At 70.8% G+C, this 49572-nt stretch carries 48 protein-coding genes, 1 tRNA gene, 1 pseudogene and 1 riboswitch (1 of these 51 only partly in view); of the genes and pseudogenes, 18 read left to right on the top strand and 32 right to left on the bottom strand.

Going from position 1 to position 49572, the window contains the following annotated elements:
* Positions 1 to 137, bottom strand: partial view of a DEAD/DEAH box helicase gene (locus G328_RS0110465; protein WP_026339812.1) — the 5' portion only. Its footprint begins 2422 nt before the window's first position; 137 of the gene's 2559 nt are visible here — the first part of the coding sequence; it begins with the start codon at positions 135 to 137; the stop codon falls past the left edge of the window.
* 64 nt (positions 138 to 201) lie between these two features.
* On the opposite strand from G328_RS0110465, the gene G328_RS0110470 reads away from it, so the two are divergent.
* The 9 genes from G328_RS0110470 to G328_RS0110510 all read left to right on the top strand — a co-directional run bounded on the left by G328_RS0110470 (position 202) and on the right by G328_RS0110510 (position 6955).
* Positions 202 to 900 (top strand): hypothetical protein, encoded by a 699-nt coding sequence (locus G328_RS0110470; RefSeq protein WP_019619307.1) that lies wholly within the window; start codon positions 202 to 204, stop codon positions 898 to 900.
* Positions 901 to 1040: 140 nt separating this feature from the next.
* A complete protein-coding gene (locus G328_RS15130) occupies positions 1041 to 1661 on the top strand; it encodes a copper chaperone PCu(A)C (RefSeq protein ID WP_019619308.1) in 621 nt (206 codons plus the stop codon).
* Positions 1661 to 2941 (top strand): Dyp-type peroxidase, encoded by a 1281-nt coding sequence (locus G328_RS0110480; protein ID WP_019619309.1) that lies wholly within the window; start codon positions 1661 to 1663, stop codon positions 2939 to 2941. Before G328_RS15130 ends, G328_RS0110480 begins: the two co-directional genes overlap by 1 nt.
* Before the next feature lie 67 nt (positions 2942 to 3008).
* A riboswitch (FMN riboswitch) is annotated at positions 3009 to 3154 on the top strand.
* Positions 3155 to 3248: 94 nt separating this feature from the next.
* Entirely contained in the window at positions 3249 to 4337 is a 1089-nt protein-coding gene (gene ribD / locus G328_RS0110485) for a bifunctional diaminohydroxyphosphoribosylaminopyrimidine deaminase/5-amino-6-(5-phosphoribosylamino)uracil reductase RibD (protein WP_019619310.1), read from the top strand.
* A 1-nt stretch (position 4338) separates the two neighbouring features.
* Positions 4339 to 4950 carry a riboflavin synthase gene (locus G328_RS0110490; RefSeq protein WP_019619311.1) on the top strand — a complete coding sequence of 204 codons (612 nt, stop codon included), beginning with the start codon at positions 4339 to 4341 and terminating at the stop codon, positions 4948 to 4950.
* Positions 4947 to 5603 carry a 3,4-dihydroxy-2-butanone-4-phosphate synthase gene (ribB, locus tag G328_RS15135; RefSeq protein WP_019619312.1) on the top strand — a complete coding sequence of 219 codons (657 nt, stop codon included), beginning with the start codon at positions 4947 to 4949 and terminating at the stop codon, positions 5601 to 5603. Before G328_RS0110490 ends, ribB begins: the two co-directional genes overlap by 4 nt.
* Positions 5600 to 6079 (top strand): 6,7-dimethyl-8-ribityllumazine synthase, encoded by a 480-nt coding sequence (ribH, locus tag G328_RS0110500; protein WP_019619313.1) that lies wholly within the window; start codon positions 5600 to 5602, stop codon positions 6077 to 6079. Before ribB ends, ribH begins: the two co-directional genes overlap by 4 nt.
* 49 nt (positions 6080 to 6128) lie before the next feature.
* Positions 6129 to 6647, top strand: a complete 519-nt coding sequence (locus tag G328_RS0110505; protein WP_019619314.1) for a hypothetical protein — start codon at positions 6129 to 6131, stop codon at positions 6645 to 6647.
* An 89-nt stretch (positions 6648 to 6736) separates the two neighbouring features.
* Positions 6737 to 6955 (top strand): hypothetical protein, encoded by a 219-nt coding sequence (locus G328_RS0110510; RefSeq protein ID WP_019619315.1) that lies wholly within the window; start codon positions 6737 to 6739, stop codon positions 6953 to 6955.
* Between the two features lie 52 nt (positions 6956 to 7007).
* Here the strand turns inward: G328_RS0110510 and G328_RS0110515 are convergent, their stop codons facing one another.
* Positions 7008 to 7715, bottom strand: a complete 708-nt coding sequence (locus tag G328_RS0110515) for a FadR/GntR family transcriptional regulator (RefSeq protein ID WP_019619316.1) — start codon at positions 7713 to 7715, stop codon at positions 7008 to 7010.
* Between the two features lie 115 nt (positions 7716 to 7830).
* Between G328_RS0110515 and G328_RS0110520 the strand changes: the two genes are divergently transcribed.
* The gene (locus G328_RS0110520) at positions 7831 to 8766 is read left to right on the top strand and encodes a carbon-nitrogen hydrolase family protein (protein ID WP_019619317.1); all 936 of its coding nucleotides are present in this window, start codon (positions 7831 to 7833) and stop codon (positions 8764 to 8766) included.
* A gap of 39 nt (positions 8767 to 8805) precedes the next feature.
* The gene (locus G328_RS0110525; protein WP_019619318.1) at positions 8806 to 10164 is read left to right on the top strand and encodes an APC family permease; all 1359 of its coding nucleotides are present in this window, start codon (positions 8806 to 8808) and stop codon (positions 10162 to 10164) included.
* A gap of 141 nt (positions 10165 to 10305) precedes the next feature.
* On the opposite strand, the gene G328_RS0110530 is transcribed toward G328_RS0110525, so the two are convergent.
* From G328_RS0110530 to smc, 3 genes are all read right to left on the bottom strand, one after another.
* A complete protein-coding gene (locus G328_RS0110530; RefSeq protein WP_019619319.1) occupies positions 10306 to 10611 on the bottom strand; it encodes a hypothetical protein in 306 nt (101 codons plus the stop codon).
* A gap of 9 nt (positions 10612 to 10620) precedes the next feature.
* Positions 10621 to 11112, bottom strand: a complete 492-nt coding sequence (locus tag G328_RS15975) for a GyrI-like domain-containing protein (RefSeq protein WP_019619320.1) — start codon at positions 11110 to 11112, stop codon at positions 10621 to 10623.
* Positions 11113 to 11216: 104 nt separating this feature from the next.
* Positions 11217 to 14876 (bottom strand): chromosome segregation protein SMC, encoded by a 3660-nt coding sequence (gene smc / locus G328_RS0110540; protein ID WP_019619321.1) that lies wholly within the window; start codon positions 14874 to 14876, stop codon positions 11217 to 11219.
* 78 nt (positions 14877 to 14954) lie between these two features.
* Here smc and G328_RS0110545 point away from each other — a divergent pair, with 78 nt between their 5' ends.
* The 3 genes from G328_RS0110545 (at position 14955) to G328_RS0110555 (ending at position 16776) form a co-directional block, all read left to right on the top strand.
* Positions 14955 to 15188 carry a hypothetical protein gene (locus tag G328_RS0110545; protein WP_019619322.1) on the top strand — a complete coding sequence of 78 codons (234 nt, stop codon included), beginning with the start codon at positions 14955 to 14957 and terminating at the stop codon, positions 15186 to 15188.
* A gap of 525 nt (positions 15189 to 15713) precedes the next feature.
* Positions 15714 to 16223, top strand: coding sequence for a hypothetical protein (locus G328_RS0110550; protein ID WP_154651569.1), 510 nt, complete (start codon positions 15714 to 15716; stop codon positions 16221 to 16223).
* 100 nt (positions 16224 to 16323) lie between these two features.
* Positions 16324 to 16776: a GNAT family acetyltransferase gene (locus G328_RS0110555; protein WP_019619324.1), complete on the top strand. Its 453-nt coding sequence runs from the start codon at positions 16324 to 16326 to the stop codon at positions 16774 to 16776.
* Positions 16777 to 16963: 187 nt separating this feature from the next.
* Here G328_RS0110555 and G328_RS0110560 read toward each other — a convergent pair whose 3' ends face one another.
* From G328_RS0110560 to G328_RS0110610, 11 genes are all read right to left on the bottom strand, one after another.
* The gene (locus G328_RS0110560; RefSeq protein WP_019619325.1) at positions 16964 to 17326 is read right to left on the bottom strand and encodes a nuclear transport factor 2 family protein; all 363 of its coding nucleotides are present in this window, start codon (positions 17324 to 17326) and stop codon (positions 16964 to 16966) included.
* A gap of 147 nt (positions 17327 to 17473) precedes the next feature.
* Entirely contained in the window at positions 17474 to 18334 is an 861-nt protein-coding gene (mutM, locus tag G328_RS0110565) for a bifunctional DNA-formamidopyrimidine glycosylase/DNA-(apurinic or apyrimidinic site) lyase (RefSeq protein ID WP_019619326.1), read from the bottom strand.
* 7 nt (positions 18335 to 18341) lie between these two features.
* Complete coding sequence (rnc, locus tag G328_RS0110570) at positions 18342 to 19082, bottom strand: ribonuclease III (RefSeq protein ID WP_019619327.1); 741 nt, start codon at positions 19080 to 19082, stop codon at positions 18342 to 18344.
* Between the two features lie 22 nt (positions 19083 to 19104).
* Positions 19105 to 19308, bottom strand: a complete 204-nt coding sequence (rpmF, locus tag G328_RS0110575; RefSeq protein ID WP_019619328.1) for a 50S ribosomal protein L32 — start codon at positions 19306 to 19308, stop codon at positions 19105 to 19107.
* A gap of 198 nt (positions 19309 to 19506) precedes the next feature.
* Positions 19507 to 20043 (bottom strand): YceD family protein, encoded by a 537-nt coding sequence (locus G328_RS15145; RefSeq protein WP_019619329.1) that lies wholly within the window; start codon positions 20041 to 20043, stop codon positions 19507 to 19509.
* A gap of 22 nt (positions 20044 to 20065) precedes the next feature.
* The gene (gene coaD / locus G328_RS0110585) at positions 20066 to 20569 is read right to left on the bottom strand and encodes a pantetheine-phosphate adenylyltransferase (RefSeq protein ID WP_019619330.1); all 504 of its coding nucleotides are present in this window, start codon (positions 20567 to 20569) and stop codon (positions 20066 to 20068) included.
* 78 nt (positions 20570 to 20647) lie between these two features.
* The gene (locus G328_RS15980; protein ID WP_019619331.1) at positions 20648 to 21352 is read right to left on the bottom strand and encodes a copper resistance CopC family protein; all 705 of its coding nucleotides are present in this window, start codon (positions 21350 to 21352) and stop codon (positions 20648 to 20650) included.
* Between the two features lie 41 nt (positions 21353 to 21393).
* Positions 21394 to 23559 (bottom strand): DEAD/DEAH box helicase, encoded by a 2166-nt coding sequence (locus G328_RS0110595; protein ID WP_019619332.1) that lies wholly within the window; start codon positions 23557 to 23559, stop codon positions 21394 to 21396.
* Positions 23556 to 25988, bottom strand: a complete 2433-nt coding sequence (locus G328_RS0110600; RefSeq protein ID WP_019619333.1) for a transglutaminase TgpA family protein — start codon at positions 25986 to 25988, stop codon at positions 23556 to 23558. The genes G328_RS0110595 and G328_RS0110600 overlap by 4 nt, the downstream gene beginning before the upstream one ends.
* Entirely contained in the window at positions 25985 to 27247 is a 1263-nt protein-coding gene (locus G328_RS0110605; RefSeq protein WP_019619334.1) for a DUF58 domain-containing protein, read from the bottom strand. The genes G328_RS0110600 and G328_RS0110605 overlap by 4 nt, the downstream gene beginning before the upstream one ends.
* Before the next feature lie 6 nt (positions 27248 to 27253).
* Entirely contained in the window at positions 27254 to 28222 is a 969-nt protein-coding gene (locus G328_RS0110610; RefSeq protein ID WP_019619335.1) for an AAA family ATPase, read from the bottom strand.
* Positions 28223 to 28309: 87 nt separating this feature from the next.
* On the opposite strand from G328_RS0110610, the gene rsmD reads away from it, so the two are divergent.
* Positions 28310 to 28879: a 16S rRNA (guanine(966)-N(2))-methyltransferase RsmD gene (gene rsmD / locus G328_RS0110615; protein WP_019619336.1), complete on the top strand. Its 570-nt coding sequence runs from the start codon at positions 28310 to 28312 to the stop codon at positions 28877 to 28879.
* Here the strand turns inward: rsmD and thiL are convergent.
* The 10 genes from thiL to G328_RS0110665 form a co-directional block, all read right to left on the bottom strand.
* Positions 28849 to 29877 (bottom strand): thiamine-phosphate kinase, encoded by a 1029-nt coding sequence (thiL, locus tag G328_RS0110620; protein WP_019619337.1) that lies wholly within the window; start codon positions 29875 to 29877, stop codon positions 28849 to 28851. The genes rsmD and thiL overlap by 31 nt on opposite strands.
* Positions 29874 to 30362 (bottom strand): DUF3515 domain-containing protein, encoded by a 489-nt coding sequence (locus G328_RS0110625; protein WP_019619338.1) that lies wholly within the window; start codon positions 30360 to 30362, stop codon positions 29874 to 29876. The genes thiL and G328_RS0110625 overlap by 4 nt, the downstream gene beginning before the upstream one ends.
* A 95-nt stretch (positions 30363 to 30457) precedes the next feature.
* A complete protein-coding gene (locus tag G328_RS0110630) occupies positions 30458 to 31570 on the bottom strand; it encodes a D-alanine--D-alanine ligase family protein (protein WP_019619339.1) in 1113 nt (370 codons plus the stop codon).
* The gene (locus tag G328_RS0110635) at positions 31567 to 32682 is read right to left on the bottom strand and encodes an NAD(P)H-dependent glycerol-3-phosphate dehydrogenase (protein WP_019619340.1); all 1116 of its coding nucleotides are present in this window, start codon (positions 32680 to 32682) and stop codon (positions 31567 to 31569) included. The genes G328_RS0110630 and G328_RS0110635 overlap by 4 nt, the downstream gene beginning before the upstream one ends.
* Entirely contained in the window at positions 32679 to 33506 is an 828-nt protein-coding gene (locus tag G328_RS0110640; RefSeq protein WP_019619341.1) for a lysophospholipid acyltransferase family protein, read from the bottom strand. Before G328_RS0110640 ends, G328_RS0110635 begins: the two co-directional genes overlap by 4 nt.
* A gap of 3 nt (positions 33507 to 33509) precedes the next feature.
* Positions 33510 to 34886 carry a UDP-N-acetylglucosamine 1-carboxyvinyltransferase gene (gene murA, locus G328_RS0110645; RefSeq protein WP_019619342.1) on the bottom strand — a complete coding sequence of 459 codons (1377 nt, stop codon included), beginning with the start codon at positions 34884 to 34886 and terminating at the stop codon, positions 33510 to 33512.
* Positions 34883 to 35539 carry a 3-isopropylmalate dehydratase small subunit gene (leuD, locus tag G328_RS0110650; protein WP_019619343.1) on the bottom strand — a complete coding sequence of 219 codons (657 nt, stop codon included), beginning with the start codon at positions 35537 to 35539 and terminating at the stop codon, positions 34883 to 34885. The genes murA and leuD overlap by 4 nt, the downstream gene beginning before the upstream one ends.
* Positions 35539 to 37008: a 3-isopropylmalate dehydratase large subunit gene (leuC, locus tag G328_RS0110655; protein ID WP_019619344.1), complete on the bottom strand. Its 1470-nt coding sequence runs from the start codon at positions 37006 to 37008 to the stop codon at positions 35539 to 35541. Before leuC ends, leuD begins: the two co-directional genes overlap by 1 nt.
* A gap of 175 nt (positions 37009 to 37183) precedes the next feature.
* A complete protein-coding gene (locus G328_RS0110660) occupies positions 37184 to 38035 on the bottom strand; it encodes a PP2C family protein-serine/threonine phosphatase (protein WP_019619345.1) in 852 nt (283 codons plus the stop codon).
* A 136-nt stretch (positions 38036 to 38171) separates the two neighbouring features.
* Positions 38172 to 38247: transfer RNA gene (locus G328_RS0110665), tRNA-Glu, on the bottom strand.
* A gap of 118 nt (positions 38248 to 38365) precedes the next feature.
* Between G328_RS0110665 and G328_RS15155 the strand changes: the two genes are divergently transcribed.
* Positions 38366 to 39019, top strand: a complete 654-nt coding sequence (locus G328_RS15155) for an MBL fold metallo-hydrolase (RefSeq protein WP_040905505.1) — start codon at positions 38366 to 38368, stop codon at positions 39017 to 39019.
* Between the two features lie 51 nt (positions 39020 to 39070).
* Here the strand turns inward: G328_RS15155 and G328_RS0110675 are convergent, their stop codons facing one another.
* Together G328_RS0110675 and G328_RS0110680 are read right to left on the bottom strand one after the other, a co-directional pair.
* On the bottom strand, positions 39071 to 39871 hold the full coding sequence (locus tag G328_RS0110675) for an aldo/keto reductase (protein WP_026339817.1): 801 nt from the start codon (positions 39869 to 39871) through the stop codon (positions 39071 to 39073).
* A gap of 66 nt (positions 39872 to 39937) precedes the next feature.
* Entirely contained in the window at positions 39938 to 40774 is an 837-nt protein-coding gene (locus tag G328_RS0110680; RefSeq protein WP_019619348.1) for a siderophore-interacting protein, read from the bottom strand.
* Positions 40775 to 40916: 142 nt separating this feature from the next.
* Between G328_RS0110680 and G328_RS0110685 the strand changes: the two genes are divergently transcribed.
* Positions 40917 to 41969 (top strand): NAD(P)-dependent alcohol dehydrogenase, encoded by a 1053-nt coding sequence (locus tag G328_RS0110685; protein WP_019619349.1) that lies wholly within the window; start codon positions 40917 to 40919, stop codon positions 41967 to 41969.
* A gap of 169 nt (positions 41970 to 42138) precedes the next feature.
* On the opposite strand, the gene treS is transcribed toward G328_RS0110685, so the two are convergent.
* The 4 genes from treS to G328_RS0110705 form a co-directional block, all read right to left on the bottom strand.
* Positions 42139 to 44361: a maltose alpha-D-glucosyltransferase gene (gene treS, locus G328_RS0110690; protein ID WP_019619350.1), complete on the bottom strand. Its 2223-nt coding sequence runs from the start codon at positions 44359 to 44361 to the stop codon at positions 42139 to 42141.
* 99 nt (positions 44362 to 44460) lie between these two features.
* The gene (locus tag G328_RS0110695) at positions 44461 to 45405 is read right to left on the bottom strand and encodes a ribokinase (RefSeq protein WP_019619351.1); all 945 of its coding nucleotides are present in this window, start codon (positions 45403 to 45405) and stop codon (positions 44461 to 44463) included.
* Positions 45406 to 46065: 660 nt separating this feature from the next.
* On the bottom strand, positions 46066 to 46779 hold the full coding sequence (locus G328_RS0110700) for a DUF1731 domain-containing protein (RefSeq protein WP_019619352.1): 714 nt from the start codon (positions 46777 to 46779) through the stop codon (positions 46066 to 46068).
* A gap of 82 nt (positions 46780 to 46861) precedes the next feature.
* Positions 46862 to 49066 (bottom strand): MMPL family transporter, encoded by a 2205-nt coding sequence (locus G328_RS0110705; protein WP_019619353.1) that lies wholly within the window; start codon positions 49064 to 49066, stop codon positions 46862 to 46864.
* 134 nt (positions 49067 to 49200) lie between these two features.
* On the opposite strand from G328_RS0110705, the pseudogene G328_RS0110710 reads away from it, so the two are divergent.
* Positions 49201 to 49572: pseudogene (locus G328_RS0110710) on the top strand (MFS transporter); the annotation flags it as partial.

Consider the following 49572-nt stretch of genomic DNA (forward strand, 5'->3'; position numbering starts at 1 on the left):
ACCGCCTCGTCTTGGGCTTCGTAGAGTTCGATGCCGCGGCCCGTCGTCCACTCGATGATCGCGTCGTACACGTGATCGGGGTCGTAGGGCGCCCCCGGGTCGGCGAGGGTGGGGATGAGCTCTGGCAACGTAGGCATTACTTCGATCATCCCACGCCGCGGTTGCCCCGCGGGCGCGCCGATCTCGACGTATCGTAGAGGTATGGAGACGACGGGCGCTGTGACGGCGCGGACGCCGCACGCGCGGTCGGCCGCGCGCCGTCGTCGCGTGTGCCTCGCGTTCGCCGCGGCCGCGTTTTCGACGCTCGTCGCGCTCGCGATGCACGTCGCCGCGGGCGGCGCGATGCCGGAGCTCCAGGGCATCCTCGTGCCGCTCGGCATCGCGACGGTGGTCGCGACCTGGCTGTCGCCGATTCGCGCGAGCTGGCTCCGCCTCGGCGGCTCGGTCGCGGTGAGCCAGCTCGGGTTCCACTCGCTCTTTACCCTCGGCGCGCCCGAGGGCGGCTTCGCGTCGGGCCACGGGCATCACGCGACGAACGCCGAGATGGCGAGCGCAATCGCCGCGCACTCGTCGCACGCGGGCGTCGACCACTCGGCACACCTCGGGATTCACGACCCGGGCATGCTCGCGGCGCACGGCCTCGCCGCCGTCGCGACGACGCTCGTGCTCCACTTCGGCGAGGCGATCCTGCGACGCCTCGCGTTCGTGCGCGACCTCATCGCCGAGTTCTTCGCGTTCGACTTCGTTTTCGTCGTCACGACGCTCGCGCCTCGGGCGCCGCGGTCGGCGGCGCTCCCCCGGCTCCCCTGGGTGCCGCACCTGTCGATCCGCGCCGCCGCGGCCGCGCTGCGACGCGGGCCGCCGGCCGCACGCGCATTCCCCACCGCCGCAGTCAACTAGTGCGCCTGGTTTCAGGCAGCCCGAATCTCGGGTAGCACTGCGGCGATCAATCGCGCCGCGCACGCTCGCGCCGGCGCACCGCAGTCGCGTGCCGCGGGGCTCTCCCGCGCGCCGCAACCGAGATTTCAGGAGACACGTTCATGACCGCTACGACCAAGACCACCAACACCGGCATCACCACGCGCCGCCTCGTCGGCGCGCTCGCCGCATCCCTCACCCTCACCGTCGGCCTCGTCGGCTGCGCGGCCGCCGAGCCCGCCTCGGCGCCGAGCGGCAGCACGCAGGCGGCCGAGGGCCACGGCGGTTCCGACCACTCGCACACCCTCACGGTGATCGACCCGTGGGTGAAGGCGACCGACGGCGACATGACCGCAGTGTTCGCGACCTTCGAGAACCCGAACTCGCACGCCGTCACGGTCGTGTCGGCGACCGTCGAGGGCGCCGAGATGACCGAGCTCCACGAGACGATCGTGCAGTCCGACGGTTCGAGCGTCATGCAGCCGATCGACGGGGGCTTCACGATCGAGACGGGTGAGCAGCTCGTGCTCGAGCCGGGCGGCAACCACATCATGCCGATGGGCCTCGAGTCGGCCATCGAGCCGGGCGACGAGGTCGCCGTGACGCTCACGCTCGACGACGGCAGCGAGGTCGAGTTCGCCGCCATCGCGAAGGAGTACACGGGCGCCGAGGAGACCTACGCGCCCGACACCGAGCACGGAGCGCACGACGAGGGCGACGAATCGGAGCACGAGGGGCACTAATGGCCGAGCAGCTTCGCGGGCCGCGGCGTCGCGACGTACTCGTCGGCGCCGCGGCCCTCGGGGTCGGCGCCGCGGCGGGCGTTGCGGGCGCCCGGTTCGCCGACCGCGCCGCCGAATCCCAGACATCCGAGTCCCAGGCCATCGCGCTCGGCGACCAGCGACGCCCGGTGCCCACGGATCAGCAGGCGGAGGGCCAGCAGCCGCTGCAGGCGGGGGTCGGCATCGAGTCGGCCCACGCCGTGTTCATCGCGCTCGACCTCGCCGAGGGCACGAGCCGCGACCGCGTCGCGAGCCTGCTGCGCATCCTCACCGACGACGCGACCCGGCTGCAGCGCGGCCAGGCGCCAATCGGTGACCAGGAGCCCGAGCTCGCCGAGCGCCCCGCGAACCTCGCGGTGACGTTCGGCTTCGGGCCGCGGCTCGTCGAGCTCGTCAACCCCGCCGCCCGGCCCGACTGGCTCGCCCAGCTGCCGGCGTTCTCGATCGACGCGCTCGAACCGCACTGGAGCGAGGGCGACCTGCTCCTGCTCGTGACGGGCGACGATCCGCTCGCCGTCGCGCACGCGCAGCGCATGCTGCTCAAGGATGCGCGGGCGTCGACGACGATCCGGTGGCAGCAGCAGGGCTTCCGCAACGCGTACGGGGTCGTCGACCCCACGACGACGCAGCGCAACCTGTTCGGGCAGCTCGACGGCTCGTCGAACCCGCGCCCCGGCACCGAGGAGTTCGATCGCATCGTGCGCACGAGCGACGCGGGGTGGATGCACGGCGGCACGACCCTCGTGCTGCGCCGCATCGAGATGAACCTCGAGACGTGGGACGAGGTCGATCGCCCCGGCCGCGAGGCCTCGGTCGGGCGGCGCCTCGACACGGGCGCGCCGCTCACCGGCACGCAGGAACACGACGAGCCCGACTTCGAGGCGACCACCCCGCAGGGGTTCACCGTCATCAACGCGTCGAGCCACATGCGGCGGGCCCGCCCCGACGACCCGACCCAGCGCATCTTCCGCCAGACCTACAACTACGACATCCCCGTCTCGCCGGCGGCGGGCGAGGATGCCGTGGGCGGCACTGGCGCAAAGGTGTCGGACTCGGGGCTCCTGTTCGCGTCGTTCCAGGCGAACCCCACGCTGCAGTTCGTGCCGATTCAGGAGCGCCTCGCCGAGGCCGACCTGCTCAACACATGGACGACGCCGATCGGGTCGGCCGTGTTCGCGATTCCCCCGGCCGCGGCCGAGGGCGAGTTCGTCGGGCAGGCGCTGTGGGGCTCGTCGCAGTAGGTGCGACGCAATGTGACGACGCGATGGTTGCGTGCTCCCACGGGTCATGCGTAGTGTTTCGGCCAGCAACATGCTCCGGGGTCGGTGAAAGTCCGAGCCGGCGGTGATAGCCCGCGACCGCAGCCTGTGCCCGACCCCGAGTCGAGTACGAGCCGCGCTGATCTGGTGGAATTCCAGAGCCGACAGTCAAAGTCTGGATGGGAGGCGCATGGCTGCCGTGGCGACGCGGCAGCACAGTGGTATTCGTCGATGACGGCGTGTCCTTTTCCTCCCGGTGCATTCGCGCACCGGAAGGACACCACCGCACATGCACCTCACGCCCACCCAGGCGATGCGCCGCGCGCTCGAGCTCGCCAAGCGCGGCCCAGAGCGCGGGCCGAACCCGCGTGTCGGCTGCGTACTGCTCGCCCCCGGCGGTGACGAGCCGCGCGCGGTGCTCGGCGAGGGCTGGCACCGCGGGGCGGGCACGGCGCACGCCGAGGCCGCGGCGCTCGCGGATGCGCGGGTCCGCGGCGTCGACGCCCGCGGCGGCACCGCCGTCGTCACGCTCGAGCCGTGCGCCCACACGGGCCGCACGGGACCGTGCGTCGACGCGCTGCTCGACGCGGGCATCGGCGAGGTCGTGTACGCCGTCGACGACCCGAACCCCGCAGCGGCGGGCGGCGCCGAGCGCCTGCGCGCCGCCGGCGTCACGGTGCGCGCGGGGCTCGAGGCAGCGGCCGCGGGCGAGCTCATTCGGGTCTGGGCAACGCCCGCCCGGCTCGGCCGCCCCTTCGTCACCCTGAAGCTCGCGCTGACGCTCGACGGCCGCATCGCCGCCGTCGACGGCACGAGCAAGTGGATCACCTCCCCCGCCGCGCGTGCCCACGCGCACGGCGTTCGCGGCCGGGTCGACGCGATCGCCGTCGGCACCGGCACCGCGCTCGCCGACGACCCCGCGCTCACCGCCCGTACGCCCGAGGGCGAGTTGCTGCCCGAACAGCCGCTGCGGGTCGTGCTCGGCACCCGCGACCTGCCCGCGCAGGCTCGGCTGCGCGACGACCGCGCGCCGTTCCTGCACCTACGTACCCACGACGTCACCGCCGCGCTTGCCGAGCTCGCCGACCGGCACATCCACCACTTGCTCGTTGAGGGCGGCGCGACCGTCGCCGCCGCGTTCTTGCGCGCCGACGTCGTCGACGAACTCCACGTCTACCTCGCGCCGCTGCTGCTCGGCGAGGGCACGGCCGCCGTCGCACCCTTCGGCGTCGGCACGCTCGCCGACGCCCGCCGCTGGCGCTTCGACGCCCCCGAGCGGCTCGGCCCCGATCTCTTCCTGCGCGCTCGCCGCGCGACCAAGCCCGCCTCAACGCCCGACCCAGCCCCAGCCCTAGTCCCAGCCCCAGAAGGAGCCTGAAATGTTTACCGGACTCATCGAAGCGCGCGGCGAAGTGCTGCGCCTCGACCACGAGCCGGGGCAACCGGATGCTCGCCTCGAGATCCTCGCCCCTCGCGTCACCGACGACGCCGCGCCCGGCGATTCGATCGCCGTCAACGGCGTCTGCCTCACCGTGGTCACTGTCACCGACGGCGGCTTCACCGCCGACGTCCTGCCCGAAACCCTGCGGCGCACCTCACTCGGCGAGCTCGCGCCCGGCTCGCCGGTCAACCTCGAGCGCGCGCTCGCCGCCTCCGCCCGCCTTGGCGGGCACATCGTGCAGGGCCACGTCGACGGGGTCGCCACCCTCGCCTCCCGCACCGCGGGCGAGCGCTGGGACGACCTCGTGTTCGAGGCGCCCCGCGAGCTGCTGCGGTACGTCGCCGAGAAGGGCTCGGTTGCGGTCGACGGCATCTCGCTCACCGTCACCGGCGTAACCGCGCGCGGCTTCGGCGTCTCGATCATTCCGACGACGTCGCGCGAAACCACGCTCGGGGCGCTCGAGGTCGGCGCCCGCGTGAACCTCGAGGTCGACGTGCTCGCGAAGTACGTCGAGCGGATGCTGCAGTGGCGCGAGGAGGAGGCACGATGAGCACGACCGACTCCGCTGCGCTCGAGGTGGCCCTCAACACGACCATCGCCCGGGCCCTCGACGCGCTGCGCGACGGCCGCCCCGTGCTCGTCGCCGACGCGGCCGACCGCGAGAACGAGGTCGACGCGATCTTCGCGGCCGACCGCGCGAGCGCCAAGTGGGTCGCGTGGATCGTGCGGCACTCCTCGGGGTACCTCTGCGCGCCCCTGCCCGCGGCGCGCGCCGACGAACTCGAGCTCCCCCTCATGGTCGCGCAGACCCAGGACTCGCTGCGCACCGCCTACGCGGTCTCGGTCGATGCGGCCGTCGGCGTCACGACTGGTATCTCGGCCGCCGATCGCGCGACGACGCTCCGCGCCCTCGCGAACCCTAACGCGCATCCGAGCGACCTCATCCGCCCCGGCCACGTGCTGCCGCTGCGCGCCGTGCCGGGCGGTGTGCTCGCCCGCGCCGGCCACACCGAGGCCGCCGTCGATCTCGTGCGGCTCGCCGACACCGGCGAGGTGGGCGCGATCGCCGAGCTCGTGCACGACACGGGCGAGGTCATGCGGTACCCCGAGGCCGCCGCACTCGCCGAGCGCGAGGGCCTCGAACTCCTCACCATCACCGAGCTGCGCGAGTACCGCCTCGCAACAGAAAGGACCCGAGTATGAGCAAAGAAGGCACCCCAGAGATCGCCACGAGTGGCGTCGGCCTGCGCGTCGTCGTCATCGTCGCGAGCTGGCATCGCGAACTCACCGATGCCCTGCTCGCCGGCAGCGAGCGCGCCCTCGCGGCCGCCGAGGTCGCCAGCGTCGAGATCGTGCGCGTGCCCGGCACATTCGAGCTCTCGGTCGCGGCGGCCCGCGTCGCGCGCTCGCGTAGCGCACCCGACGCGATCGTCGCGCTCGGCGTCGTCGTGCGCGGCGGCACCCCGCACTTCGAGTACGTCTGCCAGGCGGCGACGGATGGACTGAATCGCGTCGCACTCGAGACCGGAATTCCCGTCGGCTTCGGGGTGCTCACGTGCGACACCGTCGAGCAGGCGCGCGACCGCGCGGGCCTGCCCGGCTCGTCGGAAGACAAGGGCGCTGAGGCGGCCGAGGCCGCGATCGCGACGGTCGTGGCCCTCGAGAAGTACAGGAAATAGTTACCGCCCGGCCACGTCGGCGTTCACGTTCGACCGTAACGTTCCGCCCATGGGCAACGGGACGCGCGACCAGGCTTGGCAGGACGAACTCATTCGGCTCGGCGGCAGCATCCATCAAGACCACGAGCCGAGGCTGAGCGAGGACGAGGCCGCCGCCCAGCAGGCGGGCATCGAGCGCTACTACGAGCTACTCGACGCGTTCCGCTCCGGGGAACACCTCGATGAGCAGGCGGTCACCGCGATCCTCTGGTCGCTGCACCCGATTCAGGACTACGGCATCTACGAGGCCGCCTACGGCGTGCTCTCGGTGGCCGACGGCCGAACGCTCGGCGTCGCGACCGCCCGCGTGCTGCCCGCGTGGCTCCGCGCCAGGGGTACGCACTCGAGCATCGAGGCGGCCGCGGGCATGGCGGCGAGCGACGACGACGCGAGCGAGGCGTTCCTCGCCGTCGCTCGGGAGTGGACCGGCCCCGATCTCGACCTCGTGCGTGCGACCGTCGACGAGTGGGTACTCGACGACGAAGACTGGGTGCCGATCGCCGAGGCGCTCGGCAAGGTCGGCTCGTAGCGGAGTGGGGCTGCCGCGGCGGCGCGCCGACTGGTAGCGTCGCGGTGAACGCGCGAGCAGGATTCGTGCGCAAACCGAGATGGGCCAGGATGCGTCGAACGAGCGTGTGGATTGCCGGTGTCGCGGTCGTTGCCGCGGGGCTGCTCGCGGGTGTCATCGTCGCCGCGCCCGCGCCGTCGGTCGGTGACCACGAGCTGCTCACCGCGGCCGCCTTCCCGTCGACGCCCCCGGCCGCGGAGCCCGGCCACACGATCACGCTGCGCATCGACCCCGACCGCCTCTTCGAGCCGCGCGGGCTGCTCGCGTAGCGCTCGCGCATCCGCCTCGGGCTCGAGATGCCTCGTGCGAAGCGGGGCGTGACTACAGCGCGAAGAACATCTCGTCGTAGAGCGCCTCGACGTGGGCGCGCGCCTCGTCGGCCGCGGCCGCGCGGTCGCCCGCCGCGATCGCGTCGACGATGCGACGGTGCGAGTCGTTCGAGCCGTGCAGGTGCTCAATCGGATACGGAATGAAGTACGCGTAGAGGGCCTCAAGGCTCGCGAAATAGCTCTCGAGGTGCGCGACGCCCGAGGCCTCGGCCACCGCGCGGTGAAACTCCCGGTCGGCGGCGTGGAACTCGGCCCAGTCGTCGGCCGCCTCGCCCGCGCGCACGGCGGCGCGCATCCGCTCGAGGTCGGCGTCGCTCGCGGCCGCCGCGGCAAACCCCGCGAGCGCTGACTCGAGCAGCACGCGCGTGTCGACGAGCTGGCGCGCGGTCGCCCCCGCTGCGGTGAGCGCGTCGACTGCGTCGTCCTGCGGAATCACCGGCGCATCGGCAACGAACGTGCCGCCGCCGGCGCCGCGCCGGCGCACGAGGGCGCCGTCGCGCACGAGCGACTCGAGGGCGCGGCGCGTCGTGATCTCGCTCGCGTCGAGACCAGCGGCGACGACGTGCACGCTGCGGATGCGGTCGCCGGGGCGCAGCGTGCCGAGGCGCAGGGCCACGATGATGCGGGCGCGCACCGATTCGAGCGCCGTCACGGGCCGCAGGCTCGCGACGGCGTCGGCGGGCTCGTGCGACGCGGTCATGCCCCAAGGGTAACGAGCCGCGATCGTTGCGCGTCGGGGCGAGGAGGGTGCATACTTTTCCTGAACTGATCATTTTGATCAATTACCGACGTCCACCCCGAAGAAGCGAGGGACCGTGCACTCCGACCACGCGCCGAATCCGGCCGCGCCGACTTCCTCCCCGGGGCCCCGCACACTTCGGGTCGCCGCCGTGCAGGCGTCGCCGCTGCCGATCGGCGGCGACCTCGAAGCTTTCCGCCGCGACGTCGCCCGCGTCGTCGCCGAGCACTCGCCCGACCTCATCGTGTATCCCGAGCTCCACCTGTTCGGCGCCGACGACCCCGACCTCGAGGTACAGAACGGCCGCCTGCGCGCGGGCGCCGTCGACCTCGACGAATACGCGCCCCGGCTCGGCGCGATCGCTCGCGAGCACGGTGTGTGGCTGTTGCCCGGCTCGGTCGTCGAGCGCAGCGAGGCCGAGCCGGGCAACCACCATGACCCCTACAACACGGCCCCCCTCTTCTCCCCCGCTGGCGAGCTGCGCGCGCAGTATCGCAAGGTGTTCCCGTGGCGCCCGACCGAGCCGTACGCGCCGGGCGACCACTTCGTCGTCGCCGACCTCGACGGCCTCGCCCGCGTCGGCATCTCGATCTGCTTCGACGCCTGGTGGCCCGAGGTCACTCGCCACCTCGCGTGGCTCGGCGCTGAGGTCGTGCTCAACGTCGTGAAGACGACGACGCCCGACCGGGCGCAGGAGGTCGTGCTCGCCCAGGCGAACGCGATCGTGAACCAGAACTTCACCGTGAGTGTGAATACCGCGGGCCCCATCGGCCGCGGCCGGAGCATCGTCACCGACCCCGAGGGCGTGCCGCTCGCGAGCGCCGATGAGGCGCCCACCACGCTCGTCGTCGACCTCGACCTGGATGCGGTCGCGCGAGTTCGCCGCGACGGCACTGCCGGCTCGGTCGTGCCGTGGCAGCAGTTCCAGCCCGGCGACGCGCGCATCCCGCTGCCGCTCTACGACGGCGACCTCGACCCGGCGCGCTGGCACCCAGGCCAGCCGCTGCAATAGCCACTCCTGCCCCAGGCACCTGCCCAGAACGGAACTTCAATGACGAATCCCACCACCGCCACCGCATCCGCGGGCCTGAGCCGCACGCTCGGGCTGCGCTCGCTCGTACTGTTCGGGCTCGCGTACCTCACGCCGATGATCGTGCTCGGCATCTTCGGCGTCATCGCGAGCGCGAGCGAGGGCGCGAGTGCGAGCGCCTACCTCATCGCGCTCGTCGCGATGCTGTTTACCGCCGCGAGCTACGGCCGCCTCGCGGCGCGATTCCCAGTGGCGGGCTCGGCCTACACGTACGTCGGCCGGTCGATCGACGGCCGCGCGGGGTTCCTCGTCGGCTGGGCCGTGCTGCTCGACTACCTCTTCTTGCCGATGGTGATCTGGCTCATCGGCGCCTCGTACCTCACCGCGGCGGTGCCCGGCGTGCCGAGCTGGGTGTGGATTGTCGGGTTCATGGTCATCACGACCGTGCTGAACATCGTCGGCATTAAGGTCGCCGACCGAGTGAACTTCGTGCTCATGGCATTCCAGTTCCTCGTGATCGCCCTCTTCGTCGGGCTCACGATCGCGAGCGTCGTCGGCGAATCGGGCGGCGCGGCCCTGATCAGCGCCTCGCCGTTCACCGGCGAGGGCGCCGAGTTCTCGCACGTGATCGGGGCCGCCGCGGTCGCCGCCTACTCGTTCCTCGGCTTCGACGCCGTCACGACCCTCACCGAAGAGACGAAGGAGCCGGCGAAGGTCATGCCGCGCGCGATTCTGCTCATCGCCCTCATCGGCGGCGGCATCTTCATCGTCGTGACCTACTTCACGCAGCTCGTGCACCCCGGCGGCAACTTCGCCGACGAGTCGTCGGCCGCGTTCGAGATCGCCCAGACGATCGGCGGCAACGTCTTCAGCGCCGTGTTCGTCGCAGGGCTCATCATCGCGCAGTTCACCTCGGGCCTCGCGGCGCAGGCGTCGGGCTCGCGGCTGCTCTACGCGATGGGGCGCGACGGCGTGCTGCCGCGACGCATCTTCGCGATCGTGCACCGCGGCTTCCACACGCCCTGGGGCGCGATCGTCGTCGTCGGTGTCGTCGGGCTCATCGCCCTGTTCCTCGACGTCGCGACCTCGACCTCGTTCGTGAACTTCGGCGCGTTCATCGCGTTCGCGATGGTGAACATCTCGGTGATCGTGCTCGCGGTGCGCTCGCGCCGCGACGGTGCGCCCGCGAACGTGCTGCTCGACTACGTTTTCCCCGCCGTCGGCGCGCTCGTCATCATCGGGCTGCTCACGCAGCTCGACAGCAACGCGCTCATCATCGGGGGTGTGTGGGTCGCGGTCGGCCTCGTCATTCTCGCGACGCTGACCGGCGGGTTCCGACGCCAGCCGCCGAGCGTCGACCCCGACGCGTTTGCCGGATAGGCGCATCCGGTCGCGCTGTCGGCCGTGCGCTGGCTGCGGGTCGGGTGCGGGTCGACGACTGGCACCGCCAGCGACAACTGGCGCTGCTATAACGGCGCCAGTTGTCGCTACGAGCGCCAGTGGCGCCGCGGGCGACACCGCTCAGATGTCGTCGTTCGCGGCGAGTCCGCCCTCGCCTTCCCAGCCCTCGATGCGCTGGGTGCTGGTGACACCGAAGCGACGCCGCACACCGTATCCGCCCACCGCGTCGTCGAAGATGAAGTCAACGCCGTAGTCTTCGAGCGCGCGGCGCAGCGCCCGGTTCTCGTCGTCGGTGATCGTCGCCTCGAACACCTCGAATCGGCGAATCTGCTCGACCGTGAGGCCCGTCGCCTCGCCGAGGGTGTCGCGCGAGATCTGTGCGAGCGCGCGACCCGCGCGCGCCTGGTCGGGAGGAAGAAGGGTCATTTCGGCTCCTTACGCGACGACTGCGCAGAGGTCGGTGCGCAGCGAATTGGGATCAGAGTGGGGGCTGGGCGTGACGTGATACGTCTCCCAGTATGGCTTGCGCGGCTCGCGGCCGGCAGCCCGCAGCCCGGCGAGGAACTCCTGCCAGACATCGGCGAGCTCCGAGTAGGGGCCGACGTGCGTGATGCGCGCGATCTCGCCGCCGGGCAGCTCGCCCGGCTCGATCGTGAGCCCGCCGATCTCGATCGGTGTCGTGAGTTCGGCGAGCAGCGGTATGCCGCCCTCGAGCCGCACGTCGCCGACGAGTTCGCTGTCGTAACGGCTGAACTGCGGCCCGTCGGGCGCGATCGCGGCGGCGTCGACCGCCGCCCGCAGCACCGTGAACGCGTTGTCGAGAAACGGGATCATCTCGCCCACAGGCACCCCGTCACCGCGCACCACGGCGGTGTGCTGCATCCGCATGTGCACGAACTCCGGCGTGCGAGTTGCCACGTCAGTCATGGGAACGACTCCTTCGTCGAGTACCAATGCCCCGAGTCTAGGCCGCGCGGCTCAACGCCGAATCAGCGCGCGAGCCGGCCCTCGCCCTGCGCTCGAGCATTCGCCTACGCCTCCGAGAGCTCGCGCACGCGCTGCCCCACGACGGTCGAGATGCCGTCGCGGTGCATCGACACCCCGTAGAGCGCGTCGGCGATCTCCATCGTGCGCTTCTGGTGCGTAATCACGATGAGCTGACTCGACTCGCGCAGGCTCTCGAACACCTCGAGCAGGCGGCCGAGGTTCGCGTCGTCGAGGGCGGCCTCGACCTCGTCCATGATGTAGAACGGGCTCGGCCGAGCCTTGAAGATCGCGACGAGCAGCGCGACCGCCGCGAGCGAGCGCTCGCCGCCCGAGAGCAGCGAGAGCTTGTCGATCTTCTTCCCGGCCGGCTTCACCGCGACGTCGATGCCGGTCGTGAGCAGGTCGTCGGGGTTCGTAAGCGAGATATCGCCGCTGCCGCCCGGGAACAGCACCGGGAACACCTCGTGGAACGCCTCGCGGGTGTCGTCGAACGCCGCCGCGAACACCTCGCGCATGCGGGTATCGATGTCGTCGACGATGCCGAGCAGGTCGCTGCGCGTGCGCACGAGGTCGTCGAGCTGCTCCTGCAGGTACGTGTGCCGCTGCTCAAGCGCCGCGAACTCCTCGAGCGCGAGCGGATTGATGCGGCCGAGCTGCTGCATCTCGCGCTCGGCCTGGGCGAGGCGGCGCTGCTGGCGGTCGCGGTCGTAGGGCTCGGTTTCGACGTCGTCGGGCTCGACGTCCTGGTCTGCAGCATCCGGCGCCGCGGCGGTCGCGTCGTCGTCGGCCGCGTCGTCGTCCGATTCGGCGGCGGATGCGCTGGGCTTGCCCGCGCTGCCGGTCACGGCGGTGAGCGGCACGGGCTGGTCGGGACCGTACTCGGCGACGAGCACCGCCTCCGAGAGCGAGAGCTCGCTCGCCGCGCGCTCGAGCAGGTTCGAGAGCTGCATCTTGCGCTCGTAGATCTGCAGCTCGAGCGCGTGGACGTCTTCGGTGATCTGCCCGAGCCGCGCCCGCAGCTTCGCCTCCTGCTCGCGCAGCTCGACGAGCTCGCGGTCCTGTTCCTGCCGCTCGCGCTCGCGTTCGGCGAGCTCGGCGCGCGCCCGCTCGAGCGACGCCTCCACCTGCGTTTCGAGGGCGGGGATGCGCGCGTGCACGGCCGCGACCCGCTCGAGTTCGGCGCGGCGCAGGATCGCCTCGCGGGCCGCCTTCTCGGCGGCCTCCCGCTCCGACTCGCGCTGCTTCACGAGCTCGGCGGCGCGCAGCTGCTCGGCGCGCAGGCGTTCGCGCAGCGTTTCGAGCCCGAGGCGCGCCTCGACCTCGGCCTCGCGGGCGCGCTCGACCGCATCCGAGAATTCCTGTCGCTTGCTCGCGTCGAACACAGGCCGCGGCTGCGACTCGTGGGTCTCGAGCTCGCGCTTCGCGGCGTCGACGCGGGCGACGGCCTCGTCGATGTTCGTGCTCGCGAGCTCGTGCGACTTCGTGGCGCGGGCGAGCTCGGCGGTTGCTGATTCGACGCGAGCGCGGGCCCGGTTGAGGGCCTCGCGGCGGGCGGCGAGCTCGGCGTCGAAGCCGCGCAGTTCGGCGAGCGCAGCGTCGGAGCGCTGCTTCGCCGCGGTGAGCCCGGCCCGCTCATCGGCGAGGGTGAGCGAGAGGGTGTCGATCGTCGCGCGAACCTCGGCGAGCGACGCGGCCGCGCGGTCACGCTCGGCGACGAGCTCGAGGCGGCTCGCGCCCGATTCGTCGTCGGCGTCGGTGCCGGTCGCGACGAGCGAGTTCGCGTCGACCGTGGCGCCGGCGCGGCTCACGAGCCGGGCGCCGGCGGGCAGCGCGGCGAGGATGCGCGCGGTCGCGGCCGCGTCGGGCAGCTCGTCGACGATGAGGGTCGCGCCGAGCAGTTCGGCGACCGCGGGGGCGCCCGACACCGACTCGCTCGCGAGGCGCAGCGCCACTCCCGTCGTCTCGGCGAGCTCGCGCACGAGGTCGGTGAGGTCGTCGCGTCGCGCCTCGGCGACCTGCGCAACGAGGTGCACGCGGCCGTGGTCGGCGGCGAGGCGGCCGAGCTCGAACGCGGCGTCGCGGTCGGTCGCGACGATCGCGTCGGCGAATGCGCCGAGGGCTGCCGTGACCGCGCGCTCGTCGCCCGGGGCGACCTTGACGACCTCGCTCACGCGGCCCTGCACGCCGTCGGGGTCGCTCGCGAGCAGCGCCTGCGCGCCGTCGTTCACCTCGGCCGCGAGCGCGAGGGCGCGGCGGCGGGCGTCGAGGGCGTCGCGCTCGCGCTCGAGTTCGTGGAGCCGGTCGCGCAGCTCGTCGACCTTTACCTGGGCGGCCGTGACGTCGCCCTGCGCCGCCGCGTAGGCGGCGTCGAGCCCCGTCGAGTCCGCCTCGCCGGCCTCGGCCTGCGACTCGACCTCTGCGAGCTCGCGCTCCGCCTGTTCGAGGCGATCGGCAGCCGCGCGGCGCGCGTTCTCGCCGCGCAGCACCTCGCCGCGCACGGCCGCAAGACGGCCCGACGCGGCCTCGGCCTTGCCCTGCAGCTCGGTCGTGCGCAGCTCGTGCTTCGACAGCAGCGCCGACTGGGCCGCGAGCTCTCGGTCGAGCGCATCCAGCTCGGCGCGCGCCTGCGTCGTCGCCCGCTGCGCGGCGTGCCACGACGTCTCGGCCTCGGCCGATCGCTCCTCGAGGGTCTCGGCCTCGGCCCGCGCATCCGCCACCGCCTGCTGCGACACCGTGACCGTGAGGCTCGGCTCGTCGAGGCGGGCGCGGAGCATCGTCTCGCGCTGGCTCACGAGCATGAGGAAGTTCCGCAGGCGCTCCCGCACGCTCTCGAGGTCGAAGGCGACGCGGCGGGCCTGGTCGACGGCGTCGCCGCGCTGCGCCTCCTGCAGGCTCTGGATGCGCAGCACCGCGCGGTCGAGCTGTTCTTTCAGCACCATCCGCTCGGTCGAACGCTCCTGCTCGGTGCTGCCCGCGTCGCGCAGCTGGCCGCGGAGCCGCACCGCGTCGTCGGCCATGAGCCGCGCCTTCGCGTCGCGCACGACGGCGGCAATGCCCTGCGCGCGGCGGGCGACCTCGGCCTGGCGGCCGAGCGGTTTGAGCTGGCGGCGCACCTCGGTGACGAGGTCGCGCAGGCGCTGGAGGTTCGTCTCCATGCCCTCGAGCTTGCGCACCGTTTTCTCTTTGCGGCGCCGGTGCTTCAGCACGCCCGCCGCCTCTTCGATGAAGCCGCGGCGTTCCTCCGGCGTCGCCCGCAGCACCGTGTCGAGCCGGCCCTGGCCGACGATCACGTGCATCTCGCGGCCGAGGCCCGAGTCGCTCAGCAGTTCCTGCACGTCGAGCAGGCGCACGCCCTCGCCGTTGATCGCGTACTCGCTGCCGCCCGTGCGGAACAGCGTGCGGCGAATCGTCACCTCGGTGTAGTCGATCGGGAGCGCCCCGTCGGCGTTGTCGATCGTGAGCGTGACCTCGGCGCGGCCGAGCGGCCCGCGGGTCGCGGTGCCCGCGAAGATCACGTCTTCCATCTTGCCGCCGCGCAGCGACTTCGCGCCCTGCTCACCCATGACCCAGGCGAGCGCATCCACGACGTTCGACTTGCCCGACCCGTTCGGGCCAACGACACACGTCACCCCCGGTTCGAACTCGAGGGTGGTGGGCTTCGCAAACGATTTGAAGCCCTTGAGGGTGAGGCGCTTCAGGTGCATGCGGTGCTTCCGTTCGGGGTGCTCGTGCGCCTTAGTGTAGGTGGCACGGGGCCCGTTCTAGCGCTTAGGCTCGGGGGTATGGCCAGATCCCGTCGACTTCTCGCGGTTGCGACCGTGGCAGTCGCGACGGCGCTGCTGTCGGGATGCGTCTTCGCCCCGTTCTTTTCCGACATGTTTTACGACGGCCCGACCGGCGAACCCGAGTTCATCGACCCCGACGAGTTCGGCGTCGACCCGACCGTCACGCCCACCGAGCGGTTCGGCGGCAGCGACCCGACTGGTTCCCCCTCGCCGACCGAGACCTGGCGGTAGGGCTCGGCTCGGCGGGAGCCTCAGCCGAGCGCCTCAGCCAAGCGCCGAGAACCCCTCCGGCAGCGCTCGCCGTCCGGTGAGCGCGAGCAGAACCGCCCCACCGTTGCCGTTGCTTGCGGCGAGCGACGTCGCGAGCGCGAGCGATCGGCGCGGTGAGCTCGTAGTAACGCGTCGCCGACTCGATCTCGACGTCATCGGCGGGCCACTCGGCGTGTTCAAGCACCGTCACGAACGATCGGCTCGTGTGCCCGACGAGACCGCGAAGATTCCAGGCGCCGAGGCCCGGGCCGTTCCAGGCCGACGCGGGGATCGCATCCACCACCTCGACCGCCCAATCGGCGGCGGCGACGTACTCGTCTCGCGTCTCGCGCAGCTCGCTCATGGGTGGCAGGATACGCGCGGCGGCTCGGCGACAGCACCTGGCCGGCGCGCATTTCCGGGCGCTAGAGTCGCGACAACGCGCACGCGGGCCCGGCGACTCTCTCGCCCGAACGCAAACACTCGAGTGCAAAGGAGCCAGTGACGATGCTTCGGAAACCCCAGCTCAGCCAGGTGTTCTTGTGGCTCAGCGGCCTCGGCGCGGTCACGGCGGTCGCCGGAATCGTGCTGTTGTTTACTCCGCTGCACACCCTCGGTATCTTCGTACTCCCACTCGGAATCGTCATGTGTGTAGGGTTCCTGATCGCGACCGCGGTGGCCGATGAGGGTGAAGAGAAGCGCGCGTTCGCGAAGGGTTTCGTGACGGATGCGCGAATCGTCAACGTCATCGGCACTGGCGGCACGGGCTCTGCCGATAATCGACTCGAACGGCTCAGGTTCGACGTGCACGTCGAGATCGATCAGGGCTCCGGCGCCCCGCTGAAGCGGATCGTTGGCGTGGTCGGCGACGCCGGGTTTGCGCACACGCTCCTCAACCCGGGCCAGTACCTCCGAATTCGGCACAACACGATGGATCCCGACGATCGCTTTGACGCCCGCTACGACGCGCCCGGCCAAATGGTCGCCGACCTCAAGCGAATCGACGAGGGCGGGTAGCCCGGCGGCCGCTCGGGTCGCGCGTCTGGTCTCGGCCCCACTGGCGCCGCTAGCGACACCCGGCGTCGAGGGCCGCAGCGCGTGCGCTACATTGCAACGCATGGCCACGCCCGAATCCGCCGCGCACCTGCGCACGTTCACGCCCGTCGACGCCGACGCGGTCGTCGCGCTCTGGGAGGCGTGCGGCCTCACCCGCCCCTGGAACGACCCCCGCGCCGACATCGCCCGCGCGCACGTGGCACAGCCCGAGCTCTTCCTCGTCGCTGAGCAGCCGGGAGACGTCCCGAACGCCGGCATCGTCGGCAGCGTCATGGCCGGATTCGACGGCCACCGGGGCTGGATGTACTACCTCGCGACCGCGGAATCGCACCGCGGCATCGGGCTCGGCCGGGCGCTCGTCGAGGAGGCCGAGCGGCGCCTCGAGGCCGCCGGCTGCCCGAAGGTGCAGCTGATGGTGCGCAGCGACAACGTCGTGGCGACCGGGTTCTACGAGCGGCTCGGATACGCGCCCGCCGAGGTCGCGGTGCTCGGCAAGCGCCTCATCGAAGACTGACGCGGCCGCGACTGAACGCCCGGCGTGCCCCGCGCATCCACCCCGCGCCTCCACCCTGCGCATCCATCCACCCCGCACGACAACTGGCGCCGTCAGCGACAACTGGCGCCGTTACCACCGCGCCACTTGTCGCTGGGAGCGCCAGTGGCGCTCCCAGCGACACCCCCGCACGGCGTGCGGCGGCGGGCTACCGGATGAGGTAGCTGCGCACTTCGCGGATTTTCGCGGTCTTCGTCGCGCCGGCGAATCGTAGCGTGAGGCTAAACGCGACGGTCCCGTCGGCGGTTTCGAGCACGCCGTCGCACGACGCGAGCCGACCGTGCGTGATAATCGTGTTCACCTCAAGCGACTCGACCGGCTCGGGCGGCAGTCCGCCCGAAACCGCGTCGGCACCGGCAAACGATTCGCCGCCCGCGACCACCCACTCGGCGTCGTCGGCGAGCCACTCGCCCATCGCATCCGCGTCGCCCGCAGCCCACGCGGTGGCGAACTCGCCCACAATCGTGATGCGCGGCGAGTTGCCGCAGTCGCCCGGCAGTTGCGTCTTCATAGCCCGACCTCCAGAGGTGTTGCGACCCAACCCTGCCAGCCGACGTTGACCGCGAGGTGTGCGTCGCCCGACCCGCGTATCCGCGCCACCGCGACGAGCACGGCGACTGGCGCTGCCAGCGACAACGGCCACCGACGCCGCGACCGCCTACCGCAACCGCTGGCAGCGCGGGCACCGGTACGACGACCGGTTCGCGAACGGCTCGCGCCTGATCGGGGTGCCGCAGCGCTCACACGGCTCCCCCGCCCGCCCGTAGGCGCGCAGCGACCGCGAGAAGTAGCCCGACTCGCCGTTCACGTTGACGTAGAGCGCGTCGAACGAGGTGCCGCCCTCGGCGAGCGCGTCGAGAAACACGTCGCGCACGTGCCCGAGCAGCTCCCACACCTTCGCCCGCGAGATCGACGCCGCGGGCCGCGCCCAGTGCAGCCGCGCCCGCCAGAGCGCCTCGTCGGCGTAGATGTTGCCGACGCCCGAAACGATGCCCTGGTCGAGCAGCACCGACTTCACGCCGCGAGTGGATGCGCGCATCCGGTCGATCACCGCGGGCTCGTCGAACAGCGGGTCGAGCGGGTCGCGGGCGATGTGGGCGACCTGCGTCGGCAGCACGTCGTCATCGCCGGCGACGCAGAGCCGGTCGATCGCGAGGGAACCGAACAGCCGCTGATCGATGAATCGCAGCTCGCGGTCGGCGCCACCCCTCTCGAGGCGGATGCGCACCCGCAGCTGCCGCTCGTCGACGGCGCCGACGGGGCGCGCGAGCAGCTGGCCGCTCATCCCGAGGTGAGCCACAAGCGCAGCGCCGCCCGACATCGGCACCCAGAGGAACTTGCCGCGTCGTCGTGCCTCGCCGAGCACCTCGCCCTCGAGCCGGTCGACGAAGTCGAGCGCGGGCCCGACGTGCCGCTTCAGCGCGCGCTCGTCGCGCACCTCGACCGAGCGCACGACGCCGCCGGTGACGGCCGCGTGGAGTCCGCGCCGCACGACCTCAACTTCGGGAAGTTCGGGCATCGGATGCTCAGGCCTCGGGGCGCTCGGTACCGCTCAGCTCGTACCAGGCCTCAAGCGCGGCGGCCATCTCGGCCTGCTTCTTGCTCGGCCCGACTCCGGTCGCCGACAGCAGCACGCGGCGCCCGCGCCGCACCGTCACGGTCGCGACGTACTCGCGGTCGTGGTCGGGCCCGCGGCCTTCGACCTCGTAGACGGGGTTGTCGGCCTCGTTCGCGGTGACGATCTCTTGCAGGGCCGTCTTCGGGTCCATCGCGGCGCCAAGCCGGTCGACCTGGTCGAGGAACGGTTCGAGCAGTCGCAGCACGAACGCCTCTGCGGTGACGTAGTCGCGCGAGAGGTACGCGGCGCCGATGAGCGCCTCGACCGCGTCGGCGAGAATCGAGTCTTTATTCGCACCGCCGGTGAGGTGCTCGCTGCGCCCGAGTCGCAGGTACGGGCCGATGCCCTGCCGGCGCCCCACCTCGGCGAGCGTCACGGTCGATACGAGCGCGTGGTGCCGCGGCGAGAGCTCCCCCTCGCTGAGGTCGGGATGCTCGCGGTAGAGCAGCTGCGCGACCGCCATGCCGAGCACCGAGTCGCCGAGAAACTCGAGGCGTTCGTTGTCGGGCGCCGAGTCGTGCTCGTAGCCCCACGATGAGTGCGTAAGGGCGAGGTCGAGCAGTTCGGGAACGAAGTCGACCCCGAGGGCCTCGGCCAGCGGAGCTGGGTCGGCGACCTCGGGGTCGTGCTTCTTACGATTGCGAGCCAATTGCCTGCCTGAAATTTCAGGCTTAGGCGTCAGCGACCTTGCGGCCCTTGTACTCGTAGTGCAGCGGGGTGCCCGCGGCGTCTTCGACGAGCTTCGCGCGGTGCGGGAGGCTGTAGGTGACCTTGCCATTCTCAACGGTCTTGACGAGGGCCGGAGCCTGCGCCTTCCACTGCGAGCGACGCGAACGGGTATTGCTGCGGCTCATCTTGCGCTTGGGGAGTGCCATGCGTGATTCCTTCTAAGTTGTGATGTCTACACACCACCGGCAGCGCAATTACGACGCGCGCGGGGTGAAGCGGGGCTGGGAGGTGCGCTTCGGCAGTACTGCCGGCGCGGTGTGCCTGCAACGAGTGCGGCGACAAAACCCAACGATTTACTTTACGCGAGATGTGTCGTTCGTGCGACCCCTCGCGCGAACTCCAGTCTACTTCGACTCGCTGGAGCCCGACTCCGCGTCGTCGCGCAGCAGCTGCTCGAGCTGCGCCCAGCGCGGGTCGATCGGCTCGTCATCCTCGGGCAGCGGCTCGGTGAGCCTCTCGCCCGTGGCGGGGTCGAGCCCGAGGCAGTCGGGCTCGCAGAGCGGCTGGAACGGGAGGTCGAGCACGACGGCGTCGCGAATCGGCCCCTCGAGGTTGATCATGTCGCCGTCGAGCGCGTACTCGAGCGACTCGTCGGCCTGGTAGCCGAACATCTCGGCGACGTGGCCCGACCAGTCCTCTTCGAGCGGGGTGAGGCAGCGGCTGCAGTTGCCGGTGAGCGTGCCCCGCACATCGGCGGTGGCGAGGATGCCGTCGACGAGCGTCTCGAGCTTGAGGTCGACCTCGAGCTCGGCGCCCTTGTCGAAGTAGAGCATGCCCTCGCCGATTCGTTCGGGCACCGTCACGTCGAGTTCGAACTCCCGCATGCTGCCGGGCTTGTGCATGATCGTCGCGACATTGACTTCGTAGGGGGATGCGGCCATGCCGCCAGTCTACGGCCGACCGCTAGTTCGTGATCGAGGTGTCCATATGCCCTTGGAGAAATTCGCGCACGACGCCGGGCACGTACGGCGTGACGTCGCCGCCAAGCGACGCGACCTGGCGCACGAGCGAGCTCGACACGTGGGCGTGCTCGGGGCTCGGCGAGAGGAACATCGTCTCGAGCTTGCCGAGGTGCCGGTTCACGATTGCCATAGGGAGCTCGTACGTGACGTCGTTCGCGCCGCGAACGCCCTTGATAATGACGTTCGCCCCGACGTCGGTGCAGTAGTCGACGAGGAGCCCCATGCTCCACGAACGGACGACGATGTTCGACGGGGCACCCGCATCGACGAGCGCCGACTCGATGAGGTCGACCCGGCGAGCGATCGGAATCATCGCGTGCTTGTCGGGGTTGTGCACGACGACCACGTGCACCTCCTCGAAGACGTTCGCGGTGCGAACGATGACGTCGAGGTGGCCGAGCGTGATCGGGTCGAACGAACCGGGGACTACGGCGATTTTGGACATGAATGGTTCCTAGGCGTTGCGATTCAAAGGGAACGGCGTGAGTGAGACGAAGACGCGTCGTTGCGCCTGAGCGCGAGTCTACCGGCCGCCCGCGGCGCCGCCGTCATTCGACGAGCCCGAGTCCGACCCGCCGCCCGGCTGGTTGCCGCGGCGCATGCGCATGACCATGAGCGCCGCCGCGCCGCCGATGACGAGCACGCCCACGAAGCTCATGATGCCGACGAGCCACGGGTTCGTGCCGGAGTCGGCGTCGTCGGTCGGCAGGTTCACCGAGTCGGGGTCGACCTGCTCGTTCTGGAACTGGCCGCCCGAGGTGGCCTCGTTGTTGCCGAGCGCGGCCTCGCCGACCGTGAAGCCGATCGAGCCCGAGATCGGGTGGCCGTCTTCTGAGACGACGCGCCAGTTCAGGGTGTACGCGCCGTCGTCGAGCGCCGGCAGCGGCTGCGTGATCGAGGTGCCCGAGATGCTGTACTCGTCGGTGAGCTCAACGGCGTTGCCCGAGGCATCCTGCAGCTGGAACTCTGTGCCGACCTCCTGCACGTTGCCCGAGAACTCGAGCGTGGCCCCGTCGGGCGCGGCGTCGAGCGTGTCGCCGTCGGCGGGCGTCGAGCTCAGGAGCTCGTCGTGTGCCGAGGCCGACCCGGCGGCGCCCCACACGAGACCGGCGATGGCGAGCGCGAGTGCGGCGAGCACGACGAGCAGCGCACGCGGGGCCGAGCTGGCGGTCGCCTGCCGCGCTACCGCGGTCGGGCGCTGACGGGGTTCGGGATTCGAGGAGTTCATACGCACGGGTCTATTCCACCACGCGCCACCGACGCACCCGCTCAGCCCATCTCCAGATGCGCGACGGTCGCGACGCCGAGCCGCTCGATCGCGGCGCGCAGCTCGGGATGCGCGTCAAACGTCGGGTCGGCCTCGACGAGCTCGGTCGCGGCGGCACGCGCCTCGGCAATGAGCTCGACGTCGTCGGTCACGCGGAGCACGCGCAGCGACGAGCGGCCACCCGACTGCGCTGAGCCGAGCACATCCCCCTCGCGCCGCAACTCGAGGTCCTGTTCGGCGAGCACGAAGCCGTCGAGCGTGTTCGCGACGGCGGCGACGCGCGTGTGCGCGAGCGACTCGGGCGGCGCCGACGTGACGAGCAGGCACACGCCGGGCCACTCGCCACGACCCACGCGCCCGCGCAGCTGGTGCAGCTGCGACATGCCGAAGCGGTCGGCGTCGAGCACGACCATGACCGACGCGTTCGGCACGTCGACGCCGACCTCGATGACGGTCGTAGACACGACGATGTCGAGGTTGCCCGCCGCGAACTCGACCATGACCCGGTCTTTCTCGTCGGCGGGCATGCGCCCGTGCAGCGACGCGATGCGCCGGCCCGCGAACTCGGGCAGGCCGCGCAGCGCGGCGGTCACCTCAGCGACGTTCGCGATCGGCCGGCCATCGTCGTCGGCCGCGGGCTGCGCATCCTCGCGCTCACCGGGCTCAATCGCGGCGCAGACGACGAACGCCTGCCGCCCCTTCTCGAGCTCTTCGGCAGTGCGCTGCCACACCCGGTCGATCCACTGCGGATGCTCGGCGAGCCCGACCATGAACGAGTCGATGCCGGCGCGGCCCGACGGCAGGGTGCGCAGCGTCGACACCTCGAGGTCGCCGAACACCGTCATCGCGACCGTGCGCGGAATCGGCGTCGCGGTGAGCACGAGCTGGTGGGGCGGATGCGCGGCCCGGCGGCGCAGGCGCTCGCGCTGCTCGACGCCGAACCGGTGCTGCTCATCGATGACGAGCAGGCCGAGGTCGTCGAACTCGACGCCGTCGCTGAGCAGCGCGTGCGTGCCGACGATGATCTTCGCGTCGCCCGTGACGATGCGCAGGAGCGCCCGCTGCCGCTCCCCCTTCGTGAGCGAGCCCGTGAGCAGCGTCGGCATGAGCTCGGCGGCGAGGTCGGGCCCGAGCGAGCGGGTGATCGAGCGCAGGTGCTGCGTCGCGAGCACCTCGGTGGGCGCGAGCAGCACCGACTGCCCGCCGGTTTCGGCGACCTGGAGCATCGCGCGCACCGCGACGAGGGTCTTGCCCGAGCCCACCTCGCCCTGCAGGAGCCGGTACATCGGCGTCGTGTCGGCGAGGTCGGCCGCGAACTCGTCGCCGACCGAGGCCTGATCGGGCGTGAGGTCGAACGGCAGGGCCGCGTCGAACCTCGCGCGCAGCCCGTCGGCGGCGAGCGGCCGCGCGACGGCGTCGTATCGGGTCGCGAGCGCCCGCTGCTGCGCGAGCGCGGCCTGCAGCTCGAACGCCTCGGTGAACTTCAGCGTTTGCGTCGCCGGTTCGAGGTTCGTGTCAGCGTCGGGCAGGTGGAACGCGCGAATTGCCGCGTCGAACGAGAGCTCGCCGCGCTCACGTCGAATCTCGGCGGGCACGGGGTCGGGCAGCGGCGGGAGCTTCGGCAGGGTCGCGCGCATGAGCTTGCCGAATCGCCAGCTCTGATAGTTCGCGGTGGCCGGGTAGATCGGAATCGGCTTCGACGCCCAGTCGTCGGCCGCGGCGTTCGCCTCCTCCGACCCCGAGAACAGCTGGTAGTCGGGGTGCGAGAGCTGCGGCGTCGAGCGATAGAACCCGACCTTGCCCGAGAAGAGCCCGCGCATCCCCACCGCGAGCTCAGACTCGCGCCACGCCTGGTTGAACCAGAGCAGTTCGAGGCGCCCGTGCCCGTCGGTGATCTCGACGGTGAGGATGTTCCCGCGCCGGTTCTGCATGCGCCGCGTCGACACCTTCGTGATGAGCGCGACGAGCGTGACGTGTTCGTCGCGCTCGAGGTTCGCGATGTGCGTCAGCTCACCGCGCTTCGTGTGGCGCCGCGGCAGGTGGCTCACGAAGTCGCCGACCGTCGTCATGTCGAACGCCTTCGCGAGCGCGACCGCCTCCTTTGCGTCGACGATCGACTCGAGCGGCGCCATGAGCGGCGACTGGTACTCCTGCCCCGCGCCGGTCACGACCCGTCGCGCTTTCGTTCACGTGCGCGGCGGCGCTGCAGCAGCCAGCCGCGCCACGCCTTCGGCAGCGTCGACAGCGGCAGGGCGCGGGCCGAGCGGCGTGCGCCGCGGCTCGCCTGCGCGTCGAGGCCGGCCCGCACCGCGACGACGTCGTCCCACTCGGGGCGACGGTGGTCAGGATGCGCGGGGTCGGCGAAGTGCGCCGCGTCGTGCGCCTGCGCGAGGCGCGCGGCCGCCGCGGCGGCCGCCTCGTTGTCGCGGAGGCTGCGGCCGAGACGTTCGAGCTGTGCGCCTGTGGTCGCGGCGCGCGGCGCCTCGATGCCGTAGTCGCGCGCAGTGTCGAGCACCTCGAGCCACGCAGCCTCAGTCGCGGCGGCGGGCGTCGTGCCCTCGGCGCGCACCTGTCGGCGCCGGCCGCGAGCGCGGCCGCGCCGCAACAGGAGCGGCAGCAGCACGAGCAGCACGAGGATCGCGAGCGGAATCACGACCGCGAGCACGGCGCCGACCCACTTCATCACCTGGTCGATGTCGAAGCCGCCGGTGTCGCGCTGCTCGGGCGTCGAGCTCGAGCCGCCACCGTCGTTCCCCTCGTCGCCGGCGCCGGTGGTCGGGGTGGGCGTCGGGGTCGGGCTCGGCGTCGCGATCGTCGGCGCCGGCACCTCGGTCGGCGCAATCGTCTGCTCGGGCGTCTCGGGGTCGAGCGTCGTCTGGTTGAGCCCCTCCGACGGCGTCGTCTCAAACGGCACCCAGCCGTAGCCGGGCACCCAGAACTCGGCCCAGGCGTGCAGGTCGTCGGTCGTCACGACAAACACCGACTGGCCGATCTCGTTCACGCTCTCTTCGGTGCCGGGCGTGAAGCCGACCTGGATGCGCGTCGGAATCCCGAGCATCCGGCCCATGACCGCCATCGCGCTCGAGAAGTGCACGCAGTAGCCGCTGCGTACCTGCAGGAACTGCTCGATGACGTCGAGGCTCGTGCCGTCGTAGTCGTTCTCGACCGGGGCGAGTTCGGAGTAGTCGAAGGCGCCGCCCGTGAACCACTCCTGCAGCTGCAGCGCCTGCGCGTACGGGCTCGCCTCGGGGTCGACGACCTCGTCGAGCTGCGCGCGAATTGCGTCGAGCGCCGCGCTGTCGCTTGGCAGCTCGGTGTACGCCTCGAGCTCGCTCGTGACGCTGAGGGGCGCGGTGCTCAGCTGTTCGGGCCGCGGCATCGGCACCGAGCTGTTCGCCTGGTAGCTCTGCGCGCGCGCCTCCTCGTCTTCCTCCCGCATGTCGCCGGTCTCGTCGTCGCGCAGGTAGGTGCCGTTGAGGTTCGTGATCTCGTTCGGCGTGCCGATGTGCGGCAGGTAGGCGGTGACGCCCGGCTCGAGCACGATGTTGTTGTTCACCTCGAGCACGTTCGCGCCCGGCTCGAGATTCTCGTTGCCGGGCTGCTCGCCCTGCGAGACCTCGGTGGTCGACGTGAAGTCGTTCGGCACCCACTCGGTCTCCTCGCTGAGCTGCGTGAGCGTCGTGAGGGACACGTACGGAAGGTCACCCGACGACTGCGAGGTCGCGTAGCGCAGCAGGTCGACGGGGTCGCTGCGCCGCAGGTCGTCGCCGAGGTCGATGATCGGGTTCACCCGGTTGGTCGAGAGCGACGCGGTGCCGTTGAAGATGCCCCACCAGGCACCCGAGGTGGGGGGCAGCAGCACGGCGATGAGGGCGGCGACCGCGATCGCCGCGACCCCGCCGAGGAGCGCGCCGACGATGCCGCCCGTGCCCCGGCCATCCGCCGTGAACCCGAACGCGGCGCGCGCCTCGTCGTCACCCTGCTGCAGCCAGCGGTGCCCGAGATAGAGGAACAGCACGACCGCGAGCAGCAGCAGCGCCCAGAAGTACCACGGGGCCGGCGCGACGCCGACCGTGACCGGCACCACAACGAACGGGAGCATCGCGATCGGCGCGAACGCGGGGGCACGCACGGTCTGCGCAATGATGTCGGCGAGCATCGCGATGGCCACCGTGACGGTACCGACGAGCAGCGTCACGGCCGGGCTCTCGCGAATCGGCGGGGTGTCGCTCATCGCCTGCTCGGCGAACTCGGCGAAGCGGTCGATCGGCGCCGTGAAGAGGTCGAAAGGCGACGTGGGGCCGGCGAGCAGGATGATCGACGCGATGAGCGCGAGCAGCCCCGTGAGCGCCGCGAGCCACATGCGGCCCGTGAGCTGGCGCACGGTCTGCACCGCGACGTAGGTGAGAATCATCGCGATCGCCGACGGCAGGAACCAGCTGAGCCCGCTCACGATCGGCGCAACGATCGCCATCGCCGCGAGCGTGAGCAGAATCAGGCCGATCGTGACGAGCCACGAGCCGCGCTCGGTCGCCTGGGCCGCCCGCTCGCGCATCGCGGAGTTGCGCCGCGGATTGAGGGTCGACTGCACGCTCATGCGGCCTCCCCCAGCACTCGCACGCTCGACCACGGGTCACGGGCGCCCGCATCCATGACGACGACGCGCCAGCCGGCCCGCACGTACGCCTCGATCGCGGCGGGCCGCTCGCCGGGGTTCGCGACGAGAATCGCGATCGCGGGTTCGCCGACGACGCTGAGCCGGGCCGCGCCCGGGTCGCTCGCCTTGCCGACGTAGATCAGCGGACCGCTGCCGACGCGCAGGATCGTGTCGGCGAGGCCCTCGATGTCGGCTTCGGTGCCGTCTGGCGACGGCTGAATGAGCATGAGGCGGCGCATGAGCGGCTCGAGCGACTCGCTCGCTGAGACCTGCAGGCGGTCGAGCTCGTGGCCCTCGAGGTCGGGCGCGAGGTGCGTCGCCGACGTCTCGGTGTCGAAGCCGAGCGAGTGCAGCCGCACGGCGACCGAGGCGGCGACCGAGACGCAGAGATCGAACGCGTCGTCGAACCAGCCCTCGCGCGAGGGCGCCGTGCCAAGCACGACCTCGGCGACGGCCTCGGAGTGGTGCTCCTCTTGCCGCACACGCAGCTCGCCGGCCCGCGCCGTCGCCTTCCAGTGCACGCGGCGAAGCGGGTCGCCGCGGCGGTACTCGCGAGTGATGACGTCGTCGGCCTCACCACCGCGGCCGAGCGACACCTCGACCTCGTCGCCAGAGCGCAGCACCGGTACGTCGAGCTGTGACACGTCGTGAATGTGCGGCCACACCTCGATCTCTTCGGGGCCGCCGATGCGCACGACGCGGCGCGTGAGGCCGAGGCCGTCGCTGTTCTCGATTAGTAGGGGCCCGACCTGTCGAATGCCGCGGCGCATGCGGTCGAGACCGTACGCGATGCGGCGACGGCGACGGCCCTCGCGCGGATGCAGGCGGCTCGCGATCGCCGGCAGCACGCCGCCGACGTGGGCGCGGTCGGCGCCCGTCACGATGTCGAGGTACGAGCCTGGCTCGACCCCGAAGATCGAGAGGTTGCGTACCTCGGCGACGACGCGCAGGCGGTCGCCCGCGGCGACGGTGGTGGGATACACGGTGCGCTCGACCTCGAGGCGCGGCCGCACGAAGAGGCGGGCGAGCAGCATCAACACCGGCAGCACGGCGATCGCGATGCCCGACCACCGCAGCGGCGGCACGTCGAGCAGGTCGCCGAGCAGCGCGAGCACGACCCCGGAGCCAAGCAGCCACCACGCCCGCGCCGTGGGTCGCAGCGGAACGGGCTTGATGCCGGAGCTTTCGAGGGGCGTCACCGGAGCCTAGGCTCCCGTGGGCGCGGGCACCCGCGCGATGATCTCGCCGAGCACGCGCTCCGCCTCGGCGTACGACGACGCCTGGCGGCCGCGGGCCCCGAGCACGAGACGGTGGGCGAACACCGGCACGACGAGCTCGCGCACGTCGTCGGGAATCACGTAGCCGCGGCCGGCAACGGCGGCGGCGGCCTTCGCGGCACGCAGCAGGTGGAGGGATGCGCGCGGACTCACGCCGACGCGCACCGCCGCGTGCTCGCGGGTGCTGCGGGCGAGCTCGACCACGTAGCCCTTGATACTCGCGGCGACGTAGACCTCCTGCACCTGGGCGATCATCGCGCGCATCTGCGCGGCGGTCACCTGCGGCTGCAGCTGCGAGAGCGGGTCGACGCGGTCGCGCGACTCGAGCATCGACAGCTCGGCGCTGCGGTCGGGGTACCCCATCGACAGCCGCGCCATGAAGCGGTCGCGCTGCGCCTCGGGCAGCGGATACGTGCCCTCCATCTCCGACGGGTTCTGCGTCGCGACGACGGTGAAGGGGTCGGGCAGCAGGTGCGTCGCGCCGTCGACCGAAACCTGGCGCTCCTCCATGCACTCGAGCAGCGCCGACTGTGTCTTCGGCGAGGCGCGGTTGATCTCGTCGCCGATCACGATGTTTGCGAACACGGGGCCCGGCTGAAACTCGAACTTCGAGGTGCGCTGGTCGTACACCGCGACGCCCGTGACGTCGCTCGGCAGCATGTCGGGCGTGAACTGAATGCGGCTCACCTTCGAGTCCATGGCGCGCGCGAGCGTCTTCGCGAGCACGGTCTTGCCGACGCCGGGAACGTCTTCCATGAGCAGGTGGCCACCAGCGAGCAGCACCGTTACCGCGAGGCGCACCTGTTCGGACTTGCCGACGATGACGCTGCTGACGGCGTCGCGCAGATTGCTCGTGAGCTGAAACAGGTGCGCGGCCGAATCTTGTTGCTGGCTCATGGCCGTTATCTTTCCATGACCTCCCGACATTTCCCGCATCCGGCCCCGCCACCCGGCCCGGGGAGCGCCACGACCTAGGATCGTCGCGTGACTCGGATTATTGGGGGCGACGCGGCGGCCGTGCGGCTGCGAGTGCCGGCGCGCGGCACCCGCCCCACCAGCGACAAGGTGCGCGAGGCGATGTTCGGGGCCCTCGAGGCCGCGTTCGAGTTCGCTGGCGCCCGGGTGCTCGATCTCTACGCGGGCTCGGGCGCGCTCGGCCTCGAGGCGCTCTCGCGGGGCGCCGAGTCGGTCGTGCTCGTCGAGAAGTCGCAGCGCGCCGCGCGCGACCTACGTGAGAACGCCGACGCCGTCACGGCGCGGCTCGACGGCGCCTCGGCCGCGGTCGAGGCGGTCGAAGTCAGCCGGTGGCTCGCGCGCGGGCTCGGCGAGTTCGACCTCGTGTTCGTCGACCCGCCCTACGAGGTCGACACGGCGGCGCTCGTCGCGGAGCTCGAACAGCTCCTGCCACTCCTCTCCCCCGACGCGCTCGTCGTCGTCGAGCGCTCCGTCCGCAGCACGCCGCTGGCTGCGCCCGCCGGGTACGCCACGTGGCGCACGAAGGAGTACGGCGAGACGACCCTCTTCTACCTCGAGGTCGACGAGGCGTCGCGGTAGGGGTCCCAGCCCCGCGGCGTCGCGGGGCTCCCGCTGACCGACACACCGAAGTCGTCGCCCGCGGCCTCGCGCACCGCGCCGATGCGAGTGAACCCGTGCGGCAGCTTCGTGCCCTCGGGGAACGTCGCAAGCATCGAGTGCTCCTCGCCGCCCGAAAGCTGCAGCTCGAGCGCGAGGTGCACGCTCTCGAGCGGGCGCAGGCCGAGCAGCCGCGCGAGGTGGTGCGCGAGCCGGTCGGTGAGGTGCGCGAAGCGGCGCGGTTCAAGGTCGACGACAACTCCTGAGGCCTTCGCGAGCCGGTCGGCGTCGAGCAGCGGCCCGTCCGAGAGGTCCATCATCGCGGTCACGCCGGCCTGCACGGCCCGCACGCCGGCCGTGAGGTCGGGATTCGGGTCGAGCTGCGCCGCGATGAGCCGTTGCGCCTCGGCGTCGCGCGACTCCTGCAGTCCGTCAAGCAACAGCCGAAGGCCAGCGGCCGCGTGCCCGAGCGGGCCCGAAACGGCGAGCACATCGCCCGGTCGGGCGCCGCTGCGCAGCGCCGGGTCCCGGCCGTCGAGCGAGCCGAACGCGGTCACGGCGATCATGAGCTGCGGTGCCGTCGCGAGGTCGCCGCCAGCGATCGCGCAGCAGGGCGCGTGCGCGCGGAGCGCATCCGTCATGCCCTCGGCGAGCCGCTCGACGAAGGCCGCCTCGGTCGACCCGGGCAGCGCGAGCGCGACGACGATGCCCGTCGGGCGGGCGCCCATCGCGGCGAGGTCGGAAAGGTTCGAGACCATCGCCTTCACGCCGAGGTCGTGCGGGCTCGACCAGTCGAGCCGAAAATCGGGGCCCTCGATCATCGTGTCGCTCGTCACGACCACGCGACCGTCGGGCACCTCGAGAATCGCCGAGTCGTCGCCCGGCCCGAGCGGCAGCTCTACTTTCGGCAGGCGGTCGAGGATACGCGCGAGCAGCTCGCGCTCGCCGAGCTCGGCGACCGTGGGGCCCAGGCCGGTCACGGCGTCTCGAGCAGGTCGTCGGGGCCGACGCACTCCCCGGTCAGCGGCAGGGTGTCGACCGCGTCTTGCAGGTCGATGAGCGCGGTCGTGCCAGAGATGCCGACCGAGGAGTCAATCGCGACCTCGACCGCGGGCGTGCGCCCGTAGGTCGTGTAGCGGTAGGTCGGCGCCTCGCTCGCGTCTTCGATCCAGTCGATGCCGTTGAGCGAAATGCAGCGGTCGGAGGTCGGGCCCGGCGTCGGCACCCCGCAGCGCAGCAGCACCGAGGCTGGGTTGCCCCACGCGCCCGTCGCCTGTGCGTTCGTGTCGCGCCGGTCGAGGCCGGCGACCGAGTCGGGCAGGCGCACCGTGACGTCGGCGCACTCGGGCGCGCCCGCCGATTCGGCGGGCTGCATCGCGACCGAGGGGCCGCTACAGCCCGATAACAGCAACGCAGTCGCGGCGATTGACAGCGCGACGAGGGAGCGAGGAGCGAAGCGAGACATCGCCCCTCAGCCTAGCCCGAGCGCATCCCGCTCGGGGGCCCGGCGTGGCGCTCCGAACGCTGGCGCCGTGCCGCCGCAGTGCGGGCGGTGCCGGCTCAGGCGGCCACGCGGCTGCGCGCCACCTCGATGAGCTCGGTGATGAGGTCGGGGTAGCTCACGCCCGACTCCTGCCAGCACCGGGGGAACATCGAGATGGGAGTGAAGCCCGGCATCGTGTTCACCTCGTTGATGAGGAACCCGTCGGCGTCGAGGAAGAAGTCGACGCGGGCGAGGCCGTCGCAGCCGAGCGCCTCGAACGCGCGCACGGCGATCGCCTGGGCCTGCTCGAGCTCGGCGTCAGTGAGCTGCGCCGGGCACTCGAGGCGGGCCGCCGTGTCGTTAAGGTACTTCGAGGCGAAGTCGTAGAACTCGCCCTCTTCGATGATGATCTCGCCCGCGACCGAGGCGCGCGCCCGCTCACCCCGGCGGGCGGCAAGCACCGCCACCTCGATCTCGCGACCGGTCACGCTCTGCTCGACGAGCACGTGGTCGTCTTCGGCGAACGCGACGCGCATCGCCTCGGCGAGCTCGCCCGCCTCGTGCACCTTCGAGACGCCGACCGACGAGCCCGCGCGCGCAGGCTTCACGAACGCGGGGAATCCGAGGTCGCTGGCGACCCGGGCCGAGATCTCGTCGGCGCGGTCGGCCCACTCGTTCGCGTGCACCGTGAAGCCGGGCGCGACGCGAATCCCGCCCGCCTCGAGCACGATCTTCGTGTAGTGCTTGTCCATGCCCACGGCGCTCGCGAGCACCGACGAGCCGACGAACGGCAGGCCGACGAGCTCGAGGGCACCCTGCAGCGTGCCGTCTTCGCCGAACGGGCCGTGCAGCAGCGGGAACACGAGGTCGACCTCGCCAAGTGACGAGATCTCACCGTCGCGAAGCACGCGCACCTCGCGGTGCGTCGTGGCGTCGGGCAGCAGGATGCGCGTGCCGTTGTCGACGACCTCGGGCAGGTGCTCGGGGTCGAGACGGAACTTCTCGGGGTCGTCGGCCTCGAGCACCCACGCGCCATCGCGCGTCACACCAACTGGAATGACGCGGTAGCGGTCGCGGTCGATCGCCCCGAGCACGCCCGACGCGGTCGCACACGAAATTTGGTGCTCGCTCGAACGACCTCCAAACACGACCATGACGGTGATGGGCTGGCGTTCGGCGGCATCGGTCATGCGGTGGCTCCCTGGGCTTCGTCTTCGGTGGAAAGTTCTTCGTGTGGCTGCTCGTCGTGCTCGGTCGCGAGGTGTGGCGCGAGCTCCGACGGGTGCATCTTGCCGCGGAGCACATCGGCGATCTGCTGCACGATCGGCATCGGCACGTGGCGGTCTCTCGCCATTTGCAGAATCGACGATACCGAGCGCAGGCCTTCGGCGGTCTGTTCCATGCGCGAGTTCACGTCTTGGTAGCTGTAGCCCTGCCCGAGCAGGCGACCGGCGGTGAAGTTGCGCGACAGCGGCGACATGCAGGTGGCGATGAGATCGCCCATGCCGGCGAGGCCCATCATCGTGTCGCGCGAGGCGCCGAGGGCGACCGCGAAGTCGGTGATCTCGGCGAGCCCGCGGGTCATGATCGACGCCTTCGTGTTCTCGCCGAAGCCGACGCCGTCGCAGATGCCAATCGCGATCGCGATGAGGTTCTTCAGCACGCCGCCGAACTCGGTACCGACGACGTCTTGGTTGACGTAGCTGCGCAGGTAGGGGTTGCGGGCGACCTGGGCGACGCGCACGGAGAAGTCGCGCGACTGGCTCGCGACGACGATCGCGGTGGGCTGTTCGCGCGCGATCTCGAGTGCGATGTTCGGGCCACTCGCGGCGGCGACGAGGTCGGGCGAGATGCCGGCGACCTCGCCGATCACCTCGCTCATGCGCTTGCCCGTCGAGCGTTCGACGCCCTTCATGAGGCTCACGATGCCGGTGCCGGGCGTGAGCGCGCCCGCGAACTCCTCGAGGTTCTCGCGCGCCGACTGTGCCGGCACCGAGAGGAACACGATCGAGGCGTCGGCGACGGCCGCGCGGGCGTCGGTCACGGCGTGGATGCGCGCCGGCAGGTTGATACCCGGCAGGTACATGGTGTTGCGGTGCGCGTCGTTGATCTCCGCCGCGAGCTCGGGGCGCCGCACAACGATCGTGACGTCGCGGCCACCGTCGGCAACGACCTTCGCGAAGGTCGTGCCCCAGTTGCCGCCGCCGACGACGACGACCCGCTCGGCCTCGGCCTGCGGCAGGTCGGAGGCGGCGAGTTCCGGCAGCGTCAGCGGCTGCGTCGCGGGATACCACTCGGTCATTTCGCCGACTCCCGGCCCGAGCGGCGACGGCCGCGGCGCACGCGGCCCTGCTTCGCGGCGGCCTGCTCGCGCAGCGACACCGGCAGGCCGAACTCCGACTCCCCGTGCTTCGCCGGGTCGTAGAGCTCGTCGGGGGCTTGCCCGTCGCGAATCTCCTCGAGCAGGCGCGTGATCTCAACCATGAGGCGACGCGTCGCCTCCTCGACCGCGGCGCGCGACTTGTGCTTGCCGGCGAACTCGCTGAGGTCGATCGGGTCGCCGACGCGCACCTGAATCGGCGTGCGCCAGCGCAGGTGGAGCTTTCGTTCGTACCGCGGCACGAGCGCCTGCGCGCCCCACGACGCCATGGGAATCAGTGGCGCACCAGACTCGAGCGCGAGCCGCACCGCGCCCGACTTGCCCCGCATCGGCCACGAGTCGGGCTCACGCGTGAGCGTGCCCTCGGGGTACACGACGACGACGCTCTGGCGCTCGACGAGTTCGCGAGCGGCGCCCATGCTGTTCGAGCGACGCGCCGCGCCGCGGTCGCGCTCGACGGGAATTTGGCCCGACTTGCGCAGAAACCAGCCCACGATCGGCACCCGAAACAGCGAGGCCTTCGCCATGTAGCGGGGCTTGCGCCCGAGACGCCACACGGCGATGCCGGTGATGAGCGGGTCGATGTCGGAGTAGTGGTTCGGTGCGATGACGGCGGTGCCGGTCGGCGGCAGCGTGCCCGTGATCTCGTACTTCGTGAGGAGGTTGAACGGCGGCACGACGAGCGCCGACATGACCCAGAACAGCGATGGCCGCCGCCGATCGGGGTACCGAACCTTCTGCGCCATCGCCTAGTTCTCGATCTCGAATTCGGCACCGAGGTCGCGCAGCTTCACGAGGAAGTTCTCGTAGCCGCGCGCGATGATGCCGACGTTCGAGACGCGTGATTCGCCCGTGGCCATGAGCGCTGCGATGAGGTGGCTGAAGCCACCGCGCAGGTCGGGCACCTGGATGTCGGCGCCGTGCAGCTGCACCGGCCCCGAGATCACGGCCGAGTGCACGAAGTTGCGCTGCCCGAAGCGGCACTTCTGGCCGCCGAGGCACTCGCGGTGCAGCTCGATCGTCGCGCCCATCTCAACGAGCGCCTCGGTGAACCCGAAGCGCTGCTCGTAGACGGTCTCGTGCACGATCGAGACGCCGGGCGCCTGCGTGAGCGCGACCACGAGCGGCTGCTGCCAGTCGGTCATGAAACCGGGGTGCACATCCGTTTCGATCACGACGGGGCGCAGGCCCGCCTGGTCGCCCGGGTGCGAGAAGCGAATGCCGTCGTCGTGCACCTCGAACACGCCGCCCGCCTTGCGGAAGACGTTGAGGAACGTGAGCATCTCGGCCTGGCTCGCGCCTTCGACAAAGATGTCGCCGTTCGTCGCGAGCGCGGCGGCCGCCCAGCTCGCGGCCTCGTTGCGGTCGAAGATCGACTTGTGGTCGTAGCCGTGCATCGTCGTGACGCCCTCAATGCGAATGACGCGATCGGCGTCGACCGAGATGACGGCGCCCATCTTCTGCAGCACGTTGATGAGATCCATGATCTCGGGCTCGATCGCAGCGTTCGAGAGCTCCGTGAGCCCCTGCGCGCGCACGGCCGTGAGCAGCACCTGCTCGGTCGCGCCGACCGACGGGTAGTCGAGGTGGATCTTCGCGCCGGTCAGCCCGTTCGGGGCGGTGAGGCGGATGCCCTCGGGCAGCTTGTCGACGATCGCGCCGAACGAGCGCAGCGCCGAGAGGTGGAAGTCGATCGGACGGTCGCCGATGCGGCAACCGCCGAGGTCGGGAATGAATGCCTCGCCAAGCTGGTGCAGGAGCGGCCCGCAGAACAGGATCGGGATGCGGCTCGACCCGGCGTGCGCGTTGATCTCGGCCGAGTGGGCCCGCTTCACGTTCGAGGGGTCGAGACGAATCTCGCCGCCGGCGACGTCGCGCTCGACGTCGACGCCGTGCACGCCGAGCAGACCCGCGACGATGCGGACATCGGAGATGTCCGGCACGTTGCGCAGCACGCTCGGGCTGTCGGCGAGGAGCGAGGCGACCATGGCCTTCGTGACAAAGTTCTTCGCGCCGCGCACGTGCACGCGGCCGCGGAGGGGTTGCCCTCCGTGGAAGGTGATGGTGTCAGCGTCGAGTCCCGAGAACTTCGCGAATCGTGCAGCGTCCTCAGTGAGTGTGCTCAAGCGCGCTTCCTTCCGATTTCGATAAATGTGATGGCCGGGTTCCCCGGCTCAGTTTCACCCAGTGCGGGCAGTGTACGCGGCATCCAGCTCGGGCGCGTCTTCTCATACTCGTCGATCGCGGCCTCGTCGCGCAGGGTGAGGTCGATGTCGTCGAGGCCCTCGAGCAGGCGCCAGCGGATGTACGGGTCGATTTCGAAGTCGAACTCGAGTTCGCCGACGCGCACCTTCTGCGACTCGAGGTCGACGGTCGCGTCGCGCCCCGGTTCGGCCTCGAGGGCGTCCCAGAGCTGTTCGACCTCGTCGTCGGAAACAACGCCGACGAGCAGCCCCTGCTTCCCGGCGTTGCCGCGGAAGATGTCGCCGAAGCGCGGGCCGATGACGGCGCGGAACCCGAAGTCGCGCAGCGCCCACACGGCGTGCTCGCGACTCGAGCCGGTGCCAAAGTCGGGGCCGACGACGAGCACGCGCGGGTCGGCGTACTCGGGCTGGTTGAGCACAAAGTCGGGGTCTTGGCGCCAGCCCGCGAACAGCGCGTCTTCGAAGCCCGTCTTCGTGACGCGCTTGAGGTACTCGGCCGGCAAGATCTGGTCGGTGTCGATGTTCGAGCGCCGCAGCGGAACGCCCGGGCCCGTGACTCGCGTGAACTTTTCCATTACGCCGCGGCCCCCTCGTGTGCGGGCTCGCGGCCCGCGTCGTCGTGCTCGAGATCGAACGGGCTCGAGAGCGTGCCGCGCACGGCGGTCGCCGCCGCGACGAGCGGCGACACGAGGTGCGTGCGCCCTCCCTTGCCCTGGCGCCCCTCAAAGTTGCGGTTCGAGGTCGAGGCGCACCGCTCCCCCGGCGCTAGCTGGTCGGGGTTCATGCCGAGACACATCGAGCAGCCCGCGAAGCGCCAGTCGCCGCCGAACTCCTTGATGATGGTGTCGATCCCTTCGGCCTCAGCCTGCAGCCGCACCCGGGCCGAGCCCGGCACGACCATCAGCTTGAGCCCATCCGCCTTCTTGCGGCCCTTGATGATGCTCGCAAACGCGCGCAGATCTTCGATGCGCGAGTTCGTGCACGAGCCCATGAACACGGTGTCGACCGCGATGTCCTTCATCGCGGTGCCCGGCTCAAGGTCCATGTACTGCAGCGCCCGCTCGGCCGCCGCGCGGTCGTTCGGGTCGTCGAACTCGGCGGGGTCGGGCACCGCGTCCGACAGCGGCACGCCCTGGCCAGGGTTCGTGCCCCAGGTCACGTACGGCTCGAGCTCGTTCGCGTCGATGAACACCTCGGCGTCGAACTCGGCGCCCTCGTCGGTGCGCAGGGTCTTCCAGTACTCGACCGCCGCATCCCAGTTTTCGCCCTGCGGCGCGTGCGCGCGGCCCTTCACGTACTCGAACGTCGTCTCGTCGGGCGCAACCATGCCGGCGCGCGCGCCAGCCTCGATCGACATGTTGCAGATCGTCATGCGCCCCTCCATCGAGAGGCTGCGAATCGCCGAACCGCGGTACTCGAGCACGTGGCCGACGCCGCCGCCCGTGCCGATCTTCGCGATGACCGCGAGAATGATGTCCTTCGCGACGACGCCGGGGCGCAGCTCACCCTCGACATTGATCGCCATCGTCTTGAACGGCTTCAGCGACAGCGTCTGCGTCGCGAGCACGTGCTCGACCTCCGACGTGCCGATGCCGAACGCCATCGCGCCAAACGCGCCGTGCGTCGACGTGTGCGAGTCGCCGCAGACCACCGTGATGCCCGGCATCGTGAGGCCGAGCTGCGGGCCGACGACGTGCACGATGCCCTGCTCGCGGTCGCCGAGCGAGTGCAGCCGCACGCCGAACTCCTCGGTGTTTCGGCGCAGCGCCTCGATCTGCGTACGCGACGTGTCGTCGACGATGCGGTCGAGGATGTTCACGGTCGGGGTGTTGTGGTCTTCCGTCGCGATCGTGAGATCGGTGCGACGAACCGGCCTGCCGGCCTGACGCAGGCCGTCGAACGGCTGCGGGCTCGTGACCTCGTGCATGATGTGCAGGTCAATGTAGATGAGGTCGGGCGCGCCGTCCTCGCCGTGCTTCACGACGTGGGCGTCCCACACCTTCTCGGGCAGCGTTTTCGGCTTGGCTCCGGCGGTGATGGTCATTTCACAAACTCTCCTGGTTCTGCGGTTCAGGCGACGACTGACTCCGCGACGGGGAACGCCTCTGGCTAGATCCCGTCGCGGCACAGAAGGAGCCGCAGAACGTGCATGGCGACCATCTTACCAACCGCCCCGGTTCAGCCCAGGGGTCGAGTGCCGTGTTCGCTGTCGACGCAGCCTATTCGGCGTCGGTCGCGGGGGCCGGCGGCGCCTCGACGCCCTCCGGCGCGAGCACCGTCGATTCGAGCACGACGACGCTCACGTTGTCGCGGCCGCCGTGGTCGAGCGCGTCGGCGACGAGCGCATCCGCGAGCGTGTCGCTGTCGTCGCCGTCGGCGAGATGCAGCTGAATCGCGCGCGAAATCTCGTCGTCCTCGAGCTCCTTCGTGAGCCCATCCGAGCAGATGATAAACACCTGGTGCCCCTGCACCGGCATGAGCCAGAGGTCGGTGTCGACAAACGTGTCCGACCCAACCGCACGCGTGATGACGTTGCGGTCGGGGTGCACGAGCGCCTCTTCGGGCGTGATAACGCCGAGCGCCACGAGCTCCTGCACCGCCGAGTGGTCGACCGTGATCTGCACGACGTCGCGGCCGTTCCAGCTGTAGACGCGCGAGTCGCCAACGTTGAAGATCATCCAGTGCGGCGCGAGCGCCTCACCCTCGAGCGGCGCGACCTCGACGAGCGCGACGCCGGAGAGGGTCGTGCCGGCGACGGCACCGGGGCCGTCCTCCTCAGTGATGAGCCCCTGGATGCGGCGGTTCGCGTCGTCGATCACCGCGAGAATCTCGGCGGGCGTCGACGGCGCCTCGCTCGGGAGGAGTTCGTCAAAGGCCTGGCCGATCGACTGGCTCGCGCGGTCGCCGTAGCTGTGGCCGCCCATCCCGTCGGCGACGAAGAAAATCGGGGGCCGGGCGTAGACCGAGTCTTCGTTAATCACGCGCACCGAGCCGACGTCGGTCGCGGCGACCGCACGAATCTCGAGCTCGCCACCCGCGGTGACGATCCTCGTGAAGAGCTCTTCGGCCACGATCTTCCCCTGCCTGTTCTTGCCCCAAGAAACCTTAGCGGGTTCGAGCCCCTCGGCGGCACCCGGACGGTTACCTGGGGGCGCCGCGTGCGGAAACCAACAAAGCCCGGACCTTTCGATCCGGGCTTTGTCAGGTTGGTGACCCCAGCGGGATTTGAACCCGCGCTGCCGCCGTGAGAGGGCGGTGTCCTAGGCCGCTAAACGATGGGGCCGCGCTGACAACTCGTCTATCTTGCCACACGGTTCAGCGCGCGCGCAAGTCGAAGTGAAAGGATGGCGTGATTGCCCGAATTTGGGGCTTGTTTCCGCCTCGCGACCACCGGAGGAATCGTGCGCGTCACCAAGTTTGAACACTCCTGCTTGCAGATCGAAGACGGCGGCCGCCGCTGCTTCATCGACCCGGGAAAGTTCACGACGCCGATCACCGACGCGGCCCAGGTCGACCTCGTCGCGATCACGCACGAGCACGACGACCACTGGACCCCCGAACAGCTCCGCCGCCTCGCCGAGCGCTCCCCCGGCCTCACTGTCGTGACGACACCCGCGACCGCCGCGAAGATTCACGAGGCCGAAATCGAGGGCATCCGCAACGTCATCATCGGCAAGCCCGGCGCCACCTACGAGGTCGGCGCCTTCAAGATCGCCTGCTACGGCGGCAAGCACGCCGAGATCCACAGCTCAATTCCGATCATCGACAACCTCGGCGTCGTCATCAACGGCCAGCTCGCGTACGGCGGCGACGCGTACGACCTCCCTTCGGGCGAGATCGCGGCGCTCGCGGTGCCGGCCTACGGCCCGTGGATGCGCATGGCCGAGTCAATGGACCTGCTCGCCACGGTCAAGCCGAAGCGCGCCTTCGCGGTGCACGAGATGCTGCTCGCAATGCCGGGCAAGCAGCTCGCGGCCGCGCGGTTCGCCGAGATCGCCGAGCACGTCGGCACCGAGTTTCTCGACCTCGCGCCCTACGACTCGTTCACGATCTAACGGGGCGCAGCGGCCCGGATGCGCGCTCGCGGCGAGCGCGCATCCGGGCGACTACCGCTCGTCGTGCGTCTTCGGGTCGTACTCGCCGAGCTCACGCTGCGGCAGCTTGCCGAGGCGCTCGAGACCGTCGTCGCCGAGCTGCAGCCGCATCGCCTCGAGGTTGAGCAGCTGCCGGTCGGGGTTCGTCGAGCGCACGATCGGCACGCTCCCCACCGCGGCGTGCCAGGCGAGTACCACCTGCGACGGCGTGAGCCCGCGTTCCTGCGCGAGCTCGACCACCGCATCCCGCTCGAAATCGCCGCGCGATAGCGGCGACCACGCCTGCACCGAGATGCCGAGGTTCTTGAGTTCGCTCACGAGCGGCGCGCGCTGCAGGCCCGGGTCGAGCTGAATCTGGTTCGCCCACGGCAGCTCGCCCGTGCGCTCCTCGAGCTTCTCGAGGTGCTCGGGGAGGAAGTTCGAGACGCCGACGTGGCGCACGAGACCCTCGTCGCGCGCCTCGAGCATCTGCTCGAACGCGTCGACATACTTGCCGAGCATCGGTAGGGGCCAGTGGATGAGCCACGAGTCGAGGTACTCGACCCCGAGCAGCTTGAGGCTGCGCTCGAGCGCGCCCCGCACATCCTCGTGGTCGTTACCGCGGAGCTTCGTCTGAATGTAGAGCTTTTCGCGCGAGACGCCACTGTGCTTGATGCCGAGGCCGACGGCCTCTTCGTTCTCGTAGCGGCTCGCGGTGTCGATGAGCCGGTAGCCGATGCCGATCGCGCTCGCGACGGCACGGGTCGCCTCCTCACCTTTCAGTGGGGAGGTGCCGAATCCAATTGCCTGACGTTGCATGGGGTTCTCGCTCATGACTGCACCGTAGGCCCGCATCCTGAACCTCGTGTGGATGCGGGCCCCGGCACGCGACCCCGCGAACTAGTCGATCTTGCCGATCGGTGTGCGCTTCTCAGCCTGGAACGTGTCTTCGGTGCGGCCGTAGGCCCAGTACCCCGAGATCGAGAGCTGCTCGCGCGGCACTGCGCGCTCCTTGAACACTCGACGCAGCGCCTTGATCGACTCGCGCTCGCCGTGCGCAAACACCTGCACGCGACCCTCGGGCCACTCGCGCGAGGTCACGAGCCGTGCGAGCCGCTCCGTGTCGGGGGCCGTGCCCGGCTCGACGTGCCAAACGAGTTCGATGCCCTCGGGCACGGTGAGCGACTGGCGCTCCTCCTCGTGGTCGACCGCGACGTAGGCAACGCCCTTCGCATCGGCCGGCATTGCCTCGAGCGCCGCGCTGATCGCGGGCAGCGCCGACGAGTCGCCGACAAGCAGGTGCCAGTCGGCCGTGGCGTCGGGTGCGTATCCGCCGCCCGGGCCGAGCAGCACGAGCTGGTCGCCGGGCTTCGCGTTCACGGCCCACGGCCCCGCGAGGCCCTCGTCGCCGTGCGCGACAAAGTCGATGTCGAGGGTGCCGGCGTCCGCGTCGATCGAACGGATGGTGTAGGTGCGCGTGACGGGGCGGTCTTCCGGCGCGAGTTCCTCCCGCAGCGCCGCGACGTCGTACGGCGGCGTGAGTCCAAGCTCGGGCTTCACGAACAGGAGCTTCACGTACATGTCGGTCGAGTCGTTCGGCTGGAACGCGGCGAATCCCTCACCGCCGAGCGTGACCCGCACCATCCAGTCGTTGAGTTTCGTTACCCGCACAACCTCGAGCACGGTCTGCGGCTTCGCCTTGCGCGGCGCTGGCTTGGGAGAAGTCGAGTCAGTCATATTAGGCAAGCCTAACTCAGTTCCTGAAAGGTACGCCTGCACAAAACCAGCAGGTGCCGGAAAGGGATAGGTTTGGGGTGAGCGCCGACGCCACCGAGGAGTTCCCGACGGGAACCTGGCGAGTGCGCTTCGGGAGGGAAAGATGAAGGCCGTTCGCTTCACCAATTGGAAGACATTCCCCGAGTTGAAGGACGTCGACGTCCCGACGCCAGGCCCCGGCGAGGTGCTGCTCAAGGTCGCGGGCGCGGGCGCCTGCCACTCCGACGTCGCGGTGTTCGACGAGTACGACGCCGACTTCCCCATCGCGGGCCAGCTCGGCCCCGAGTACACGCTCGGGCACGAGAGCTCCGGATGGGTCGAGGCGGTCGGCGAGGGCGTCGAGGGCTTCACGAAGGGTGACGCGTACCTCGTCTACGGCCCCATCGGTTGCGGCCACTGCCGCGCGTGCAGCCGCGGCCAAGACACGTACTGCGAGAACGCGGCGACCCAGCCATACCTTGCTTCGGGCCTCGGGCGCGACGGCGGCATGGCCGAGTACCTCGTTGTGCCGGCCCGCAACCTCGTGCCGCTTGGCGACGCCGACCCGATTGATGCCGCACCGCTGTCTGACGCGGGCCTCACCCCGTACCACGCGATCAAGCTCGCGCTGCCGAAGCTTGCGGGCGGCGGCAAGACCGCGCTCGTGATCGGCCTTGGCGGGCTCGGGCAGATCGCGGTGCAGATTCTGCGCGCGATCACGGGCGCGACCGTCATCGCGACCGACATGAAGCCCGAGGCGATGGCCGAGGCCGAGCAGCACGGCGCCGTCACGGTGCCGGGCGGCGACGACCAGGTCGCAAAGATTCGCGAGCTCACCGGCGGCAAGGGCGTGGATGCGGTGTTCGACTTCGTCGGCGCAAAGCCCACGATCGCGACGGCGCAGCAGGTCGTCGCCCGCCAGGGCCGCATCACGATCGTCGGCATCGCCGGCGGCGAGGCGAGCTGGTCGTTCTACGCGAACCCGTACGAGGCCGAGCTGACGAACACGTACTGGGGCACGATCGAGGAGCTGCACGAGGTCGCCGACCTCTACCGCAACGGCCAGATCAAGCCGAACGTCACGCGGTACGCGATGGCCGACGCGCTGCAGGCCTACCACGACCTCCACGACGGCAAGCTGCAGGGCCGCGCCGTCGTCGTGCCGCACCAGGCGTAGGGCGGGTCCGGTTCGGCGAGCGGTCGGGCCCGACCCACACTGGTGCCAGCGCACACTGATGCGGTTTTCTGGGATTGCTGCAGCCGCGGCTGCAGCAATCCCAGAAAACCGCATCAGTCGTTAGCGCGGCTGCTCGGCGGATGCGCCGCGGCAGGCGCGCGAAGCGGCGCTACCCGAGCGCCGACGGCACGATCGGAATCGCCGACGTCGGCGTCTCTTCCCCGCCAAGCACGAGGAACAGCCCCGACATCGGCGCGACCTGCACGGGGAAGCTCTGCAGGTCGTCGACCCGCCCGATCACCTCGCGGCTGACCGCATCCGTCACGAGCCGCCGCGCGGGCAACTCGTCGGAGCGCACGATGCCGAGCACGGGCTCGGCCGAGAAGTTGAGCACCGTCACCTGCATCCGCGCGTCGGTGAGGTTCGGGTTGCCGTCGTCGAGGCGGTGCACGAGCACGAGCAACCCGGGGTGCGAGACGTCGGGCACGTCGACCTGCGTCGCCTGCGGTAGCCGGTGCTGTTCGCGCACGTGAAGCACGTGCGACAGCTGGCTGAGGAACGAGTCGGGGTCGTCGAGCTGCGCGGGAATCGGGCCGTAGAGGGTGCGTGCCCGCGGCAGCCCGGCCTCCGAGAATTCGGCGTCGGGGTTCGTGTCGAGAATGTCGATCGCGCCGCGCTCGATCCAGCGCGTATCCCCCTCGGCCATGAGCTCGGCGACCGACTCCTGCGGCACCGTGAGCGCGCCGAGCACGTCCCACGCCGACAGGGCGATCGCGCCCGGCTGCCACGCGTTGTACATCGCGAGCAGCAGGTGGCCCTGACGGATGCGCGTGACAGTCGCGTCGTCGATCTCGTCGAGGTGCTGCACGCCGAGGGCTGCGGCGACGACGGTCGCGCTCGTGCAGGCGATGCCGTTCGTCGTGAACACGAGGTTGTAGTCGATGTCGCCGCCCGTGAGCTTCTCGGTGAGCTCGTGCCGCACGGTCGCGGCGATCGAGGCGCCGGCGACCTCCTGGTCACGGAACACGTAGGTATCGGCGCCGTGGCGCGAGGTCCAGTGCACGAGCTCGTACGTGAGCTCGTCGTGGTTCTGCATGCCGTGGATGAGGCTCGCGGGCTGCACGCCGTACTCGAGCGAAGTGCGCAGCGTGAGGCGCAGGAACTCGGTCTCGCCGGTCAGCAGCGCGTGCTGGTAGGCGGGGCGCGTGATGAAGTCGTACGAAAGGTCGGCGCCGGCGGCACCCGAGTCGCGAATGTCTTCGACCGTGAGGTTGAGCTCCTGGAACGAGAAGCCGCCAACCTTGCGGATCATGCTGCCGATGAACTGGTTCGCGGCGTGCGAGAGCGGGTGCCCCTCTGACCACGCGGGCCGCCCGTCGGTCGAGCGTTCGGCCGCGAGGAACCCGTTCGCGTCGAGCCGCAGCGCGCTCGCGCCGAGGTCGCCGAGCGAGTGCAGCGCGTCGCCAATGACGAGGCGCATGCCCGCGAACGTCGGGTCGAGCCAGTTGATGGTGGGCTGGCCCGCCTTGAAGTAGTGCAGGTAGACCCAGCGGCGGGTGACGCCGTCAACGCCGAGCACCTCGCGCGTGGCGCTCCAGTTCGTCTCTTTCACGCCGGGCGCATAGAAGATCACGCGCTGCAACGAGCCGATGATGAGGCCCTCGCGGGTGAGCGCTGCCTCGGCGCTGGGGCTGAGGTTCGCCGAGTCGGCGCCCTCGGGCACGTCGGGCAGCAGCGGCCAAAACTCCTCGGGAATCTCGACCATGTGGTAGATGCCCGGGTACTCCTTGTACCCCATCTCGGCGAGGCGGAAATCGGCGCCCTTGCCGGTGTGGCCGGGCACGATGTCGTCGATGATGATGCCGCCGTACTGCTCGGCGCGGTCGGTGAGCTGCTGAAACTCGGCCTCGGTGCCGAAGGCGGGGTCGACGCGCGTCGAGATGCGGTCGAACTGGCCGTCGACGCTCGGGCTGAGCTGCCAGCCGTCGATGCCGCCGGCGACCTTCGTCGGGCCGGTGTGGATGGCGCCGATGCCGATGCGCTGGAACGCCCGCCAGAGGTCGTCATTCGCGAGCGTCTCGAGGAACGACTCGCCCTCGCGCGTGATCATCGAGGCGGGATACGTGGTGAACCAGACCGATGCCTGGTCGAGCGCGCGCCGGGCGTCGGGCACGGCGTACGCGTTGCGCCACATACTCGGTTTGCCCGAGAGGCCGCGGGCCATGACGTTCGAGTCGCCGAGCATCGAGTGCCGCTTGAGCCACTCGACGTACGACGGGTTTGACGCGTCGGCGCGGCGCGGGTCAGAGAACGTGCGCTGAATGCGGCTGATGCCGAGGCTCAGGCGGGGGCGTCCGCGGCCTTTGGGTTCGTTGGAATTCTGCTCGACCATGCGGCCTCCCATCGCTCGGGGCCCGTGCCCAACGTCGGGGCCAGTCCCATCGATCGGAGCCAGTGTAGGAGCGGCGAGTACGCGCAGCCTGGATGGCCGCTAGCCTCGCGCCGCGAGTGCGCGGTCGACCTCGTCGCGCGTCGGGATCGACTCGGATGCGCCGGGGCGGGTCGCCGCGAGCGAGCCGGCCGCGAGTGCTCGCGTGACGGATTCCCGCAGGTCGACGCCCGCCGCGAGCGCGGCGCCGAGGTGGCCCGCGAACGAGTCGCCCGCCGCCGTCGTGTCGACCGCCTCGATGGCGGCCGCGGGAAGGTGCTCGGCTCCGGAACCGGTGACGAGGGTGGCCCCGGCCGCGCCGCGCGTGATGAGCGCGACCCGAACGCCGCGCTCGAGGAACCACCGCCCGGCGCGCTCCGCCGAGGCGTCGTCGGTCACCTCGATGCCCGAGAGCAGGCCGGCCTCGTGCTCGTTCGGGGTGATCACCTCGACGTTGTTCCAGAGTGAGGCGGGCAGCTCCTGCGCGGGCGCGGGGTCGAGCACGACCCGCAGGCCGAGATGGGCGGCCTCGGCGGCCACGGCGACGACCGTCTCGAGCGGCACCTCGAGTTGCAGCAGCAGGGCCGCGCCCTCGGAGGCGATCGCGCGCAGGCTCGCGACCGCGCGCTCGGGAGTGAGGGCGGTGTTCGCGCCCGGAATCACGAAGATCGAGTTGTCGCCGCTCGCGGTATCGACGCGGATGTGCGCGATGCCGGTCGCCCCGTCAACCTCGTGCAGCTCGCCGAGGCCGACCCCGGCGTCGCGCAGCGCGTCGGTCGCGACGCCGCCGAACGTGTCGTTGCCGACGCAGCCGACGAATCGCGTCGTCGCGCCCGCACGTGCCGCGGCGACCGCCTGGTTCGCGCCCTTGCCGCCGAGTCCCATCGCGAAGCGGTCGCCGGTGCGGGTCTCCCCCGCGCTCGGCACGGGCGTGCCCGTCGCGGTGAGGTCGACGTTGACGCTGCCGACGACGATGACGTCGCCGCTCGACGCTTCGGAGTTCGACATGCGCACCTGCCTCCTCGATTCCGCTGGCTGCGAGTTCATCGCACGCTACGAAGCCAACCTACGCCGCCCATCCGTCGCGCGTTGCATCCGTCGCCGTGCATCCGTCGCCGTGCACCCGACCGCGTGCATCCGGCGCTGTCCATCCGACAACCCCATCGCTAACTGACGGCAACTTGCAGGAATCTCAACCGAGAAACCGCAAATTACCGTCAGTCCGCGAAGAAGAGAGCGAAGAGATGGACCCGGCCGGATTGACTGGACAGGCGCAACCTCGGGCGGGCAGGCGGGGCAGACTCAGCCCCACCCATCCGGCAACCACCTTCGCTGACTGACGGCAACTTGCAGGAATCTCAACCGAAAAGCCGCAAATTGCCGTCAGTTAGCGAAGAAGAGATCGAAGGATGGGAGCGTGCCGAAAGTCGGGCGGAAGCTGGCGGGGCCGTGCAAATGAGCAGGGCCGGGCAGAAGAGCGGGGCCGGGCAAATGAGCAGTGCCGACTCAGCCGCGCGCATCCGACCACCACCATCGCTGACTGACGGCAACTTGCGGGATTCTCAACCGAAAAGCCGCAAATTGCCGTCAGTTCGCGGAGAAAAGAGGCGGCGGATAGGCGGAGCAAGCTCAGCGTCGGTGCGCTCACCCGCGGATGCGGCACCGGGCTCAGCGGCGGGCGGGGACCGCCGCGGCCACCGCATCCGCCACTGTCGGGTGCGTGAACTCGAACCCGCTCTCGACGAGTCGGGTCGGCTGCACGTCGGCGTCGGCGAGCAGGAGCGAGTCGGCAGCGCGGCGCCCGAGCGCGGCCCGCAGGCCCCACTTCGGCACCGGCAGCGCATAGGGCCGGCGCAGCCGCTGCGCGAGCTCGCGACCGAGGTCGTTCGACGTCGCCGGGGTCGGCCCGGCGAGGTTCACTGGCCCGGTCAGGCCAGTGTCGATGACGTGGCGGATCGCCCGCACCTCGTCGTCGAGCGAGATCCACGGCATGACCTGACGCCCGCTGCCGAGCGGGCCGCTCACCCCGAGCTTCGTCAGCCTGAGCAGCGGCTTCAGCACGCCGTCGGCGTGCACGAGCGGCGCCGTGCGCAGTAGCGTGACCCGAACGTCCGGCCCCGCGAGCAGGGCCGAGGCCGACACGAAGGCCGGCGCGTCGCTGCCGAGCGCCCGCAGCGCATCCGCGAGCACACGCGTCGGGCGCAGTCGCGAGCGGCGCAGCTTCGTGGCGTAGGCCGGGGTCCACGGCAGGCGGCCCATGCTCGCGCCGCAGAGGTTGATGACCGCCTTGCCGCCCGCGAGGATGCTCGGGTCGAGCGGCTCGAAGTTCGCGAGCCGCTGCACCTCGTCGGGCGACTCGGCGGGGCGGCGCACGAGCCGCACGACGGTCGCGCCGTCGCGGCGCAGCGACTCGGTGAGGGCGCGCCCGATCAGCCGGAGGCACCCGCGATCACGTATCGATCGGTCATGAGTTTTCCTTTCGCGCGAGCTTCGACGGCCACCACACTGCGCGGCCGACGTCGGTGAACAGCGCGGGCACGAGCAGCGCGCGCACGAGGAACGTGTCGAGCAGCACGCCGAACGCGACGATGAACGCGAGCTGCGCGAGGAACAGAATCGGAATCACCGCGAGCGCCGCGAACGTCGCGGCGAGCACGAGCCCGGCCGACGTGATGACCCCGCCCGTCACGGCGAGGCCGCGGAAAATGCCCTCGCGCGTGCCGTGCAGCTTCGTCTCTTCGCGCACCCGAGTCATGAGGAAGATGTTGTAGTCGATGCCGAGCGCGACGAGGAACACGAAGCCGTACAGGGGCACGGCCGCGTCGGCGCCCGGGAAGTCGAACACGCCGTTGAACACGAGGGCGGCGACCCCAAGTGCCGTGCCGAACGAGAGCACCGTCGTGAGCACGAGCAGCACCGGTGCGAGCACCGAGCGCAGCAGCAGCATGAGAATCAGCAGAATCACGACGAGCACTGACGGGATGATGAGGTTGCGGTCGTGAATCGACGCGGTGTTCGTGTCGATCGCGGTGGCGGTGACGCCGCCGACGAGCGCGTCAAGCCCCGCGTCGGCGAGCGCCTCGCGCACCTCGAGCACGGTCGATTGGGCCGCGTCGGAGTCGGCGGCGTCGGTGAGCGTGCCCTGCAGCAACACCTGCCCGTCGACCTCGGTGGGTTCGGGTGCGGGGGCGCCGGGCGGGCCGGATGCGCCAATCCCGTCGGCGGTGACCGGCGCGGTGCCGGCGGGGCTCGCGTCGCTCACGACCGCGACGCTCGCGATGCCGTCGCGCTCGAGCAGCACGTCGGCGGTCGCCTGCAGCGAGTCGGCGTCGACGACGACGTTGACGGGGCTGCCCGAGCCGCCCGGGAAGTGCTCGCCGAGGGCGGCCTGCCCGTCGCGGGCCTGAGACGACGCGAGCACGAGGTCGGACTGCGGCACGCCGTGCGCCTGCAGCTGCGTGACCCCGGCGGCGCCGGCGAGCAGCACGAGCGACGTCACGATCCAGATCATGCGGGGGCGGCGTTGAATGCCGCGACCAAGCCGCGCCCAGGCGCCGGTGGGTTCGCTCGCGGGGCGCTCATCCTCGCCCTCTGCGTATGCCGGGCCCTCGGCGTGCGCCGGCACGTACTTCGGTCGGCGCGGCCAGAACGCGGCGCGGCCGAACGCGTAGAGCACGGCGGGCAGCAGCGTGATGGCCGAGAGCATCGCGAACGCGATGCCGATCGCGGCGACGGGCCCGAGCGTGCTGTTCGACTTCAGGTCGCTGAGCAGTAGGCACAGCAGGCCCGCGATGACCGTGCCGCCCGACGCGAGAATCGGCTCGATCGCGCCGCGCAGGGCCCGCCACGTCGCCCGCCACTTGTCGGTCGTGTGCCGCAGCTCCTCGCGGAACCGCGCGACGTAGAGCAGCGAATAGTCGGTCGCGGCGCCGATCACGAGAATGAAGAGGATGCCCTGGGTCTGGCCGCTCAGCAGCAGCACTCCGGCCTTCGCGAGCCACCACACGGCGAGCAGCGCGACGGTGAGCGCGAACAGGCTCGTCGCGAGCACCGCGATCGGCAGCAGCAGCGAGCGGTACACGACGATGAGGATGACGAACACCGCGAGCAGCGCGACGAGCAGCAGCACGCCGTCGATGCCCGAGAACGCCTCGATGAGATCGGCCGAGAATCCGGCTGGCCCGGTCACGTACGCCGTGACGTCGTCGGGGGCCACCTCGTCGAGCTTCGCCGAGATCGCCTCGACGACGTCGCCGATGTCGGCGTCGCTCGCGATCGGCACGAACGCCTGCGCCGCGAGGCCGTCGTCGCTCGGAATCACGGGAGAGACCTCGTCGGCGACCCCCTCGAGCTCGGGCAGCGCGGCGATCGCGTCGCCGAGGTCGGCGAGGGCCGCCTCGTCGAGCTCGGTGTCGGCGGTGAACACGATGACGGCGGGCAGCACGTCGGCGTCGGTGAAGTCGGCCGCGAGCTCCTGCACGCGCGTCGCGTCGGCCGACTCGGGCAGGTACGCGGTCTGGTCGTTCGACGACACCTCGCTCACCTTGCCGAAGTATGGTCCGCCGATGCTCGCGCCGACCAGCCAGACGAGGATGAGCGCGGCGGGCAAGACAATGCGCAGCCATTTCGGCACGCCGGTGCGCTTCGGCTGGGTTCGAGCGTGGGTCATGCAGCTCCAATGGTCGTCACAAGTCTTCTCGGCGTGGCGGCGCGCGTCAAGTTCGCCGCGCCCGCAGCGCACCGTCTGTATCGCCGCGCCCGCATCGCCGCACCGGACCGGACCGGACCGCTACGATCGCGCACATGACCGAACGCACGCCAGGCCCCGACTCGACCGCTCGGCGTGCGCGGCTCGCCGTCGCCGCGATGTTCCTCACGAACGGCGCGCTGTTCGCGAACCTGATTCCGCGCCTGCCCGAGCTGAAGGCGCAGCTCGCGCTCGACAACACGGCGTACGGCCTCGTCGTCATCGCGTTCCCGTTCGGCGCGATCGTCGCGGGGCTCGCGGCCGCGGCGGCGATTCGCCGGTTCGGTTCGTCCGCGGTGTCGTGCGGCGCGACGCTGGGCATCAGCCTCGCGCTGCTCGCCGCCGGGCTCGCGCCGAACGTCGTGCTGCTGATGCTCGCGCTGTTCCTCGGCGGGGCGATGGATGCGCTCGCCGACGTCGGGCAGAAC

This window comes from [Zimmermannella] faecalis ATCC 13722 (assembly GCF_000381765.1).
Classification (GTDB): Bacteria; Actinomycetota; Actinomycetes; order Actinomycetales; family Microbacteriaceae; genus Gulosibacter; species Gulosibacter faecalis.

What these genes read in the sequence shown, in the direction of transcription:
- G328_RS0110470 (WP_019619307.1), top strand. Translation starts at nt 202, where the DNA reads ATGGAGACGACGGGCGCTGTGACGGCGCGGACGCCGCACGCGCGGTCG.
- G328_RS15130 (WP_019619308.1), top strand. Translation starts at nt 1,041, where the DNA reads ATGACCGCTACGACCAAGACCACCAACACCGGCATCACCACGCGCCGC.
- G328_RS0110480 (WP_019619309.1), top strand. Translation starts at nt 1,661, where the DNA reads ATGGCCGAGCAGCTTCGCGGGCCGCGGCGTCGCGACGTACTCGTCGGC.
- ribD (WP_019619310.1), top strand. Translation starts at nt 3,249, where the DNA reads ATGCACCTCACGCCCACCCAGGCGATGCGCCGCGCGCTCGAGCTCGCC.
- G328_RS0110490 (WP_019619311.1), top strand. Translation starts at nt 4,339, where the DNA reads ATGTTTACCGGACTCATCGAAGCGCGCGGCGAAGTGCTGCGCCTCGAC.
- ribB (WP_019619312.1), top strand. Translation starts at nt 4,947, where the DNA reads ATGAGCACGACCGACTCCGCTGCGCTCGAGGTGGCCCTCAACACGACC.
- ribH (WP_019619313.1), top strand. Translation starts at nt 5,600, where the DNA reads ATGAGCAAAGAAGGCACCCCAGAGATCGCCACGAGTGGCGTCGGCCTG.
- G328_RS0110505 (WP_019619314.1), top strand. Translation starts at nt 6,129, where the DNA reads ATGGGCAACGGGACGCGCGACCAGGCTTGGCAGGACGAACTCATTCGG.
- G328_RS0110510 (WP_019619315.1), top strand. Translation starts at nt 6,737, where the DNA reads ATGCGTCGAACGAGCGTGTGGATTGCCGGTGTCGCGGTCGTTGCCGCG.
- G328_RS0110515 (WP_019619316.1), bottom strand. Translation starts at nt 7,715, where the DNA reads ATGACCGCGTCGCACGAGCCCGCCGACGCCGTCGCGAGCCTGCGGCCC.
- G328_RS0110525 (WP_019619318.1), top strand. Translation starts at nt 8,806, where the DNA reads ATGACGAATCCCACCACCGCCACCGCATCCGCGGGCCTGAGCCGCACG.
- G328_RS0110530 (WP_019619319.1), bottom strand. Translation starts at nt 10,611, where the DNA reads ATGACCCTTCTTCCTCCCGACCAGGCGCGCGCGGGTCGCGCGCTCGCA.
- G328_RS15975 (WP_019619320.1), bottom strand. Translation starts at nt 11,112, where the DNA reads ATGACTGACGTGGCAACTCGCACGCCGGAGTTCGTGCACATGCGGATG.
- smc (WP_019619321.1), bottom strand. Translation starts at nt 14,876, where the DNA reads ATGCACCTGAAGCGCCTCACCCTCAAGGGCTTCAAATCGTTTGCGAAG.
- G328_RS0110545 (WP_019619322.1), top strand. Translation starts at nt 14,955, where the DNA reads ATGGCCAGATCCCGTCGACTTCTCGCGGTTGCGACCGTGGCAGTCGCG.
- G328_RS0110550 (WP_154651569.1), top strand. Translation starts at nt 15,714, where the DNA reads ATGCTTCGGAAACCCCAGCTCAGCCAGGTGTTCTTGTGGCTCAGCGGC.
- G328_RS0110555 (WP_019619324.1), top strand. Translation starts at nt 16,324, where the DNA reads ATGGCCACGCCCGAATCCGCCGCGCACCTGCGCACGTTCACGCCCGTC.
- G328_RS0110560 (WP_019619325.1), bottom strand. Translation starts at nt 17,326, where the DNA reads ATGAAGACGCAACTGCCGGGCGACTGCGGCAACTCGCCGCGCATCACG.
- mutM (WP_019619326.1), bottom strand. Translation starts at nt 18,334, where the DNA reads ATGCCCGAACTTCCCGAAGTTGAGGTCGTGCGGCGCGGACTCCACGCG.
- rpmF (WP_019619328.1), bottom strand. Translation starts at nt 19,308, where the DNA reads ATGGCACTCCCCAAGCGCAAGATGAGCCGCAGCAATACCCGTTCGCGT.
- G328_RS15145 (WP_019619329.1), bottom strand. Translation starts at nt 20,043, where the DNA reads ATGGCCGCATCCCCCTACGAAGTCAATGTCGCGACGATCATGCACAAG.
- coaD (WP_019619330.1), bottom strand. Translation starts at nt 20,569, where the DNA reads ATGTCCAAAATCGCCGTAGTCCCCGGTTCGTTCGACCCGATCACGCTC.
- G328_RS15980 (WP_019619331.1), bottom strand. Translation starts at nt 21,352, where the DNA reads ATGAACTCCTCGAATCCCGAACCCCGTCAGCGCCCGACCGCGGTAGCG.
- G328_RS0110600 (WP_019619333.1), bottom strand. Translation starts at nt 25,988, where the DNA reads ATGAGCGTGCAGTCGACCCTCAATCCGCGGCGCAACTCCGCGATGCGC.
- G328_RS0110610 (WP_019619335.1), bottom strand. Translation starts at nt 28,222, where the DNA reads ATGAGCCAGCAACAAGATTCGGCCGCGCACCTGTTTCAGCTCACGAGC.
- G328_RS0110625 (WP_019619338.1), bottom strand. Translation starts at nt 30,362, where the DNA reads ATGTCTCGCTTCGCTCCTCGCTCCCTCGTCGCGCTGTCAATCGCCGCG.
- G328_RS0110630 (WP_019619339.1), bottom strand. Translation starts at nt 31,570, where the DNA reads ATGACCGATGCCGCCGAACGCCAGCCCATCACCGTCATGGTCGTGTTT.
- G328_RS0110635 (WP_019619340.1), bottom strand. Translation starts at nt 32,682, where the DNA reads ATGACCGAGTGGTATCCCGCGACGCAGCCGCTGACGCTGCCGGAACTC.
- G328_RS0110640 (WP_019619341.1), bottom strand. Translation starts at nt 33,506, where the DNA reads ATGGCGCAGAAGGTTCGGTACCCCGATCGGCGGCGGCCATCGCTGTTC.
- leuD (WP_019619343.1), bottom strand. Translation starts at nt 35,539, where the DNA reads ATGGAAAAGTTCACGCGAGTCACGGGCCCGGGCGTTCCGCTGCGGCGC.
- leuC (WP_019619344.1), bottom strand. Translation starts at nt 37,008, where the DNA reads ATGACCATCACCGCCGGAGCCAAGCCGAAAACGCTGCCCGAGAAGGTG.
- G328_RS0110675 (WP_026339817.1), bottom strand. Translation starts at nt 39,871, where the DNA reads ATGAGCGAGAACCCCATGCAACGTCAGGCAATTGGATTCGGCACCTCC.
- G328_RS0110680 (WP_019619348.1), bottom strand. Translation starts at nt 40,774, where the DNA reads ATGACTGACTCGACTTCTCCCAAGCCAGCGCCGCGCAAGGCGAAGCCG.
- G328_RS0110685 (WP_019619349.1), top strand. Translation starts at nt 40,917, where the DNA reads ATGAAGGCCGTTCGCTTCACCAATTGGAAGACATTCCCCGAGTTGAAG.
- treS (WP_019619350.1), bottom strand. Translation starts at nt 44,361, where the DNA reads ATGGTCGAGCAGAATTCCAACGAACCCAAAGGCCGCGGACGCCCCCGC.
- G328_RS0110695 (WP_019619351.1), bottom strand. Translation starts at nt 45,405, where the DNA reads ATGTCGAACTCCGAAGCGTCGAGCGGCGACGTCATCGTCGTCGGCAGC.
- G328_RS0110705 (WP_019619353.1), bottom strand. Translation starts at nt 49,066, where the DNA reads ATGACCCACGCTCGAACCCAGCCGAAGCGCACCGGCGTGCCGAAATGG.